Raw genomic sequence first — 57,671 nt, 5'->3', positions numbered from 1 at the left:
ACTGCCTTTCATATTCGAAAAGAAGTATTTGTAAAAGAACAAGGTGTCCCTCTTGCAGATGAATTCGATACATTCGATGAAATCGGAGAGCAATGTAAACATATTTTAGTTTATTATCATGAACTTCCTGTAGGCACAGGTCGTATACGATTTGTTGATGGTGTCGGAAAATTAGAACGTATTTGTATTTTAAAAGATTATCGTACATACGGATTAGGTAAAGTCATCATTCAAACGTTAGAAGAACTTGCTCGTAACGAACAAGTTACGAAAGTGAAACTACACGGTCAAACACAAGCTGAAGGATTTTATAAAAAATTAGACTATGAAACTTCTTCTGATATATTTATGGAAGATGGCATTCCGCACATACTTATGACGAAAATGTTATCATAATAAAAAGGGTAGTATATGAATCTTATGTATTCATACACTACCCTTTTTTATTAATAGAAAAGTGAATTCTTAAGATTACCTTTTGCATCAAAGCCCATCATCTCTTAGTTCATACCTAAGTAAAGCTTACACTGTTTTCCATAATGATAATGCATAAATCCAGTTTGGATCACCATTTCCTTGATAACTCTGGACTGCTTCATATACTTTTCCTTCGTGTAGAACTCTATCTCCCTTTTTATATGCTTTTTTTGCATCCCACGCTTCATATGAAGCGCTTTCGGTTTTTGTAGTAATTGTGAATATATCACTCTGTACGGATTCATTTCCAGCTACATCAACAGCTTTCACTACATATTTATAAGTAGTATTAGCGAGCAGATTTTTATCCAAATAAGAAGTTGTATTGGATGTTGCAATCTTTTTCATTGATCCTTCTGTTTCTCTATAAATATCATAATGGTCTACACCAATATTATCGTCAGATGGACTCCACATTAAATCCACACTTGACGCTGTCGTTCCCATACTATGTAATCCTTTTGGTTGTGTTGGTGCTTCTGTATCAGGAGTCTCAACTGTCGTTTTTACTGTAAGCGCTGTACTTTCTGTCGATACATTGCCAGCTGCGTCAATTGCTTTTACAGTATAAGAGTATTCTGTACTTGGTTGTAACTTCTTATCAATAAAATGAGTCCCTGGTACTGTATCAATCATCTCTCCGTTACGGAAGATTTGATATCCTTTTACCCCTACATTATCCGTAGAAGCGTTCCATGTTAGTTCTACACTATTCGCTGTTACTTTTTGCGTCTGAAGTCCATTTGGAATACTTGGCGCTTCTATGTCTGGTTTCACATCATTAATAAGATTAACATCAATTACATTATAGAATGCATTTGCTGTATCAGCTACATCCCATACTGCTAAAATCACATGATATCCACTACGATCAGTAGGTACATTGATTTTATGAGTTAAATTATTTGAAGCTGCAGAACCATCATGTTGTACAGTTCCAATTGGTTCGAAATCTGCTCTTGTTAGCGCTTTATTTGGATTCCATCCTTTTTTAGTAATATAGTAATGCCACTTACTCGTTAAGTGAGGCGCAGTATACTTCCAAGTAAATGTATTTTCCCCACCAGTGATTGTATTTTTAAACCAACGATTTTCTGTTTGTTGATCTAAAATACCACCAAATTTTCCGCCTGCTGAAGCAATTTGTCCATCTACTGGACCACCTTGTGGGAACCCTTTTGGAGCTTCTAAACTTTGTGGTTCATACATAACACTTCCACAGTTTACATTTAGCGCACCATAAGTTGGACTACATAAAGCGGATCGGCTACCGGGCTTTTCAACAAAACCGTGCGCATAAGCATTTTGAGGAATAAGTGTCGTACTAATAATTCCAGCTGTTAATGCTACAACTCCTAATCTTTTTTTGTTCATTTTCATATTTTGTAGTTGTTTTAAAAATCGATTATTCATGTTCATGTCCCCTTCTTGTTATACTTTGTAGTGGAATGTGGGCTTTGATGTAAAAGAATAACAAGAGACAAACTTGTACCGATGTATGTATTAATTATGCATACACCGCAGTGAAAATATATTTTTTCCTTGTGAAACATTTCACTTTATGAATATATCATGACATAGAACTCGCCTAAGCATGTGCAGAAGTTGTGCAGAAACAGTGAAATTATTACTAACATATAAAACCACATCCTGAAATCATAAAGTAAAACTTTAATTAGTTGGGGTTTTACAGTCGGTTAATACGGGATAAAATAAAAGTGTGCAGCAGAAATTGTAGACTTAGTTCTCAAAATTCACATTTAGTATTTTCATTTTTTCCATTTAAACAATTCTTCTCTTCTTACAACAGAAAAGTGTCTATATCATTTAATATAGACACTTTTTTCATGTATAACTTTATATTTATTACTGACCTACAAATGTAAAAATTTCATCAACAGCTTCCTTATATCCACCCGATGTTCGGAATGATTCCTTCAAATTCAAAGCAGCCTCTTTATATGAAGGGTTATTTAAAATTAACTCCACACTTTCACGCAATTTCTCCACGGTTAATTCATTCATATGTAATTGAACTCCTGCTCCAAGACTCTCCACTTGCTTTGCGATTGCTGGCTGATCTGCACTTTGCGGTATTACAACGAGCGGAACCCCGTTATATAATCCTTCATGCGTACTGTTCATCCCGCCGTGTGTAATAAATAGTTTCGTATAAGTAAGCAGTTCGGTTTGAGGCACATAGTTTTTCACAATGAAGTTTTTAGGGATTTCGCCTAGATCACTTATTTTTGTTTTATTACCAATAGACATAACAATTGTATGCTCACTATTCTCAAAGGCCTTCATACACAGTTTATAAAAGTCAATCGCTTCATTAAAAACAGTACCTAATGAAATATAAATCGGACTTTTTTCTTCAATTGAAGTAAAATCAACGTCTCTGTTTTTCATTTGTGCAGAGATAGATGGTCCTACAAATTTATATGTTTCATCAAACGTATCACCAAAAGGCTGGAACTCCTTAATTGTATACACAATAGTAAGGGGTGCAGGATTACAGAAAACTTCATACGATGATTTTATTTCAACATCATATTTTTCAGCAATTCCCTTCGTTAAGTTTTGAAAATCATTCTGTATTTTATCATGAATTTCTACTGGGATATTTTTTGACAGATGACCTAGCATTTGCTCAAAGGATTTTTCATCCTGCGCAAAAGATGTGCATGAATTTATGGCTGGAAGTTTAAGAATTTGAGCAATTAAATGGCCATAACCAAACATAGAATCATGAATCATATAATCAAAATGTTCACCTTCAATTTGTTCTAGAACGCTAGATATTACAATATCCGCTGTATGTAGAAGGCCGTTTATTCTTTCCTGTAAATAATTTCTGCCTCCAGATAGAAACGCTTTTATAAATTTTTGATCATCAATCGTTCGTACAGTAGCACCTGTCTTCTCAATCCGATCCCTGAAAGCTTCTATTGAAAAATAAACGACCTCTTCACCACGAGAAATCAATTCTTCCACAACTTGTAAAGTTGGATTTATATGTCCTTCTGATCCAGCGTTAATAAATAAAACACGCGCCATAATAAACACTCCTTACGTTAAATCGTTTCTATGTTGGCAAGAGTACGGATTTTCTCCATACTCTTTTCTTAGTTGTTCGTAGCATGTTCCTACTAAATTGACCTAGCGAGTCTAAAACCGAGATCATCTATATGAAATGTAGGATGGCTTCGACGACGACAAGTAGCGCCGCACCCTCTCGCTGTTTCAGCCCAACTACCACCACGAAAAATGCGGTATGATCCGTACACTGTTTCATCATACAAATCATAACACCATTCCCAAACGTTCCCTAGCATATCATAAAGTCCCCATGCATTCGGTTCTTTTTGGCCAACGTCATGAATCTCTCCATTTGAATTTTCATTATACCACGCTATATCATGAAGTTTCCCGTATGTATATCCGGTTGTACTTGCTTTACATGCATATTGCCACTCTGCCTCACATGGTAATCGGTAGCCATTTGAATCTAAATTACATTTCACAATTTGACCACCATCACTAATAGAATAATATTCTTTTAATCCCGCTTTTTTTGAAAGTACATTACAAAACGCAATGGCATCGTTCCATGAAATATTGACAACTGGTTTATGATTTTTATCAAAATTATTTAATGTACTATTTGTAATAGCATCATATAGTTCGATTGTTACAGCATACTTCGCAAGAAGAAATGGTTGAATTTGCACTAGCCATTCTTTTTTTATTCGATCATCTCTTAATACTACCTCTCCAGCTGGAATATTTACCATTAATGAATCGATTGTTTGAATTAAATCATTAGTCATTTTCTATTCCTCCAAACGTTCATTTTATATGAAATTATAGTCATATACTCATTACAAAATACAATTTTCAAAAAGCGTTAAATTTTTCATAATAAAAAACGATTAGTTTAATTAAACTGATCGGTAAGATCCAAAAAGAATTGTTGTGTCACATTCTATTATTATATGTGCTCTAAAAATTTCCGAACCTCATTTGGAGATTTTAAAACAATAACCTTTTTCTCTTCGGACAATTGCTCTAACCCTTTTAAAATTGTAGGTCGTTTAGCATTAGGATATTTCCATATCCATTTAAAAAATTGCAAATCAAATCTTTCTTCGCATCCCGCGCCCATATCTGGTCTTGTTTTATTCCGGTATTTTACAATTCTTTTAAACGCACGATAAATACAAATTGTTCTATGAATATCAAGGAAGATAATTGTATCAGCTGCATTCAGTCTGATATCCATCGTCCCGCCATAATTCCCATCAATAATCCACTTCTCATCTTTAATTAAGTTATTTTGAACTGCTATTTGTTCTTCTCTCGGAACACCTTCCCAATTCGGTTTCCAAAATAATGCATCAAGATGATGTACCTTAATATTTAATTTATTTCCTAACTGCCTTGCTAATGTAGATTTTCCTGAACCACCAGAACCAATTAATATTATTTTTTTCATACCTTTACGATACCTTCTATAACTTCTTCAATAGCTCCCTTATTAGCAAAAATCCAGAAGAACATTTCTTCATTTAACTTTAATAAATCTGGTAACTGGACAAAATAAGCAATAAAGATAATTTGAATTGAAAGCATAACATACCAAATAGCTTTTAGTTCTTCTTTCGTTAAATCATTTTGTTTATAATAACCTTCAAAGACTTTGCTAACGATATGTAACCATTTCCCTCTTAATCTTTCATCACTAAATAGCTCGCTTAATACACTTGTACAGCAATAACATAAATCAAATATTTTTACATTATTTTCTAAAAACTCAAAATCTATAAACCCTTCCAGTTTATCATCTTTAAAGATTAAATTTGATAGATGCATATCACGATGAATAATTTGTCTCGGTAATGGATGGACCGTTTCCTTGAAAGCTGCGTGCATTCGCTCCATCTTTTGAATTACCTCTCGATGAACATGCTCATTCTTTTCTAAAATCGGTATAGCCCATTCAAATACCATCTTATATAAATCTCTTTTTATTAACTCATGGTCACTATTCACCGAATGTAATGCTTTGTGCAGATTAGCTATTTCTTCTCCAATTGTACTTGCTAGCCTTTCCAGCTTATCCGTATCTTTTATTTCTAAAACACTTCCGACAACATACTCATATAAGCAATAATATTTTTCTTCATATAATACATATTGTTCATCATTTTCTGTCTTTACTACTCTCTGTACTTTAATTCCCTTTTCATACAGTTGCTTCAAAACATCAAATTCTACTAGAAATTGCTTTATCGATCCCGTTCTCTTTAAAATGTACTCTTTATTCTTGCATAAAACCTTCGCTACTTTTGGTTGCATTACAGTAGCTGTGACATGTTCATTTCGAAACCAAAGCTTTGCAATTTCCAGTGCTTGTTCCATTTACAAATACCCCTTTTACAATTCTTATTTCTTCCGAAAAATAACCTCACACAGTATTCCCACTCCAACACCAATTGTATAAGCCACTACATCACTCCACAAAAAACCGTATCCCAACACGAGTCCCCCCAAAGTCGTTGCACGAATGCTATCTATCCATTCCGCATGATACAATTGGCTCGCTTCAATCCCGTAGCAAAACATTAAACTAATAAAAGCCAACTTCTTCGTCTCTGTTTTAGGAAACAAAAATCCAAAGCCAGTGAAAATCATTAATGCCCATAATGCATCACCTAAATAATCATTTAATAGATGTGGTAGTGCAAAAGCAAACTTTCTTGAGCTAAGACCTAAAATAATAACAACTATAGTAAATAGTGCATATACTACTCTATTTCGTTTCGTATTCATTTTAAAGTCTCCTAATATGTAATGTAAAACTGTAAATAGCTAGTAAAACAAAGTTATTTTACTAGCTATTTATTGATTGCTTTTATGATAAGAAAATGTGGATTCATATTTAAATAATGATATGATTTTTCGCTTACTTCTTTCATTTTTTCAATTGCCTTCGGTTCCACTATCTCTTCTAATACAAAATAATTTGTAGTTTCATTTAGTATGTCTTGTAATGATCTTCTAAAAAACTTGACTTCAATAGTAATATTCGGTTTAACCCAAGTATCTATTAATAACTGTTTTTCAAAATAATTTTCACATGGAAACTTTGTGAAATCCATAAAAGGATGATGAATAGAATAAATAAGTTCTCCACCTGGCTTCAATACACGACGAAATTCTTGAAATACTTGATTCCAATTTTCTATATAATGAAGAGTTAATGAACTTACAATCACATCATACGTATTATCTTCAAATGGCAATGTTTCTTGCAGATCATGACAAAGGAACGTCGCTTCTTCTCCTATATTTTCTTTTGCTGCTTTTACCATTTCAGGACTTACATCAATTGCTGTAACATTTGCTCCTCTTCCTATGAATTGAGAAGTATACCATCCAGCTGCACATCCAGCATCTAATATCTTTTTTCCTTCTAGTTCCTTTGGAATAAGCTCCATCATCGCCGGTCTTTCATAATAACTGTTATATGGATTTGCGAAATCTAGATTTTCTTTATATGTACTCGCTAATTTATCATACGTATCTTTAATCGAATCTTTCATTACACACACTCCTAATACATATTAATCCATTAACTCCTGCTGCTTTTTCTTTGAAAATGATTGTAGTACTAAATCATACGACCAATCAATCATTTTATTAATTTGCTCCTGCTCTATATCCTTATGAATATAAACGGTATTCCAATGTTTTTTATTCATATGATACCCTGGAATAATTGTTTCTGGATAATCTTCTCTTATTCTTAATGCGACTTCTGGATCACACTTCAATGTAATCGCAGCTTTTTCGCCTTCTTCATGATTTACTATCGCAAATATTTTATTATTAAGCCTCATACATGTTGCACTCCAGCCACCTGGAGAATCTTCTGTCGCTTTTCTTTTCGATAAACAGTACGCTCTTGTTGCATTCATTTTAATTGGCACCTCTTATTCTTTCCCTGTTTGATTACGATGCATCACAATTTGCTTCGTTGCTTGAAATTGCTGCTCACCGTAAAACTTTATTAGCTTCTCTCCGCAAAATAGACTAACAATATCAATATGAGATATTTCTCGAAGTAATATTGTAAGCATTTTCTCTCCAATACCTTTATTCCTTACATTCTCATGTACGACAACATCTTCAATGTATGCTCGAAAAACACCATCAGAAACGACTCTAGCAAATCCAACTAATTCATTTTCTTCCCATACTCCAATGGCTATACTATTCTTTAACATTTTTTCAATATCGACTTCTTTTCTTTCTGGCCACCAACCGACAGAATCATAAAGCTTCTTAATTTTTTCTGCACAGATTGGTTGTTCTTGTTGCAATTTATACGTGTACATATGCTTTCTCCTATCAATCAGTATACATAATATTATTATAATCTCTTTTCAAAAAAGTGCTGACTATGACCTTTTGGATGATTTTCAACGATACCATACTCTCGGTAACCGTGCTTTTTATAAAATTCTGGTGCTTGAAAACTAAATGAATCTAGCAATATTAATCTGCACCCTTTTTCCTTCGCAATTTCTTCAATTTTATGTAAAAGTTGGCTCCCCCAACCGTCATGACGAACTGATTTATCAACCCATAAAAAGTCGATATGAAGATGATAAAAATACATCGTACCTGTTACACCACCAAATATTTTTCCTTCTTCATTTTTTACTACGAGACTTACTTCTTCCATCGGCTGTTTTACTTCATCTGTTAAGATGGACATATTATATTGAATGACTTTATTTTTAATGTATTCTCCTTCAATACGTGTACCGTTCTCTATATGTTTCATATACATTGCTTCCTTTCAACTTAGTAAGCTACATTTTATTTTTCCCCTTTAAAATACTAATCAAAACGAATCCACCATATGTAACAAAGCATGAAAAGCCAATTATCCCTGGTACAGAGACATAGCCTACCCTTATGTAACTTATAACTGCAAAACAAGCGATAGACAATAAAATAGATGACCAAAATATAACAGCTATTTTTCTTCGCCCTCGTTTCGATGTACTTTCTTTCTCTTCAGAAACACGTGTGCCAAAAAGCAATACAATACAAATAAGAATTGCTGCAAAGTAAATTGTATCTAATGACAAATTGTGATCATATAGTGCGATTCCAACTTCAAGAGCAATAATCGTTAAAATTAAAATAATGATTGTTGAAGTCTTTAAGTTTCTTTTCAATCGCTCACTCCTAGCATGCTTTCACTATATTCTTTGTATATGTACTTTAAAACTACTGCAAAAGCTTCATCTACCTCTTTATTTTCACGGCGATTCGGTAAATCTTTTCCCCCAATCACATAAAGAAGTGGAAATTCGTTAAACATTCCTATAATACCAATATTTATTGTAGCTGTGAGTAATCCACCTGTCATATGAGCTATATGATAATATGGAATTTCTTCATACTCTCCTTGCTGTCTTACCATGCCGCTAATAATTGGTTCCCATAATTCTGGTTCTGACTTATAACCTTGAAAGGTTTGTATGAAAAGGGCAAGAACTTCACTTAATTCTCCAACATTTTTCTCATCTCTAGCATTCTCTTGTATATGAATTTTTGAAAAGTACGTTTGTGCGTACATTTTCACAGCATCCCATCCACCACAGTGCATTACAACTGACTGTGCAACGTAACTATCATGACAAGCAATCATTACCTCTACCGCTTGACTAAGTGTTAAAGAAGTTCTTCCTTGTAAATGCGGATATAACTGCGCACTATCTTCATGTGGATTAAATTTAATGTAATGAAGTATATCATTCCAATTATGTTTATTTTCCTTCACCATTTGCGTTACTACAAATCCAATGACTAATTTTGCTGCTGATGCTAACCGAATATTTAATTCACTATTATACGAAGCAACTATACGATTATTTTTTGTAGAATAAATTGCCATTCCCACATAATTAGATTGTACCTCTTTTATTTTATTTATAACAGTTTCCATTTCTATCCCTCTTTTTATATCGTTATATTAACTTCTAATATTTCAACATTGAATGTAAAAACCTTTTCATTAGCTATTAAAATAAGAAAAAGGTAGCATGAATTTTTTCTTGCTACCGAAAAATATTTATTCTTCTATAGGATTTTCAGGACCGTTAAGTTCCAGCTGATAAAAAGCTAAATCTAGCCATTTATTAAACTTATAACCAGCTTTTTTTATTGTTCCTGCATGAACAAATCCATAGTTTTGATGCAAGGCAATACTTTTCTCATTCTCTGCATCAATTCCAGCAATTAAGGTCATATACTCTCTTTCCTTTGCAATTTTGATTAATTCCTTCATTAATGAAGACCCAATGCCATTTTTTCTATATGCCTTATCTACATACACAGAATGTTCAACTGAATATTTATAAGCAGGCCACGTTCTAAATGGGCCGAATGTCGCAAATCCTACTACTTTATTATCTAATTCATATACGAAAATTGGATACTCTTCAGCCTTTTTTTGTTCATACCAATCTATTCTATTTTCAAGGGTTACAGGTTTATACGCATATACAGCTGTTGTATAAAGTATCGCATCGTTATAAATATCTAAAATGTATGCTAAATCTTTTTTCGTTGCTTCCCTTATCATTGTTTTCTTCCTTTCATCATGTTCACCTTATATCACTATCTTTTCAATAGTTTTGTTTTATCGAAATTTCCGATTTTTATCTACATACGAATACTAGCTTTTCGGAAACCGTCAAATATATTTATTGCAGTAGATAATGTGTAAATTACAATTCCACCGCCAACTAACCACGTTTTAAATCCCTCTGGGGAAATAGTAAATGCATTTGCCAAATACGTAATAAACCCTGCGTTAAATACATGTGGATTTACTACAATTACAATGAATACTATCGTCCCAGCTACTTGAAGAATAGCATTCCCAATCGCCAATCTTTGCGTCCATTGTCCCTGCACTAATTTATAAAGGGATATACATATTTCAAAAACGATCATAATTACAACGATTGGCCAGTACTGCAATAAAACATCTTGATTAAAAGTTGACGAGACAAACTTCAGTCCATTTGCCGTACCGTTATATACGCCAACAAGATGATTCGCATAAAAGTAAAGTGTAGCCCAAACTGCTGTCCACATTAAACCTCCAAAAACTTCAAACTTCGAGATTGCTTTTTTCTTTGGGATATACGAGATGTTTTTCAAATCATCTGGTGTCCATTTTTTTAAACTTGTCGTCAACGGCTCGATACCTTTGTCTGTATCTGTTCTTTCTAAAATAACAAACACAAGTGTCAACCAGAAAAATACATGGAGGCCCACTTCAAAAATTTCCCCAATGCCTTTACCTATCAATTGAAAAATAACATTTAATACTGCTTGATCACCACTATAACCTATAAAATTTTCTGCAACCATTGATATGAGTGCAATGACAGCTGCGATTGGTATAATCATTTTTAACAACGTTGTATATACATCAAAATAACGTGGTCCAATTAAATGCATCGGTCTATCCAAATAACCATTAGCCAATGAAACCGGACTCCCCAATTTTTCGAGAACGCTCTTTACATCTTTCTCATTATAATCTTCAGGTAACATATCATCTATAGTTGACCTTAGTTCAAGTGTAATATCTTCACGATTTTTTTCAGGTAATCTCTTCGCAACCTCTTGGATATAGAGATCAATTAAATTCATTCTCTTCCTCCTCCTTTAATAAGTTATAAAGTTCTTTCGAATCCTTTATCCATTCTTTTTTCAACTGCAAAAATATTTCTAATCCATAATCACTTAAAACATAATACTTACGAGGTCTACTCTCCGTTTTATCCCAACTACTCGTCACTAATTCCTGCTTTTCTAATCGGCGAAGTAGTGGATATAAAGTACTTTGATCAATTGTAACCCCTGATTGCTCCAATAACTGGACAAGTGAATATCCGTACTGCGGCGTTCTTAATTGACTTAAAACAGCTAACGTTAATGTCCCTCTTCTTAACTCAGTAATTAACGAGTTTAATAAAGTATCCATTCACTCACCTCATTTCCATTACTATATGTCATACAGTATGTGTTTTATACTATGTATCGTACAGTATTAATGTGACAAAAACTATAATTTTTTACCAAAAAACAGATAATGAACAGCGCAAATTATATGATTTGTGCTTTTTTAGCTAAGTTATATATAACACTCTAAAAGGTAACAACCTTAACTACTAATTTTGAAGTTCCAGTAATGCTATATTAAGTTACAAATATCGTATACATATGATGTGAACATAACATCTCACTATAGGAAGCTATAAAAACGGTGAATTACCATGCTTGAATGATTCCCGTTTTCAGCACCTAATCAACGTTATTTCCTTCATAAACTTCATCTTGTTCAAAATCTCTATTTTTGTTTGGTTTATTAGAGAAAAATAAAAAAACAATTAAATTAGGTTAATTGTTTTTCAAATACAAAATCTTTATTTTTTTAAATAACCTATGATATTCGAAAAGACAAATTCTCCAAATGCAAGTGGTATATAAATAAACCATAACTTTAATATTGCCTTTGTTTCTTTGTGATCAGAATCCCCCATTAAAACCAACCCTATCCTTTATTTTCAAATATTTTGATTTTAATTCCAATAATAAGAAGATTATACCATTTGCAAGTTTAATAGTCTATGTTTTCTAAAAATTAAATAAACATATCCCCTCAATATTCAGATAAACATAATAACTTTTTTACGTTTCATCTTCAAATTCAATAATGAGTCCTGTTAGAACCGCTACATTACCAATCGATTGGATCCCGTGACCAATAAAATCCATCTTAAATTCTTCCCACTTTAATTTATGTAATGATATAATAACACTAAATTTTCAACACGTGCTTAATAGATTGGGGACTTATAATGGATAAACCTCTCACTGCATTACAAACTATTATTATACATATGAATACAACTGAGCATTGGCATAATTTTATTTGTTACTGTCAGCATCGCGAAGCGGGACTTCGAAAATTAGCTTTTAAACATTTAGAGACATTTATTACAAATGCAAAGAAATGGGAATCAAAAGATCAAGAAGAGTTTGCCATTTCGCTGTTTACTATTTTAGATGCATTAAACGAAAAAGATGAGGTCTTAACTTTCTCACTAAATAGTTTTCTAATTGACATTCTATATAGATGGACAGAAAACAACCCATTTGATTCAAGACCTTTTAGATGGATAGGAATTTATATGGACTCTAGCAATAAAGAAGACGATTTAGAAAAATTCCTTCGAAAAGCGATTGAATTAGGTGGTGATACCGAACAAGAAGCTATGATATACCTAGTTTCTAATTACATCAATACTTTAGAATTTGGCACACATGAATTCCCTTCAGGTTATTGCGGAGATTTAAGCGAATGCATAGAAAAACTTCCCTATATGCTTCAATTAATTGATAGAATTCAGAATAAGAACATAAAGGAGCAAAACATTGGGCAAATACAAGAACAACTACATCTTATTCTAGATTGGTTAAAACATACACAAACTCCAGTAGATGCTGTTCGTATATGGGAAAAAGAACAAACTAAGGAATTAGAAAAGGTCATTGTATATTATTTACACAACAGCTCAAGTCGTTAATTCATCTACCATTTCAATATAAAAAAGAGGATTTTCATACAGTACTAGAAAATCCTCTTTTTATATTTATCCCACATTAGCTTGCAGTAAAACTCCCCACTGATTATAGTTTCACTTTATTTTAATCCTTTAATTAAAGGTGACGCTTCCCCACTATGGAAAATCCATAAGTCATGAAGTGATCTCGTACATCCGACATATAGTAACTTTGCATCATGTTTTGTGTTTTTGTAATGTTCCTCATCCACATCAATTAAAAGCACCGCATCAAATTCTAAACCTTTCGCTAAATAGACAGGTACTACTGATATACCACCTTCATATTTACTTTGGTTTGCTTCAATTACGTTTACCGTTAATCCTGCATTTGTTAATTTCACATATATATCACGGCATTCATCTTCTGTTCTTCCGATTACCGCAATTGTTTTCACATCTGCATTTTGCAAATGTTTTACCGTCTTCACAATTTTAGTAAATTGATTTTCGGCATGAATTACTTTCACATCTTCTCCACTGCGGAAGACTGGTGTTGCGAGTCCTACTGGGATTTCTGCATTTTTAATTATTTCATTTGCAAATTCAATAATTTCTTTTGTAGAACGATAACTTCTTGTCAATTCATAATAACCGGTTTCTTGGAATACTTCCTTAAAAGCATTCCAATCTTCAATTCCTTGGTAATCATAAATCGCTTGCGATAAATCACCTAATATAGTGAAAGAATTACCTAATGTAATTTCTTTTAATACATAAACTTGGAAAGGCGAAAAATCTTGCGCTTCATCAATAACAACGTGATGAAACTTCTGCCCGATTTCAATCCCTGTTATACGATGATGTATGTATATTAAAGCTGGTAAATCTTCTACATACACTTCTTTTTTACGACAACTCTTTTCTGTTTCTTTAACAAGTTCTTCAGGTAATACCTCAAGTATTTCTTTACTTTTTACTATTGAACTATACAGTGAAAGAGCACTCATTTTCGGCCAAAACTTCATATATGCGTTCAGTCTCTTAGTCGCTTCTTTTTTAAGTAATTTTTTCTCGTTTGTTTCCCCGAATTTTTTAAGCTCAATTTCAATCCAGCGCTTCATTCGTCCTACTAATCGTTCTCTTCTTTTCTGTAAAGGATAATGTTTATATTCAACTTGCATCCATTTTTTAATATCTTCTACTGGAATAATCGCTCTATCCCACGCCTCAAAATCTTTTGTCGGAACTAACTCATTTTCAAATTGGATCATTCTCTCTTCAATAAACGTCTTAAATTCCAACGTACCCTTTAATTTACCTAGCATTACCTTCTTTTCATCACGATTAATTGAAAATGCTTCTTTCAATTTTTCTTCTGTCTGCTTTAGTTTCACTGAATCATCTAACGTACGTAATGCCCAATCCGGAAACGTTGTTTGATTAATATTCCCTACACCTAATTCAGGAAGTACACTCGAAATATAGTCTAAAAACAGACTATTCGGCGCAAATACGATCATTCTTTCTGCTTCTAGTTGTTCACGATATTCATAAATTAAAAAAGCAAGGCGATGTAAAGCAATTGTTGTCTTTCCGCTCCCTGCAACCCCTTGAATAAGTAATGGTAAATTTCTTTCCGCTCGAATAATATCATTTTGTTCCGATTGAATCGTTGAAACAATATCCTTTAGCTTATTATCTTTATTCTCACCTAATCGATATAGAAGAAAATCATCGGCATGCGATACATCTTCATTTCCTTTTACATATGTATCAACAACACGTTCAAGTTCTCTTTTTCGAATGGAAATGTTTCGTTTTAAATACACATCACCTTCTACTAACCCATCTGGTGATTGATAAAATGCTAATTCGTCTCCACCGGTAAATGAATAAAACATACTTGCGACAGGTGCCCGCCAATCGATAATGATTGGCTTCATCGTGTCCATATCCGAAACCCCTACTTTTCCGATATAAATCGGCATAACTTCTTCTTTTCCATCTTCCTGAAAATCTAACCTTCCAAAGTACGGCTCTTGCACACCAATACGTAAGTTTTGTCTATTAGACTCCCTCATACTTTCAAGAATTTGCTCTTTAAAATCTTCTCCATAATAAACTGGGATTTTTTCAAGCTTATCCAATTGCTCATCCATCGTATGTAAAGTATCCTTCATTTTTTGTAACTCATCTTCAAATATGTTGCTCATTTCGACGATTCCCTCCTGTCCGTTCTAATTTTTCAGTCGAAGTATCATTGTATTAAAAATCCAATCATAAAGTCAATAGTTTCCATTTAAATTTTCCGAAAAAACTTACTTTTCATCTTTCTAATTTAAAAAGAATATGCAACATCTAAATCACACAAATACACATATAGTATAATGATGCATGCAAAAGATACTACTTTCTATTTGTCTCCTATTTAATTTATCTATTAAAAAACATTGTAAAAATGAAAGAATTTAATCAATGGGCGTTTTACTGCCCATAAATAGTAGGATAAATAAAAGTAAAGGAGGCTCTTCAAATGAATATTTTGAATCTATCTCAAGATTAAATATGCTTTTATCTGGCTGTATCCTTATGGTTTGTTGGTCAATTATGTATGTTGAAATATATAGACTTACAAAATCCGTCTGGCCATGTGTTATCATGCATGCGATCGAAGATGCTGTTCCTACTGTTTTAGTTACAATAACAGGGATTATTACCCTTACAAACAGTAGTGATTTTTGGTTAAATCCTATTAGCGGGGTCGCTGCTACTGTTTTATTTCTCGGAATTGGAATCGTACTAAGAACTATAAGAATAAAAAGAGAACGACAATTATTCACACAATAAAAAGCAGATAATGAATTCGTCATTATCTGCTTTCCAATTTTTAAAACTACCTTATTATATTTTTTGATACATAAGCCAGTCACCAGAGTCTATAACTTTCTTTAACATCTTTTTATCTTGAGCAATATACACATATGCCTCAATTTCCCTATCAGCAACATATACTGTTTGCGTGATTCGATCATATAAATCAGTCTCCGCATTACCTGTATATTCTTCTAGTTCATCTAACTTACACAATATCTCATCATTTACTACATAAACTTCTCCATACACCTGTTCTTCAATCGAATAAGTCATGGCCGGATATCCTTCGTTCGTATCAAATAATTTTCCATATGTCCAAGCTCTGTCTGCGATGCATGTTGCACCTAGCATATAATGAGCATTCGTTTGTCCTCTTCTTAACGTGCCATAAACGAAAACATGATACATAAATTCTTATCCCCTTTATATGCCTCTACTTTCTTATTTGTAAATAAGCACGAATCATAAAGTAACTCACTTCATTCGGAAGCTGTTCTTTAATAGATTTCAGACCACCATCTGCATTTTGAACGGCAGTTTCAATAAGAGATTCATACTCTGCTGGAACAAAGCTTTGCCAATCTACTTCCATTCCATCCTCATAGCAGCGAATTAAATGGTTTTCGATTGTTTGTCTTGATAAGTTACGTTCTTTTGCAATCTCATTCAAATCAATACCTTGTTTATACATTTCATACGTTTCTAAATGAGAATTTGCGGACGCTTTTCCTGACTTTTTACGCTCTGAAACTACTTCTGTCTTAATCGTTTCAGCATAATTTGGATTTTCCTCAATAAAATGCTGAACTGCTTGTAAGAAGCGCGAGCCATATTTCACAAGTTTGTGTTCTCCGATACCTTTTACCGTCAACAATTCGGAATCACTTTGCGGCATTTTCACACACATATCTTTTAATGTTTGGTCAGAAAAAATAACGAACGGAGGTACACCTTCTCCTTGTGCAATTTCTTTACGTACTTCACGAAGCGCTTCAAATAAAGGATGGTCTTGAACAATTTGTCTTGTCTCTACTCGTTCTTTTCGTAAAACATTCTCTTTACCAAGTAATACTTCTTTCCCTTTTTCAGTTACTTTTAACGTCGGATAAGTGCCATGTTCAACTGCAATTAACTCGTCTGAAATTAAAAACTCAATAAACTCACTGACCTCTTTTACACTACGGTTCGATAAAAGCCCATACGTTGGTAAAGTATGAAAATTAAATTCAATAACTTTCTTATTTTTCGACCCAGTTAATACTTGCGCTATCATTTGCTTTCCAAAGCGTTGGTTGGTTCTAATCATGCATGATAAAACCATTTGTGATTCCCTTGTCACATCGATGCTCTCGCGATTGTCTGTACAATTACCACAGCGTCCACAATCTTCTTTCGGTTCTTCTCCAAAGTATTGCAAAATGAATGATTGTAAACATTGTTCTGTATGACAGTAATCGGTCATATTTTGCAATTTTTCAAGTTCATTTGAAAAACGTGATTCTCCAGTTGATTGATCAATTAAAAAACGCTGTACTTGTACATCTTGAGAAGAATATAACAATATACATGTACTATCTAATCCGTCACGACCAGCACGTCCTGCTTCTTGATAGTAACTTTCCATATTTTTTGGAAGCTGATAATGAATTACGTAACGAATATTCGATTTATCAATCCCCATCCCGAATGCAGATGTTGCTACCATTACACTTACTTCATCTCGTAAAAAGAGTTCTTGTTGCTCATTTCTATCACTATCACTCATACCAGCATGATATTTTGATACAGAAACACCTGCCTTCATCAAATCTTCATATAACTGATCGACTACTTTTCTAGTAGCTGCATATATAATCCCAGATTCCTTTTGATTTTGACGAATATAATCCGCCAAATATGCATTTCGATCTTGCCCTTTAATGACAGAAAACGATAAATTCTCACGCTCAAACGTTGTCATAATTGTATTTTCTTGATTAATTTCAAGTGTGTTACAAATATCATCACGTACTTGCGGTGTTGCTGTTGCTGTTAATGCTAATATGAGCGGTTTTTCTGGAAGATAATCTAATATGCGATGTATATGTAAATAACTTGGACGGAAATCATGTCCCCACTGTGAAATACAATGTGCTTCATCAATCGCAATCATAGGGATTTTCATATCGATAAGTTGGTCAACAAACTCCATCGAATCAAGACGCTCAGGCGCCACATAAAGTAACTTGTAATGTCCTTGTTTCGCTAATTGAATTCGCTGATTTGCTTCTGCAATAGATATAGAACTATTAATATATGTAGCTGAAATGCCATTCTGTACCAATGTATCTACTTGATCCTTCATAAGTGATATTAAAGGTGATATAACCAACGTCGTTCCTTCAAATACTAATGCCGGAATTTGATAACAAATCGACTTACCGCCACCCGTTGGCATAATACAAACCGTATCTTTCCCATCTAGTACATTTTTAATTGTTTCATCTTGTCCTCTTCGAAACGAAGAATAACCAAAGTAGGACGCTAAAAGTTCTTGTGCTTTAGTAAACAAAAAAGAGTCACCCGCTTTTCTTTATCTTTCATCTACTTCTATTATATCAATCACTTATGCGACTTGAAAGGGATGATTAGATGCTTATTGTTTTTTCATTATTCTATGTTTCTTCACTTATTTAATATGAATTAGCATCATTATTTTATATGTTTTACAACATTTATAACGTAAATCCAGTACACAAGAAGAAAGAGTTTCAATTTAAATGTTCATTTTATTTCCCTTTCTTGAATACTACTAATCGTATACATATAAATTCAGGAGGTTACTATATGAAACATCGTAATACGAGGTCCATCACGGCAAAAACGAAAACAAAACAACTCCAATTCTCTAATAATGATGCGTGGAAATATGAATCATACTATAAGTATCAGCCATTATTCTCTTATAAAAAGCTTTTTAATTTTCTTTCTCAACTTTTTAAACGTTAATATATGCGCAAAAAATATATTATTCACAGAAGTTTTCTCAATATTAAACATATAGACTTACTACAATTGAGTTGTTAACATATATAATAATCTGTTGGATAAACCCCTTAAGTTGACCTGCTTATATTAGCAGGTCTTTTTCATAATTACATACTTCTATGCACCTCAATCTCACTTCCAAATCTTTTCTCCATTTTATAACCATATTTAACTCCCAACAATTAATGATAATCATAAATTGTTGGGAGTTAAATTGTTCACATATAATTATGCAATTCTTCTTTCTCAATACACAAAACACATTTTACTTGTTACTATAAAAGTACTCCAGATGAGTTTTTTGCTCATCGACATTATCTAGTTATTGGGGCCTGCCGCGGGAAGCAGGTCCCTTTGACTGTATGAAGGTCCCAATTTCATTTGGACACATTTACCAGGTTTTTTCAAAAGAATTTTATGATAACATTACGTAGTCGAGTCCGACATCTCGGCAATACCCTTTTGAGGGTCTGTAACTTCCCTTGCAGACCCTCTTTTACTTTATATTCAAATTATTCATATATATCACAACATCATTCATTGAATTTCTCCATTTCAAATTCCCTAAAAATAATCTAGGACACGGAACTAAAAATAAATCTTCATCATACTTTGAGTTATACATGTTCAAAGGAGTGTTACTATTTATGTATTCTTATTGGCAATCGTATTACTCCCCCTACCATAACCCTTATGTAAACTATGATTTATCCGTACGGAACTACCGAATTAGTAAAAATGAGAATTTTTTAAAAGGATATATGCGTTCTTTATGGGAACAACACGTCGCTTGGACGAGATTGGCTATTATAAGTATAGTATTTAATTTACCAGATGTTAACGTTACTGTTGGACGACTTCTACAAAACGCAACACATATGGGACTATCACTTGAACCATTTTACGGTGAAGATGCAGTAAAAAAATATAGTGCATTAATTAAAGATCACTTAGTAATTGCAGCGGATCTTGTTAAAGCCGCAAAAGCTGGTAATCAAAATGCAGCGGCCGCTATAGAGAAAAAATGGTACGCTAATGGTGACGCAATTATTGAATTTCTTAACAGTATCAACCCATATATAGATAAAGAAGAATTTAGAAAAATGTTTTATGAACATTTAGCACTAACGAAAGCAGAAGCACTTGCCTTCCTAAATAAAGATTATGAAGCAGGAGTAAAACTTTACGATAAAATTGAAAAAGAAGCATTAGAAATGGCTGACATGATAACAAACGCAATCGTAAAACAATTCCCGCAAGTATTTCAATAAAGTGAAACTTTAATCAGTGAGGGGTTTGTTCATCCCCCACTGATTATCAGCTCTCACCAATCGGCTTATTTAGTTTTCTCTCCATGATATTTCACCTCTCCTCTTTACATTTAGCTTATATCGATATATTTTATTAATATCCGTTTTTTATAGGAGGAAATAGTTTGATTAACGCGATTGGTCTCGTTTTTATACTTACAAATAAACACGAGAAAAAAAAGAAAGTTTACTTAAATGAAAAATTTGCACTAATAGATATTATTGATTCTAAAGAAGTATTTGATGATGAAGGGAATCCTTTAGTAGAACTAACATGTAAATACAGTATATATTTAGATGAAAAATATTACTGTAAATCTCTCGATGATTATACCGGACAAGTCTTTCCTTTCTTAAGTGCAAAAATAGGAAAAGGTCTTCTAAGAAACTTAAACTACTACTTTTCTTACGTTGATGCCTATGATAAGAAACCACCAGTTAAAGAAATAAGACCACTTATGAAACAAGTAACTAACAGATAGCCAAAAATACCAAAAAAAGAAAGCATCTAACCCTGGATGTTTTCTTTTTTATTAAAAACTCATTAACTTTCATCCTCTTCTAAAAGTATGTATCCAAGCATATTTTAAATTAAAAACATTGGAGGATTAGAGTGAATGAAATACTCAGAAACAATTATAAGCAAACGACTTCGAATACTTAAAATGACGGGTATGTTTTTCATGCTAGTGTTAATAGCATGGATTGGCTATACAAAATTACTTTATGAAAACGGCTTTCTTCAAGAAAAAAAGAATTCAGTAGAAGTAATGAACACTAGCATTACAGGAGAAATAGAGCAGCTTTTTCATATAAACTTGCAAGGCTATCGAAAAACAAGCCTTGATGCTGTTATAGAAGCCAGTAAAACCGATCCAAGTGAACTATCCTTAATTGAATTGGTCAACAAATCCTGCTCGCGAGATTGCATAGGTGAACCAGTTACATATGTAAACTCAAACAATGGATATATCTTTTATAAGGAATCTAATGGAACTAATGTAGCTATAACGGTTAAAAAGAAAGACACATGGGTAATTGTAAAGAAATCTGTTCAAGATGGAATATAATCACCCCAAAAAAGAGTACGCATCGTACTCTTTTTTATTATTAATACCCTTCCTCTTCATGCCTACAATGGCATTTCGCTTTTGTTTTACAATGACATTTTTCACACTCACACTTCGGTTTCTCTTTGCAACAACACTCGTGAAAATCATTGCGCTTACATCTACATCTCCCAAACATTAAATCATCCCAAAATTTATTACAATCTTGAAAATGTCCACAATGACAAGTATTTCTCATAAATATGCTTCCTCCTTGATAGAATTCATCATATTCTATGTTTGAAAGTATACAAAGGCTTGTTTATTAGTCTATTTTCTCCATATTATAAGTAGAGTTAAAAGATTAAATAAAAATAAAAACCGTCACATGACGGCTCTTATTTTTATTTAGCAAACTACTTTTATCTCACGTACTCATAGTACCATTTACGTGCATCTAACCAAGCTGTAAATTTATCGATATTCCCGGACGGATAGCCATTCGTTATAGCATAACCAATGCCATCTTTTTGAACGACAATTTGTCCATCAATACCCGCATCAACCATAGCTTGAGCCAAAGCTTGTAAATTACTAAATGCTACACCACCAGTTTTTACTTTGAGCAAATCCGCTGCACCTCCTCCAGTTTGTCCTGTAAGAGCAAATACAATAGAATTAGCGATTTTATCAACATTCCATTTTGCCATGTCGGATTCATTATCAATAAACCCTAATTCAATAAGAATAGCCGGTGCCTTCGTTCCATTTAATACTGCTAAAACTGTACGTTGTTTCGCACCTCGATCACGCCATCCAATATCTTTTGCTAGTTGAGCTGAGATTTTAGCCGCCAAATCTTTCTGATCATAATATAAAACCTCAACACCCTGTCCATTTCCATCACTTGCATTAAGATGAAAAGAAATAACTAAATCCACAGCATGGGAATTGCTATTCCGAATGATATTATTTAAATTTTGTGATTGAGTTGCCCCTACCTCGTCCGTATCGTCATAAACCGTGTGTCCTAGGGCTCTTAACTTAGCCGCCACGGCATCTTTAACTTGCCTATCTAGAACGTGTTCTTTCCGATTTCCGAAATTAGCACCTTGAACAATACTATTGTGTCCTCCGTGCAAACTATATCTAGCCATTATTCATCAACATCTCCTTTCTTAATATCTTATTCAAAACTTGTCTTATTGCTATTCCCACTTACAATCTTAACTGTGCCCATACGTCCTACATTTTCTAAAAGTGACGCAATTTGTTTTTGATATAAAAAAGCTATCGCTTCATAAATCGAATGATTTATTCTCTAAATTACTTTTACATGAATGACGACACGAACAAAAAGCATCACCCTTTCGGCGATGCCTAAAAACTCTATTTTACTTTTCAGCTCCCTAAATAAATAGAGTTTAAAATCACTGAAACTACACCTATATTTCCTCCCCTTCCTTCACAGCTTCTTTCAACCTCTGCAACATATACCCAATTCCTTTACACCCCTCTAGCGGATATGTAATCATTTCTTCTGGATATAACTTTGTCACTACTTTTTTATGCTTCTTCCCTGCTAATAAGACGATTTCGTCAAACTGTAGTAAACTTTTATCTACCATCTGTTTTTGTAATTGCTCTATACTTATTACCTCATCGCTTTTTGAATCAAATGCAAGATCATAGTTTTCTAATACAATATCACTTGGTCTTAAAAATCCATGTTTCGCTGATAATATAACCCAGTTTTCGAAAAACATAGTTGCGTACGCCTGACATGCTTTTCCGAACGGACTAATATATACATCTTTTGCTTCCATCGGTCCGTAGTCTGAATGTTTATCCCAAATTTTCTTTTTTCCGCATGGAATGATACATAGCCTTTTCATATATATTTCTACTCCCTTTACTTTGGTAAATAAAATTCGTTATTTTGTACATTTTTTTCTCGAAATACTATATAATAATTCTGAAAGTTAAAATTACACATTTTACCATATGCGTACTATAGATTACTCTCATTGCAAATATTATAATACCATAAAAATTTTTTCATTTTTTCTTCAAAATAATGAAACTAAATTATAATACAAGTATGTATTAATAAAAAAATAAAGGAGGTTCATAAAAATGAAAAATATTATCCCTGCACTATTAGTCTATTTTATCGTTTGCGTTATTTCCGTTATCATCCCAGCATCTGAAGGCTATAATTATGTCGGCTGGAAGTTATTTGTTGGGCAAGTGTATGCGATACCTATTTTCTTCATTACTACGATAATCACATTTTATATAAACAAGAAAAAATCTTACGAATAAACGATTATAAGGATAGCTAACACTATCCTTATTTTAATTCGTTAATCAAAAATTTATATCCTTTCTTCTAAAAAGTTAAACGCAACATCTGTATTTCAGCGTTTAAACGCAGTTCCTCCGAAATCCAGCTCTCTAATTTTGAAACAGATGCAATATTTTTTCAAAAAGCCCCTGTAATTTACTTTTCAATACTTCCATATCATTAAGCATACACAATGCGACTGTTTAAAAGTTAAAAATTTCTGCTTATTATAAATAAAAAAGGACAAGTAGCCAATCTGACTACTTGTCCTTACTGTTCATCTGTACGCAATACGATTAAGCTTGGAATGCTTCTGTTAATACTGGTACGATTTGTTTTTTACGAGATACAACACCTTTTAAAGTAGCTGTATTGTTTTCTAGTGATACGTTGTATGCTTTCTCAACAACGTTTGCTGCTTTACCGATCGCAAGACCGACAGAATCGTTAGTTAAGATATCAGTTACAACGAATAAGAATAGGTCTAAACCTTTTTCTTCTACTACTGCAGAAATTACTTTTTCAAGTTCCGCTTGGTGTACAAGAACGTCGTTTGTATCAACAGCGTTTACTTGTGCGATTTCAACTTTCGCATTACCCATTTGGAATTCTTTAGCGTCAAGAGAGATTAATTGCTCCATTGTTTTTCCGCTTAAGTCAGCACCAGCTTTTAACATTTCTAAGCCGTATTTATCTGCATCTACACCAGCGATTTCCGCTAATTCACGAGCAGCTGCTACGTCTTGTTCTGTGCAAGTTGGAGATTTGAATAGTAAAGAATCTGAAATGATTGCAGATAACATTAAACCTGCAACTTCTTTACGAATTGTTACGCCATTTTCTTTGTACATTTTGTTTAAGATTGTAGCTGTACAGCCAACTGGCTCACAACGATAGTATATAGGATCGCTTGTTTCAAAGTTAGCAATACGGTGATGGTCAATAACTTCTAACACACGAACTGATTCGATATCGTTAGCACTTTGTTGACGCTCGTTATGGTCAACTAAAATAACGTTGTCCACTTCGCTTGCTACTGTCTCAACAAAACGCGGTCCTTCTACTTTAAAATAGTCTAACGCAAATTGAGTTTCACCGCTGATTTCGCCTAAACGTACAGGCTCAGCATTCATTCCTAATTCTTTTTTCAATTCTGCATAAGCAATTGCAGAACAAATTGCATCTGTATCTGGGTTTTTATGCCCGAAAACTAGTACTTTTTCCATGTTTTCCACCTCTTCATGAAAAGGATATCTTAAAGAAGCAAATATGACAATATTTAAAGCATATTTTTTTATAAATAATTGCACTTTCTTCTATATTTTTCATCATTTTCATAAAAAAAATCATCTAAAATGAATTAGATGATCGAAATGTATGTTTCAATTAAAATAGTGTAGGAGCTTGCACTACATTGTTAAAAGCGAATTTTGAGGATAAGCCATTATTCAAAAGGTTTACATCTATAACTTGATAAAACGCATTTCCAGTGTCTGCAATTTCCCAAACAGCTAAAATAAGATGGTATCCACTACGGTCAGTTGGTACATTCGCTTCGTGCGTTACTGTTGTCCCTGGTCTAGCTCCACCGTCATTTTTCACATAGAATGGCACTAAATCTAAATCTGATCGCGTCAAAGGTTTATTGGGATTCCAACCTTTTTTCGTAATATAGTATTTCCACTCTTTCGTACTATGAGGAGCCGTTAGTTTCCACTTGAATGTATTCGTCCCGCCATTTAACGTAACTTTCTTCCACCTATCTACAGTTTGAACATCTAAAGCGGGAAAATGACCAGCCCCTGCAATTTGTCCATCAGAAGGTCCTAGTTGCGGAAATCCACCTATTCCTTCTACGCTTTGAGGTTCATATTGAATTGGTCCACAATTTACATTTACCCCTTGCTTACATAAATAAGATCGGCTCGCTGGTGATTCTACATATCCATGAGCTGAAGCCTTTTCTGAAAATCCAAATGTTAATAATCCCGTAAGTAATACGCCACCACTTAAAATAACTTTCTTCATCTTTTGTAAACTATTCTTTTTCATACTTTCATCCCCTTCCCATAATAAAGCGAAAATAACTATAGTTGGCTAGTCATCTTCTCTACATTTATTATAAGACGAGAATCATTACTAAAAGAACCCTCTAAAAACTTTCTCAAATTCATTTAGTGCGTTAATTAGATTATAATTAACTATTTTAACACCGCCAGAAAAATATAGACGGTGTTAAAAATAGTCGTTTATTATTCACTTACTAATAATCAAGCACTCTCCCCGTTTGATTATAACTTAAATGTTTTTATAATAAAGAACCGTAGCATCTAACTTTCCATTCGGAGAAATTGCATACCCTGGTATTGTTCCAACTTCTTGGTAGTCTAGTGATTTGTACAATTTATTGGAAGGATCTCCTTCTCTAGTATCTAATACTAAAAGAGACCTGTTTTCTTGCTTTGCTCGTTCCTCTGCTTTTTGCATAAGCAATCGTCCAATACCGTTTCGTCTAAAGTTTGGATGAGTCATTAATTTGCAAATCTCAGCTCTATGAATTCCGTTAGGCTTAGTAACTAATTGTAATTGAATACTCCCTGCTACTTCGTTGTTTATTTTAGCCACATACAATATCACTTCTGGCGCTAATACTGTTTGCCAATACTTTGTTGCATCTTTTTGTTCCAGTGGAGGCAAAAAACCAATTGATGCCCCATCATTTACAACCATTTTCAAAAGTTTCGAAAGTTCTTCTATATCATTTTCTAGTTTCTTAATTTCTTCAATTACTAAATTTCGCATTACTTTTCCCCCTTTTGTTTCATTGTAACAATTTTTAAAGAAGGAATAATGAAATAATAAGAGGAATTTATAGTTAAGATATGATTTTTTGTGAAAGGATAACGATATGAAATATATATTAGATAGAACGTACGCAAAAGAATTACTCGAATGGGCATATGAACAAAACCCGGGCCCTTGGTTTGAACATTCACTACATGTTGCTCATGCAACTGAAAACATAATTATAGAACTTATAAAAAAAGGGTACAAGCTAGATGCTGACATAGCATATAACGCTGCCCTTTTGCATGATATCGGAAGATACAAAGGTTTTACCAAATCGGTCATTCATTCCTATGATGGTTATATGTATATGAATGATTTAGGGTATACAGGAAACGCTGTTATTTGTGTGACACACTCATTCCCATGCAAAAATGAACATATAGATATCGCAGCAGAATGGAGTCTCGTTCCTGACCATATGAGAAGCCGATTAGTTGAAATATTAAATGAACATTGTAACTACGACTTATACAATAAAGTAATTACTCTTTGTGACGCTCTTGCTGATGCGGATGGCTTTACTACGCTGGAAAGAAGATTAATTTCTGTTGGTTTGCGTCATGGTACAACATCTCATACATCTTTACATTGGAAAGGGTTTTATGCGATTAAGAAAGAATTAGAAGCTTTAATCGGTAAGAGTATATACACAGTTCTTCCTGATGTAGAAAAATCTATTTATGAAGATATAGAATATTAAAGTAAATACAAATTGAAAACGATAAAATTTGTATTTATGTTTCTAAAAGACTCTTTCAAAAATGGAGGGATTTCTTATTAGTAAAATAGGATTTGACTTGATAAACCTTGAGGGGAATTTTGAATTTGGATATGAAGATATAAAAAAGATTTCTATGAGATGTAAATTTTCTAACTGTTCACATACAAACGAACCAAACTGCGCGGTTAAAAGAGCTATCTCTGACGGTGCTCTTTCTGAAGAAGTAGTTAACAGTTACTATAGAGATTTTAATGAGGCACATTATGTTTCTAAACAGAAAAATAAAACAAAAGCCATTGATTATATGAAGCAATTGAAGCTTTTTACAAAACCTTAAAATTAAATAAATAGTTGTTATTTCTCATTCCTACTAAATTTAAAATTCTCCCATTATTGTATAACCATAAATTGAACCCATCCTAGATAATTTTTATACTCAAATTTAATTTCACATAAAAAACGTTTTAAACATAAAGTTTAAAACGTTTTTTTATTCAATGCTTTTGATTTTTCAATTCTGTTAAACACTCTTGCACTAAAGTTACCGCTTGACTCATCGCAGCTCCGCCAGCAAATGCTGCTGAAACACCACATGCTTCTAGAATCTCTTTATCCGAACATCCTTGATCAAGACAACCTTTTGTATGATAAATTGTACAATACTCATCTTGCGTTGCTAAACTAATTCCTAATGCAATAAGTTGTTTTTCTCTTTTTGTTAAAGAACCCTCTTGAAAACAAGCTTGCGTGAACGCATTATATGTCTCAGCGATTTCAGGAATTTGATTTGTAAAACTACCTATACCTTCTTTATAATGATGTAGAATATCATTTATCGAACTATGTTGCTCATGTTCCATCTTATTCCCTCCAGTCATATTATCCATACTTATTGTAGTATGTGATGAAATGGAGGCAATATACCTTCTTTTAAATTAAGAATTTTTAGTTAATTTAAGTTATAATTTTAAATTATCATCTACAATAACTTTTTCTTTCAACCTCTTTACTTCTTTCTTCCCAAAATGTTAATCCTTCAATCCCCACATTTTTAGGATTAAATACTGGATCTTTCCCTTCTTTTTTCTGCGTTTCATAATCTTTTAACACTTTTAATGCGGTTTTACTTAAAAGTAAGATTGCGATTAAGTTTAACCATGCCATACTACCGATTCCTAAATCTCCAAGATTCCATAAAAGCGACGCTGATTCAACGCTACCGATGTAAACCATAATTAAAAATCCAAATTTTAAAACTGGTTTTAACCAGCCATATTTCAGTTGACGATCTAAATAAGTAAGTGTCGTTTCAGCGATATAGTAATAAGCGAGTAACGTTGTAAATGCAAAAAAGAAAATCGCAATTGAAATAAATATTGGACCAAACCCTGTTATCACAGTTTCAACTGCTTGTTGTGTATAAATTGGACCAGCTTCCACATTTCCTATGTTTTGTACAATGGCGGTTTTCCCTTCAGGTATAACATTATACATACCTGTTATTAAAATCATAAGAGCTGTCGCTGTACATACGACAATTGTATCGATATATACGGAAAACGCTTGAACTAATCCTTGTTTTGCGGGATGCGATACTTCAGCAGCCGCCGAACTATACGTCGCTTCTCCGACACCAGCAACGTTTGAAAATACAGCGCGTTTTACGCCCCATGCAATAGCTGCACCAACAATTCCACCAAACATTTCATTTACACCAAATGCGCTAGAGAAAATTAAAGCAAACATCCTTGGAATCTCCGTTACATTCGCAATTAATATGATACATGTAACAATTACATAACCAATTGCCATAAATGGAACAAGCATTTGAGAAACGCCAGCAATTCTCTTTACACCACCAAAAATAATTGCTGCTAGTAACATGACTAAAAATATACCAGTTATATATTTGCTAATACCATTAGAGTTTTCAAATCCAACTGCGATACTACTAGATTGAATACCTGGTAATAACACGCCATATGAAAGTGTTACAACTACTGCTACAATGACTGCAAACCATTTCATTTTCAAACCTTTCTCAATGAAATATGGAGTACCGCCGCGATATTCATTCCCTACTTTACTTTTGTATACTTGAGATAATGTTGATTCTACAAACGCGCTCGCTGCCCCTAACAAAGCCATTACCCACATCCAAAATACAGCTCCAGGACCGCCGAAAGCAATTGCTGTCGCTACCCCTGCAATATTACCAATTCCAACTCTTCCTGATAAGGCTAAACAAAATGCCTGAAAAGATGATATTCCCGTCTCTGAACTCTTTCCTTCAAATAATAGTTTAATCATCTCTTTAAAATAACGGATTTGCAAAAAGCGTGTTGCAATCGTGAAATATACGCCTGCCCCTAATGCAAAAACAACTAAACCGATACTCCACACTTGCCCTACTAACCATTCTACTAAATTCTCCATCCAAATCCCCCTTATCATTCTTTGGAAAAGCAATTTTGTATATAAAAAAAACGGACAACTATTATCAAACTTTCTAGTTGTCCGCATCTTTCATTATTTCATCCCTCAATTTTTATCAGTAAAACGCCCTATTACTTTATATTTACCCAAACACTTTTCACTTCTGTATAATTATCAAGCGCATATGAACCTAATTCGCGGCCAATACCAGATTGTTTATATCCACCAAATGGTGTAGCTGCATTTTCCAAGTTATAATCATTAATCCACACTGTTCCTGCTTTTAATTTATTTGCTACTTGATGACCCGTTTTGATATTTTGCGTCCATACACCCGCAGCAAGGCCATAGGATGAGTTGTTCGCTCGTTCAATTACTTCTTCTGTCGAATCAAATGGAAGTACGACAACAACTGGTCCAAATATTTCTTCCTTAACGATTGTCATATTGTCTGTAACATCTGTGAATATAGTTGGCTTAACGAAATAACCTTTTTCAAGCGCACGTTCGCCACCAGCCGCAACTGTAGCACCTTCTTTCTTCCCTTGCTCAATGTAATTTAACACACGCTCTTGTTGTTTCTTAGATACGAGTGGACCCATTTCCGTTCCTTTCTCCATACCTGCTCCAAGTTTTACGTTGTTCGCCATTTTCACAAGTGCATCTACTACAGTTTCATAATGTTTACGATGAACAAATACACGTGATCCTGCGCTACAATTTTGACCGTGATTATACATAATACCTTGGAATGCACCATTTATCGCTTCTTCCAAGTCCGCATCTTCTAAAATGATATTTGGTGATTTTCCGCCAAGCTCTAACGTTACATGCTTAATCATTTCTGCAGATTGACGCATAATATATTTTCCTGTAACAGTAGATCCTGTAAAAGCAACTTTATCAATGTCATGATGATTTACAATTGCAGCCCCTGCTTCAGGACCAAAGCCTGATACAAAGTTTACAACGCCGTTTGGAAATCCAGCCTCTTTAAAGAGTTTCGCTGTATATAGTAAAGATAAAGGCGTTTGCTCTGCTGGCTTTAATACAATCGTACAACCTGTCGCCAGTGCAGCTCCCATTTTCCAAGAAGACATAACAAGCGGAAAATTCCACGGAATAATTTGTCCTACAACACCAACAGGTTCATGTCTCGTATAATTCAAGTAATCTTTTGAAATCGGGATTGTTTGCCCAATAATTTTTGTAGCCCATCCTGCGTAATAACGATAATTTTCTACAGTCGCTGAAATATCATCATCAAGTGCTACTTGATATGGCTTTCCATTATCTAAAGCTTCTAGTTGCGCTAATTCTTCTCTATGTTCTTCAATTAAATCTGCTAATTTATAAATAAGATGCGCTCTTTCAGCAGTAGCCATTTCTGCCCACGGGCCAGATTCAAATGCAGATCTTGCCGCTTTTACTGCAGCATCAATATCCTCTTCTTGCGCTTCACATACGACTGCTAGAACCTCTTCTGTTGCTGGATTGTACGTTTCAAACGTCTTTCCGCCAATAGCAGAAACAAATTCGCCATTAATAAACATTTTAATTTCTTCATTTAAAAACGCTTCCACTTTTGGTTTCAGCTCAATATTTGTCTTTAACATTATGTTCTCCTCCTTATTTAAACAGCTGCATGAGCTGCAATATTTGATAAAATCGTTTGAAGCTTTTGATCTTCTTCTACAGTTAACCCTAGTCTTGGATAGCGAGAAGGTCCTCCCGCTTGCCCATGTAATTCCATAGAACGTTTAACGATTTGAACATATTTCCCTGATCCTTCAAGAAACTCGCAAAGTGGTAAAATAGCATCGTTTATTTCCCACGCCTTTTCTAATTCACCATTTTGAAAATGCTCATACATTTTTGTAACGAGACCGGGAACAATATTTCCTGCTACTGAAACCCATCCCGAGGCACCAACTAAATATGATTCCATAACTAAATCTTCAGAACCACAGAAGACTTGGAAAGCCCCTTCACTTTGTCTTACTAAATCTCTCGCTTTTCGAATATCTCCGCTAGATTCTTTAATATGTGTAACATTTCCACACTCTTTTCCAATACGGAGCATTAGCTCTGTACTCATATCAACACCAGAAGTAAATGGATTATTGTATAACATAATTGGTATATTTACAGAGTTTGAGATTTCTTTAAAATGAAAATAAATCTCCTCTTCCTTCGGTTTACAATAGTAAGAGTTTATAATTAATGCACAATCTGCTCCGTGCGCTTCTGCATGTTTCGTATATTCAATTGTTTCTTTCGTCGTCTCTGCTGCAGTTCCAACAATAACTGGAATACGGCCATCAATTTCTTTCAACACAGTTGCTACCATTTTAAATCGTTCTTCTTTTGATAAACTTACAAATTCTCCTGTACTTCCATTAATGATGATACCTGCAACGTTTTGTTCGATAAAGTAATTTACATTTTGCTTTACCCCATCCCAATTAATTTCCTGAAATTCATCCATCGGTGTTATTAATACTGGAAATGCCCCTTTAATTTTTTGCATATTTATCTCTCCCTATCACATTTTATTTTAATAAGAAACCTGCCGGAAACAGATCCGTAGGGTCTAATAGAAACGTCTGCATCCCTGTAATAAACCCTCTACTTTCAAAACGGAAAATGTATCCTAGTTCCTCCTTCTTCACTTTCTCCACAGTTATAAAACTATTAAATATACTTTCATTTTTAAAAGGTTTATCCGCCATATAATCATTTTTAAATAACGCATGAACATAGGAAACAATAGTAGAAACAAAACCTGGCGAACGTACGATAAAGTTATCTTCATGAAATGTAATCGATTTTATATGGTTCTTTTCTTTTTGCGAAGGATCTACTAAAATAAGCCTTTTTATTAGCGACTGTTTTTGTATAGCCTGCAGTGTAGCTTCTCCCCATCTTTTCAATTCAGAAATGTTTTCCATGCGAATTTCTGGCGAATACGCACCTTTTTCTACAACTGCATATACTTTATCTGCTTGTATAAGAGAATAACTTACATTACCAACCTGTAAATTTTTCTCAATCATATAGCATAGTTTGCTTTCAAACGAAACCGATATAACTTCATCATTCTCTACATACGCATGAACTAAAAATATTCCACATAACGTTTCAATTTTGTATTGATTGGACTCTCTCTTTTTTAAATACCCACTTTCGAGTAACATCGTTATTACTGCAACAATGCCTCCATAATGAAGCGGAACCGAACCTTCATGATTAAAAAATAATACAGCTGCATCCACTTCATTATAGATAGATGAAACGACAATACAACCATTCAAACCGATAAAACCACGTGGTTCATTTAATAAAAGCTTCATCTCTTCTGCTAATTCACCTGAAAATTGTTCATTTAATTGCTCCAAACTGTAGTAGTATTTGCATGGTACATCTTTCATTACACGAAATGCCTCGCCATTTACATGTACGTCTACTGCTGTATACATTTTTTGAATGTTCATTTTATATCCTCCGTTTCATGTTCCATCGGCGGAATTAGCAAAAATCCTTCTTTAAGTGGATCCATTTCATTGTAAAAAAATCTATGCATACCCATAAGCCAAGCTGATCCCGTAATTTTCGTTATGACAGCTTCAATATTTTTAACATGTGTCGTATTCATGACATATCCTTTAAATAAAGAACCAACGATACTCTCATGAATGAACTCTTCACCAATCTCGATTTCTTTCTGAGCGTATAATACAGCTAGCTTCGCAGATGTTCCTGTACCGCATGGAGATCGATCTATTCCGCCTGGTGGTACAACAACTGTATTTTTCACATGCGCACATTCATGAGTAGGATCTGTATAAAATTCAACATGTGTTAATCCTCTTATAAACGAATACTCTGGATGAGTGATTTCAAACTTCTCATTAATTGTGTTCCTTATATGAATCGCCTTATCGATGATTGTAGATGCATTTTCTGGTACTAATTCTAGACCTACTGATTTCGCATCAATAATGGCATAAAAATTCCCTCCATACGCAATATTAGCCTCTATAGTTCCAATGTCTTTCACTTGTACAGTAATATTTTTCAATAAAAAAGCTGGTATGTTACAGAAAGATACTTCTTTTGCTTTTCCATCTTGAACAGCAATATCTACTTCAACTAAGCCAGCCGGTGTATCTAGTTTTAAAGAAGTAATCGGTTCAACTACCGGAATTAAACCCGATTCAACTAACGCTGTACATACACCGATTGTATCGTGACCACACATCGGTAAATATCCACCTGTCTCTATGTATATAACACCTATATCAGCCTCAGGATGACACGGGTCTGTTAATAATGCTCCTGACATTACATCATGACCACGCGGTTCATTCATTAACAATTTTCGAATCGAATCATACTCCTTTTTCATATGTAACATCTTCTCTGCCATCGTCTCTCCAATCAACTTTGGAAGTCCACTAATTAATGTCCTCGTTGGATTCCCACCTGTGTGTGTATCAATCGTCGTAAAGACTCTTTGTGACCTCATTCGTTTAACACCCTTTCTGTAAAACGACTCAAACGAAGTGGTTCAATAGGAATAATTGTCTCTTTTTCATTTAATAACTCTTCAATTACTTTTCCAGTAACTGCTGCAAGACTAATCCCATCACCTTCATGTCCAGCGGCAATGAAATAATTCGGAATATGTTCCACTCGTGAAATAATCGGTAAATGATCTTCTGTCCACGGACGTAAACCAGCGTAAGAACGAATTACCATCATATCTGCCATTTTCGGATAAAAACGAATTGCTCTATTTGCGATACATTTAATGACTTCATTATTTATCCTCGTATGAAATCCTACAAATTCACGACTACTACCAATTAAGAAATTTTGACTTTCAGTAGGCTCAAATACGAGCGCAACCCCGTATTTTTCAGTTAAAGCATCCACTTTTCGTTTTCCGCCAAATTTAGAAATTAAATAACCGAATTCCATTACTTTACGGCATCCTACGTGTTGTTGCCTTGAAGCTACAATAATATGCCCTTTTCTCGGTTCAATTGGTATATTTATATTTAACATCTGACCAATCTTAGGAGCCCACACACCGGCTGCATTTACAACTTGTTGTGCTGTAAAAGTTCCATTCGTAGTTTCTACAACAAATGAACCATCCGTCTCTATTTCCATACTCTTTACTTCCGTCTGCTTAAAAGCTTTTGCGCCAAACTTTTGTGCCTCTGACAGAAGCGAGAAAGCAAGGAGATATGGATTCACAGTTGAATCCGTCGCACATTCTAAACCGCCTAATAAATCATCAGCAAAAAAAGGCGACTCTTCCCTTATATCTTGCCTATCAAGCATTCGAAACGGTAATCCAGCTTCTTGTTGCCGATTTACCCATTGCTGCGCAGCTTCCATCTCTTCGTCTGACTCACATACGAGAATACTTCCTGGTGCCCTATATTCAAATGAATGCTCTAATTCTTCACTTAAATCAGTTACTAATTTTTGACTTACTAAAGACATTTGACTATCAAATCCCGGGTCTTTATCAATGGCCAAAATATTCCCATCACACCGTGAAGACGTCCCGCTGACAAATTCCCCTTTTTCAATGATTGTTACGTCTCTTCCGTATTTTGAAGTGTAATAAGCGATAGAACACCCTATTATTCCACCACCTATAATTAAAACGTCGCAATGCCTCACAATATACTCCTCCTTTCCTAGCCCTCTCACTTTCTTTTTATGCAATTGACGTGCCAATTCTGTACATATACAATTTTTATAAATAATATTTTTATTTGTAAAAATATTTTAAATTCATAGTAAATAGGTGTATTATTTTTTTATCACTGTCAAAATTTTTATACATAACAGGAGGACATTATGGAATTCTCATTTCCGACTATACAAGAATTTTTGGAAAGCGTTTTAATCAATCATACATGTAGCCTTGATCGCATTAAGAAAATAAACGAAAGGTTTTATTACCTCCCTTCTACTACAGAAGAATATAATTGCGCAATTATTTATGTAGATGACTCATTCACTGCATTAATTGACGCTTTTTCTTATGAATTAGCTGTTATCATCCTTAACGAAAACGATGAGCCGATATGCTGTATAACTTCTCAGCAAATGATTCCATTTCTTTATAAGTCCTACAATGAACTACAGTCATTTTATGACACTGTAATACAAACAACTGACTCTTCTGTTACAGTAATTGATAGTAAAGAATGCGTTCGAACTTGGACAGATGGTGCTGAAAAAATATTTTCAGTCAACCATAATGAGATTATTGGGCAACCGATTACTCGTTTTTTTGATTATAAAGACTTGGAAATTTTACAATCTTTACATGATGGAAAAAGCATAGTCGCTCAGTTCCATCAGCCTCGTCCCGATTTATTCGTATTAATTAATTCAAATCCAGTTTATTGTAATGATGAAATTATAGGAGCAGTCGTTTCAGAAACAGATGTTACAAATCAAGTGGCTTTAAATGAAAAACTATTTAATATGTCACATGAAATGCACCGTTTAGAACAAGAAGTGGCAAAGTATAAAGATGAATCCGATCCATTCCTTGCGATGAATGGAAAAAGTCCTGTTATACAAAGAACGATACAATTAGCTAGAAAAGTTTGTTCGGTGAAATCAACTGTTTTAATACTTGGGGAAAGCGGAGTTGGAAAAGAAGTATTTGCGAAAGCAATTCATGAAGCAAGTGAAGCAGCGAAGGCGCCTTTCATTTCGATTAACTGCGGGGCAATTCCAGAAGCATTATTTGAAAGTGAATTATTCGGTTACGAGCGTGGGGCGTTTTCTGGAGCAAATAGTAAAGGAAAAAAAGGTAAAATTGAACTCGCGCAAGGCGGTACTTTATTTCTTGATGAAATAGGTGAAATGCCACTTGATATGCAAGTAAAACTGTTACGTGTACTGCAAGAGCGAAAGTATTACCGAGTTGGTGGTGAAAAAGAAATTAATATTGATTTCCGTATTATCGCTGCTACAAATCGTGATTTACAAGAAGAAATGAGAAAAGGAACTTTCCGAGAAGATTTATATTACCGCTTAAATGTAGTTAGCTTGCAGATTCCACCGCTGCGCGAAAGACGCGAGGATATTATTGAATTAACCTATTCTTTCTTAAACGATTTTTCAATCAACTATAACAGACCAATTCGTGACTTACCTTCAAGCATTATGCATGAACTGCTTCATTACAATTGGCCAGGTAATATTCGCGAACTTCGAAACGTTGTTGAACGGCTTGTGGTATTCGCAACAGACGGAATTATAAAACAAGAATATTTACCATTTCATACGACTGAAACTTTAGACAACCATACAGCCCATTCCCTATTACTCAGCAACAATAATACAATCCTTTCTTTACAAGAAGAGATGGATGAGCATGAAAAAAAAGTTATTGAAAGGGCTTTACGAATTTTAAATGGGAATAAATTAGAATGCGCAAAACAACTTGGCGTAACAAGGGCTACTTTATATAACCGTTTAAAGAAACTTGGACTTCAATAAAGAAGCAGTATGCACCGATCAGGCGTTTACAGGTAGCCCTCTCTCCCTCCTCTATATTGGCATGATTTTTGCATATATAATTTGTGAAAACCGAACTAGAGGAGGAATACACATGACAAATAAAAACAACTTAATCGTTTGTCGTTGTGAAGAGGTTACATATGGGCAACTTCAATCGACAATTGCTGAATATAACTGCTCGGCAAGAGAATTAAAACTAAGAACACGTGCTGGCATGGGATTTTGCGGTGGTCGCACATGCAGAATAATGATAGATCGAATGATTGAAAATGCGAATCCTGACGTAACTCTTAATGAACTACCGTTAAAATATCAACCACCAATACGTGCAGTTACTTTTGGATCGGTAGGTGAAAGTAAATGAGTAGAATTACACATCACCCTATTTTAGGTACTTTACAAAGTAGTGAGCGTATTACCTTTCAATTTAACGGTCATCAATACGGAGCATATGAACATGAAACGATAGCTGCTGCCCTGTTAGCAAATGGAATTAGGACAGTAAGAGTTCATGAAGATAGCGGAACACCGCGAGGTATTTATTGTAATATCGGACACTGTTCCGAATGCCGCATGACAGTAAATAATCAAACAAATGTACGCGCATGCTTAACTGTTGTAGAAGAAAACATGGTTGTTGAAAGCGGGAAACAGCATCCGAATATCGTGAGAGAGATGGTGAAAAAACAATGAGTGATGTAATTATTATTGGTGCAGGGCCAGCGGGATTATCTGCTTCTATTTCTTGTGCTCGTTTCGGACTAAAAGTGCTCGTTATTGATGAATTTATGAAGCCGGGCGGGAGATTGTTAGGACAGTTGCATCAAGAGCCTACTGGAGAATGGTGGAACGGAATAAAAGAATCGAAGCGACTTCATGAAGAAGCAGAATCACTTTCAGTACATATCAGGTGCGGTGTTTCGGTCTATAATTTAGATAGAGATGAAAACAATTGGTTTGTACATACTAATATCGGTACGTTAGAAGCACCTTTCGTACTACTTGCTACTGGAGCTGCGGAATATTCTATTCCCCTTCCTGGCTGGACACTTCCAGGAGTGATGTCAATTGGAGCAGCTCAAGTTATGACAAATGTTCATCGCGTGCAAGTTGGAAAAAAAGGAATTATTATTGGTGCTAACATTTTGTCTTTCGCCATTTTAAGTGAATTGCAATTAGCGGGAATTACAGTGGATCATATTGTACTCCCTGAAAAAAGCGAGTTAAGTCAAAAAGCTGGTGAACCTGAAGAAGTTTTAAACTCTCTTTTAAATGCAGCACATCTCGCTCCTTCTGCTATTTTACGAATAGGTAGCCACTTTATGAAATATGATTGGATTCGAAAAGCTGGATTAACATTCTATCCAAACAGCGGAATGAAAATAAACGGAACGCCACTTCACCTTCGGAAAGCAGCTCTTGAAATTATCGGAACAGATCAAGTTGAAGGTGTACGTGTTGCTAATATTGACTCTAAAGGAAATGTTATTAATGGATCAGAGAAAATATATGAAGCAGATTTTGTTTGTATTGCCGGGGGATTATACCCACTTGCCGAACTTGCAGCTGTAGCTGGTTGTCCCTTCCATTACATTTCAGAATTAGGTGGACACGTTCCTCTCCATTCCGAAACAATGGAAACTCCTCTTCCTGGTTTATTTGTAGCTGGCAATATTACAGGCATTGAAAGCGGAAAAATTGCGATGGCGCAAGGAACAGTTGCAGGTCTATCTATTGCTAAATATGCAAGCAAAAAACGTGATATAGTCGACCAACAATTATATCACGCCATTCAAAACGTTCACTCTGTTCGTCAGAAAGCTGCAATTCAGTTTAATCCGATGGTAGATATCGGTAGACGAAAGATGAATGATTTATGGCATAAATTCCAAACAAATGATAAAGATTTCTATAAACAACAAGAAATTATTTAATAAGACTTATTTGTCAAAAAGCTCCCCTTATCAAAAACATAAGGAGAGCTTTTCAAATTATTTCACTTCGATTGTCCAATCACCATCAGCTTGAATAGTGAATATATGTATACCATTTTCTTTTACAGGTACTTTTTTCGTAGTATCGGCAGCACCAATTTCATTAAATATCATGCTATCGTTTAAATCCACTACAAAATTACTTTCACCATTCTTATGTACACCATGCAATTCTTTCAAACCTTTTTCAAGTTTCACAAAAACAACATCAGATCCGTGACCACTAATTGTTCCTGGAGCTGTTACTACTTTATCTATTGGAATAGACTGAGACATATTCACTTTCCAGTGACCATCTGCCATTGGATTAATAAAATATTTTCCACTCTTGTTTAATAAAACTACACGTTTTTCTTTTCCATTACCAATAAAATTCGAAAGTGAACCAGAGTCATTACCTTGTTCATCTTTTAACTCTAGAATTGCATTACTTTCTCCTGTATGTTCTACTTCCGCAATAACAAATCCGGATTTTAACTCAAAAAAATCAGAAGAATTCGCACCATCACCTTCTAACGAAACACTATGATCTTGTGATAATCTCTCCACTGCACTTTTTTCTTTTATCTCTTTAGCTTTCGGGCTAGTTGTTGCTGTTTGCTGTTCAGTATTCTTATCTTTTTTTTCATTCGCTTGTACATCTTTTGTTTGCTCCGTTGAATTACAAGCAGTTAAAGATAAACATACCGCAGCAATTGTTGCTAATAATTTCTTTTTCATAATATCCTCCTATTAACATAAAACATTCTTAATAAGAATAACATATTTTTACCAATTCATCGGTTTATTAAAAATTGAATTTTATCCTAAAATAGGAAACATACTAAAAATAGAAATTAAAATAAAAAACTGCTAGAGCATAAAGCCCTAACAGTCTTATTGTTCATCACTATTAAATTTCGCTAATGCGTAAATACCTTCTTCATCATCTAATTCAAGTTGTAATCTCGCTGCGAATGAATTGACATTATATTCTCTGTCAAGCAATAAGCGTAATGCTTCGATTAAGTTTGCTTGAATTAAAATTTGCTGGCGACCATTTACCTCTACTTCCGCAGAGAAACCGTAGTTATCGTCATACATGAGTTCAACTAACACTTCTTCTGGACCCACTTGTCTTTTTTCAGCTATATATACGCAAAGCGCATTTATTAATTCTTGTTCAGAAATTTTTATTGTTTCCATGCTACTTCATCTGCCTTCTTTTTACGTTGGTCTTTGAAGTATTTAAATGCACGAACTGCTAACATTACGATACCAGCCATTACTAACATATTTACCATAAATGCTAATACAGAACCAAGAGCTCCCATATTTGCAAATAAGCTACCCATTAGTAAACCACCAAGACCACCTAGTAATAAACCTTTCATAAAGCTTCCTTTATTACTTTTTGGTGCTGTGTTTGTTGCTTTCGTTTTTGAATCTGGAGTCGTTTTTTGAGAATTTACATTTGAGTCTTTTTTGTTTAAATCAACTTTTGACTTTTGACCTGAACTTGGTGTAAATGATTTTTTACCAGATTTGTAACTTTTCGCTGCTGCATGATCTACGAACATAAAGCTGCTAGCCCCAAAGATAACCATGAATGCTGTCATTACTGCTACAAGTTTTTTCAACATATTATATCCATTCTCCTTTTATATAGATATATGTGAAATCTATCTTTCTAGTAAATTCAGAATGATAGATTTATTTTTAAGAACATTTTAAAGGTTCTTATGAACTTATTATATGAACTTTTGTCGAAATATGCAAGTATTATTTACTTTCAACAGTTTGGTGACAAAGGAAAAATTAAGCAAAACAGAATTGACTTTAAATGAAACAAAACATATTATAAGTTCATAAGAACTTTTTATTATTTTGGAGGTGAAAAGATGGAAACATTTCATCTCACACGAAACGAAATGGCTACCCTTCTTCTATCACTAAGAGGATGGAATACGAAAAAGCCTCTCGGTATTTTACAAGAAGCTTGGGCAAAGTCACATAAAAAAGATATTGAAAGCGGACAAAGCGTTACAGCTTTTATTACTACCGCACTTTCACCTATTTTTGAAAAACTGATTAAAATTGACGATACTGATGTCGGTTTTTCTTTAAATGAAATAGTTGCGCTTGGCAATCAGATTGAAAACACAAGTTTCTCTGTAACTGCTATGCAAAACTGGGTGAAACGAGATATAAAAGAAATGATTGGCTCTCCTCAAAAAGGGAAAAAATATTCGATTGAACAAGCAGCCTTACTGTTCATTGTCGAAGATTTAAAAACAGCACTTGATTTTGAATCCATTCGTAAGCTATTACGCCTTATCGTTAATGACCCAGCCGATCGAAGTGATGATTTAATCAATCCTGTTCATTTATATGTAGCATACTCTTCTCTATTTGAAGAACTCAATCAAGGGAATTGCTTACAACTAAATGCAACAGATACAGTTCATACAATTGAAAACATCGTAAAAGAAAAAGCTGATAAAATCGCAAGCAAGTTCGATCAAATTAATAACGAACAACGCGAAGCAATTCGTAACGCTATTATCATTGCGACCCTTTCTGTACATACCGCTTATGTACAAATGTTAGCAAAGCGTTACGTAACAGCAACTTTATTTTTACAGAACTTAGATGTGAAGCCTTAAAAAATAGAAGCAGAAATGCTTCTATTTTTTTATGAGAAATTTTTAATAATCTTTTCATTAACCCTTCATAAAAACGCGGCTTATATCCTTTACTATAATACTTATGAGAGACATAAAAGAATTGAAATAGCAATCCCCTATGTAAATAAGGTATAATCTACATATAGTGAACCTTTTACGTAATTAAATAAAAGGTTCTTATACTCAAAAATTCATAAACTAGAAGGTGCAACAATGTTAAGTAGTTTTATTCATTCAGTATTAACGTTTTTTGAAGGATTAGGTTATTGGGGCATTATGCTTGGACTTATGATTGAGATTATCCCAAGTGAAATTGTCCTTGCTTATGCAGGATACTTAGTATTCAATGGAAGTATCTCATTTGTAGGCGCAGTTGTATTCGGTACAATTGGCGGTGTTATTGCCCAAATCTTTATTTATTGGCTTGGACGATACGGCGGACGCCCTATATTAGAACGTTATGGAAAATATATTTTCATACATAAAAAACAAATAGATGCTGCAGAAGATTGGTTTAATCGTTACGGAACTGGCGTCATTTTTACAGCACGCTTCATTCCAGTAGTGCGTCATGCGATTTCAATTCCTGCTGGTATTACAAAAATGCCTTTACTACGTTTCACTACATTAACAGCACTTGCGATTATCCCTTGGTCTATTATTTTCATTTATTCAGGTGAAAAACTAGGTGAAAATTGGGAAAATATTAACGATATTGCTAGTCCTTATGTGAAATCATTCGCAATTGGTGGCGTCGTACTTATACTTTTATACTTCGTTATAAAAAAATGGACAAAAAAGCGTAAAAATCTTGCTTAAGTATATAACAAAAACCGCTATAAATTCATTCGGAGTTATAGCGGTTTTTTATTTATATATGAATTAATCTTCAAGAATTATATAACACCTTTCCATCTACATTTACATGGATAAGCAACCGTTTGATCATTTCTTTCGTATATTATCTCAAAAAGGAGTGATTCCCCTATGCATTGGCAGCAAAAAATACCATACTTAATCGGACGCCCTATCGGTATTTCCTTCATAAATGGGCAAGGAACTTCTGGTGTATTATGTTCAGCTCATGATGGTCAATTATATGTGTATGAATACCTTTATCAATCCCAGTTCGCAATGAAACATTATGATTATAGACAGATTCAAGATATACATGCATTCCCAAATTGTCCTCACCAAAATCCTCTATACTAAAAAAATTGGAACGGCTCATAGCCATTCCGATTTCTATACTTTATTTCTCAGAATTAAATTTATGCACTGCTTCATCAAAATAAATCCAACCTTTCCAGCCCAAATGAATCGTATCTTTTAAGAAATACTTATCATATTCATGACCAGAGAAATCAACTACTGGATATCCTGCTTTCTCAACCTGTTCTCGAACTTTTTTATAATACACTTCACGGCGTTCTTTCGGGAATCCAGTATAATCATACCAAGGCCCATTTACAGGTACAGAAATAAAGAGTGGTTTGACATTTTTCTCTTTAAATAAATCTAAAATAATTTGTAAATCATCATATTCTGGTGATTCATCATATGTTTCATTTGCTCTAAAGTTTTTTAAACCTTTTAGTTTTTTCTTCAGATTATTCTTATGATAATACGGATTTTCAATTCCGAATGTATTTGTAGTAGACTCAGCTTTCCCTTCTTGTTCCGCGTGTTTACGTGCATCTTCCCAAGAAATTGAACGAAGTCCGATATTTGTTTTCTCTTTCATCGGTTCGATTTTAAATAAAGAGTTAAATAAATCTCTATGATCTAAAATATTTCGATGCATATAAGCAAGTGGTTTAGCTAAACCTGCTTTTATGTTATGTTTTGTATCATTATATACAATACCTTCTAATGAATTTTTTAATATATCATCTTCTTGAACAACTTTATAATCTAATAGCCGTTTCGCGATTTGCTTCTTCATTTCTGGATTTATCTCATCATTAAAAATAAAATGATATGCTTGTTGTTTGGAGAAATTATTAGTGAAATCCCCTTGTGAGACACCAGTCTTTGTAAACCATTGTGGTGAAAGAACAAAGACTACTTTTTTACCTTCTAATTCATCCATAGTAGATGTCATATTTAAAATATGAGCTAAGCTTTGTGTACCGCCAGTTCCAATTAAAAACGGTGTAAAACCAGCTGGATTTACTTTGAAATAATTAGACGGATGATATGCATCCATTCGTAAAAATTCTGATGAACCGTACATCGGTAAATACTGTGAATTCTCTAACATTTTTTGCTGTAAGAAAACACTTTGTAATTTCTCTTTTTGTAAAGAAGTTGCCGCATCTTCTACCTTCTTATCACTAATAAGCGATACTAAACTTTTCGATGGGATTAGAATGATAATGAAAAAAAGCACACACGCTAAAATTATAGGACCAAAAGCATGCTTCATTTTCATCTTCTGTCCCTCTTTCTATCGTTATTAAATTGTAACCCTTGTTTTTGACACGTCATCTTTTCTCTCCTTTGTCTCTATACATGTTCCATTCTATTTATCTATTATATACATGTATGTATTTCCTTCCTTGTTCTATTAAGCCCTATATAAATAGCGCAAGAAAATGTTTCCATAGAAACATGTTAATTATACAAGATTCTACATAAATTTCACACTGGAATTTTAGTAATAATTTTATTTTTTAACAATGAAAAAATATATGAAATGTCTAGAATTCTTTGGATGATGTATGGAGTTCAAAATATGATAATAAGCGCCCGCTATGATCAACTTCATGAGTATATATAAACCCGAGCTTTCGTAAAAGTTTTTTCGAGCTCTCATTTGCTACTTTAACTCTAGCAATTATTCTTGTTACATTCAAAGTCTCTATTGCATATTTAATGGAAGCCTCTGCTGCTTCTAATGCATACCCATTCCTCCAATGTTCTGGGTCAAGAAGATACATAATTTCTATTTCACCTGTTTCATCTACCTTTCTTAAACCACAATGTCCTAAAAGCTTTCCTGTTTCACTATTAAATAACAACCATACCCCGAAGTCATACTGTTCCCAATGTAAGATAAGTTGCCCAATATAATCATTTGTTTCTTCCTTCGACATTCCTCTTGATTTAGCCAGCCATTTGCCAACAGTATCTTTTTTTAATATGTTATAAAACTGATCAATATCTTCTACAATTGGTTTCCTCATAAATAATCTTTTTGTATAAATTACTTTCTCTTCTTCAAACATAGACATCATTTTCCCTCCAAATACTGTTTACAGACTAATAAATTATACCATGAACTATTTTTCTAACTTTAAATAAGAAAAAACAGACTATCACATACGTGAAGTCTGTTTCCCCATTCTTTTATTTTTGTAAATCTGCCCATTTTAAACTTGTAGCTGGACCAAATTGATGTACATATAAATCTTTCACATATGGTTTTTGTAAGTAAGATAATCCACGCTGGAATACCGGTGCAATTACTGCATCATCAAGTAGCATTTTTTCAGCATCTTGCATTGCTTTCCAGCGAGCCTTTTCATCATTACCTAATTCTGTTTTAATCTTCTTAATTAATGCATCATATTCTGGATTTGCATATTCTGTATTATTAACACTGCTTCCAGAAAGGAATACTTCTAAGTAAGTCATTGGATCTGGATAATCTGGTAACCAGCGTGATAACGACATTTCATATTCTTTCTTCTTCTCAAGTGCTAATTTTTGCGTATGCGGCTGTAATTTCACATTCACTTTTAATCCTGGTAAGTTTTTCTCAAGCTGCTCTTTAATGTACTCTCCAACTTTTTTAAAGTTTTCTAAGTCATAATTTAATAATTCTAAAGTCACTTCATTTGTACCTGTCTCTTGTTTTGCTTTCTCCCAATATTCCTTCGCCTGTTTTACATTTGTCTTATTAAACTCACCAGACGTACTTCTAAAATCTTTCTTATCTGGGCCCTTTAAAAATCCTTTTGGTACGTAATAGTTCGCTGCAACCGATCCATCATTTAAAAATGAATCTGCGAGTCCCTTCTTATCAAAAACTGTACTTAGCGCAAGACGTGCATTTTTATTTTTAAGAATCGGTACATTTTCATTAAATCGGAAGAAGTACATAACTGGATCTGTATATTGTTTTAGCTCTTTATTATTTTTATATTTATCTACGAATTCTGTAGAAATAACAGCTCTATCAACTTTATCTGTTTCATATAAATTTACCGCAGTTGAAATTTCTTTTACAATTTGATAGTTTACTTCATCTAACTTCACTTCTTTTTTATCCCAATACTTATCGTTTTTCTTCATTGTAAAGCTAGCTTCATGCTTCCACTCTGATAATGTAAACGGTCCATTATATACCGCTTTATTTGCTTCTAATCCATATTTATCACCTTGCTCTTTCGCATATTTTTCGTTAATTGGATAGAAGGATGGTAAAATTAATAATTTCGTAAAATACGGTACAGGATGTTCTAGCTCTACGACGAATGTTTTATCATCCTTCGCTTTTACTCCTAATTCATCTAGACCTAGTTGTTTTTTATTTATCTTCTCAGCATTTTTTACATCGTACGCAATGTATGCATATTGAGAAGCTGTATCTGGATTAATCAATTGCTTCCAAGCGTATACGTAATCATGGGCGGTTACTGGATCTCCGTTAGACCATTTCGCATCACGCAATTGGAATGTATATGTCTTTCCATCTTTACTCACTTCATATTTTTGTGCGCCGGCTTCAATTTCTTCATCATTTTTCGATAGACGAAATAGTCCTTCCATTACGTTATTCAAAACGTTAAACGAGACTGCATCTGTTACTTTCCCTGAATTTAACGACGGAATTTCACCCGTTTCTAGTAACTGTAATACTTTCTTCTCATCTTTCGGCTTTGTTGCAGTTTTTTCTTTTGCGCAGCCAACTAAAAATGAAGAAACTAATAGAGTACTAACTAATGAGTAACGAACAACTTTTTTCATTTAAAAACCCCCTCTATTTTTAAGGTAAGTAACGACGAGCACCAGCGTATTCTTCTATATATCCTGGTGTATTTAGCGGTATAATCTCTACCGATCTTTCAGCTCTTGGTGAGTGAATCATATTGCCATCACCAATATACATTGCGACGTGATGGACACTACCTTTCCCTTGATCATGTGCAAAGAAAATTAAATCTCCCTTTTGTAGATTTTCTTTATCAACTGCAACTCCTGCTCTTGATTGCGGTCCAGAATCTCGCGGAATTGTAATGCCGTGCGATTTATAGATCGTATGCGTGAAGCCAGAGCAATCAAATCCAAAACCACTTGTACCAGCCCATATATACGGTAAACCTAAAAACATTTTCCCTGTGTTAATTAAATCATCAGCTGTCGGTTTTGGAATATCAGTTTGAGAACGGTAAACTGTTCCATCATTTTTTCGTAGCCATGCTTTCTGACCATTTGGCAACAATACACGGTATGAAATTGTGTCTTCACTTAATAGCGGCAGTCTTGTATTATAACTGACTTCAAGTGATTTATGTTTTTCAGAAGGATTTATATATAAAATCGCAGTTGGCTTTGTTATTAACACAAAAGGTTCATTTGTTTTATCTGCAAATTCTTGATTATATGTTAATTGTTTTTCAGGCATCCAGCCCGGATAACCTTCTTCATTTCGGGGTGTTGGCTGTCCATGCACTAATACCTTCACCCATTCGCCTTTCTTATCAATAACAGTTACTTCTTGACCGAGTAACGCTTGTGTTTCTAATTTATTTGCATTTGTTAACCATAGTTTCTCGTCAAGTGTCATTGATTTCGTCCATTTCCATAGATCCACTGGATTTGTTGTACTCGGTGTATCGATTGGCCTTAATGAATCAGGTACTGTCCATAACGTTGCAGCAGATACATCTATAAATGCTTTATTATCCTTCTTTTCTTCAGCATTTGCCGATGTAAACGATGAAAATATAAATAAAGTTGTTAAAAATGCAGTTCCTACTTTTTTCATATATATCCCCCTTAAAAAAATAATTTACTAGTCTCTTTTCCTAAGACTTACTATTCACTGTCGATTGAAGGTTTACCTTTGATCCAGAATAAGTCATTCCTTCTGGCTCTTCCATTAACCAAAGCGGTGCATCAAGATCAAAATAATGTATATTAGGATGTGCTGCCGCTAAATGTGCAACAGCGCTAACGGAAAGTGAAGATTCCATCATGCTTCCCACCATACACTTCACACCAGCCGTTTCTGCGATATCTGCAATACGCCATGCTTCACGTATGCTACCACATTTCATTAATTTAATATTAATTAAGTCTGCGTATCTTCCTTGAACGAGCTTTAATGCATCACTTGCTGAAAATATACTTTCATCGGCCATAATTGGCGTTTGCACACGATCTTTGACGTACTTTAACCCATCCCAATCTTTCGCGTGTACTGGTTGTTCAATAAATTCTATATTTAAATTACGATTTTCCATCTCTTGAATGATAGAGATCGCTTCTTTTGGACTCCAACCTTGATTCGCATCTAAACGTAATGTCGTATTTCTTGGTACCACATTTCGAATTGCCTCAATACGTTCCAAATCTAAATGCGCCTCTTTACCCACTTTAATCTTTAATGTTTGAAATCCTTTTTCTACATGTTTCTTCGCTTCTTTTGCCATTAATACAGGCTCATCCACACTCACTGTAATATCGGTATGAATTTCTTTCTTCCCGCCTAACAAGGCATATAACGGCACATTTTGATATTGGCAATATACATCATATAAAGCGATATCTACCGCTGCTTTCGCACTTGAATTTCCAATACAACTCATTTGAATACCCTGTAGTAACTGCTGAAACTGAATGATATTTTGACCAATTAAACATGAACGCATCGGTCCTAAAATCGCTTCTTCCATTCCGCTGGTGAAATCCCCCGTAATAACTGGCGTTGCGGCTGCAGCCCCCTTACCAATTACTCCTTCGTCTGTATGAATATAAACATCTATACTTTCAATTTCTGTTACAGTACGAAGCGCGGTTTTAAACGGTGTATGCAGTTTTACACGTCTACGATTTACTTTTACATCTGTAATTTTCATTTTGTTCATCCTTTCATTCTCCAATGAAGTGAAATTTTAATCCACCGGAGATTTATACCCACGGATTATTAGGTAAACCCATTGGACATTTACTCTTCTATCACTCTACTTTGTTTTCGTTCACTTTTGATGTAGGACGATAATGTGAAATAAAAAAATCCAGCCATAAGAATGATTCTTACGGCTGGATTTTGTCTATGATTGAGTAGACAAAGCAGCAATCTGATTATATTTTTTCTGTGCATCTTTTAGCGCTACAAGTAACGCTTTTTGAGAAGAACCGAAATATCGGTTCTTTACTTCCATTACTAACGCCGGGTCATTTATATTTTTATGTAGAAATAAATATTTAACAAATTGAGATGTTAATGCAATTGTCGCTGAGCAGTCTACATCTACAATTTCCCCTGTATCCTTAACAAGTATAAATGCTACGAAATAGCTTTTAAACTTTTCAGTAATGGGATTATTTTGAGGTGCTTTCGCATCCCCTACGATATAAATTGTATTTGAAGCGTACACAGCTATCTTCCTTTCTTATACGAGGATAACGGGTTTCTTAATAGTCGTATGAGCGAGGAACTCAACGTTGATTAAAAAATGTATCCGCTTACCTTGTATTATAATATAATTGACAGAATTTTAACAACATTTATTTTAGTGCATATTCCATATTTATGAAAATAGCTTAAACTCTTCATTTCTACAATATGTGATTGTTCCTTGTACCATGACATTCATACATAAAAAACTGCACCCCCAATTGTTAGACGGTGTCTAACAATTGGGGGTGCAGTTCAATGGCTAACTGTTTTTATTACTTTGGCATCACAAATATAGTTTCATTTGACTTAGAAAATTGATACTCTTTTCTCGCTAACTTCAAAATTTCTTCCTCATCGTCTGTTAAATTTTCTATGTTAGTCTTTAAAGAATCTTTATCTTTCTTTAAAGATACTAATCGCTTCTTTTGATCCGTAATCGTATCTTTCTTTTTATCAATTACTTCTTGTTGTTTCGTTAAAATATATTGAACATATAGAGTAGTTGCCGCAATAAAAAGGACCATTAAAATAAGTCGCCTTAACTTCTTTTTATTTATCCTACGCTTGTCACTAGGTTGTGATAATTGCTCTGGTATATTAGGAACATTTACTCGCTCGAGTTTCCTCATTCAAATCCCCCTAACCCATATTTTTCACTACCATCGGCACGTTTTCTTACTAAACTAAATTCTATTCTTATAAAATAAACTCCTTCACAAAAATATCCCATAAATTAACCAATTAAAGATAGCATTCGACGACATTTCCATATTTACACCGATTTTTTTTATACATGCTGCTATAAAATAGTAGTTTCTGTAATTCTTTTTCTACTATTGTAGAAGAGTTTTTTCACACACAAAATTCCTTCCCCACATATCCATGTTATAACATGCTTACAAGGAGGGGGAATATGCATTACCGCACATTAGGTAAAACTGGAATAACTGTTTCTGAAATAGGTTTTGGCGCATGGGCAATCGGTGGTGATGAATGGGGACCTGTTAACGATAAACAATCTATAACCGCTATAAAAAAAGCAATTGAGTGTGGTGTGAATTTTATTGATACTGCGGATGTGTATGGTTTAGGACATAGTGAAAAGTTGGTAGCTACCGCGATTAAAGGACATCGTAATGATATTATCCTATCAACGAAAGGTGGTTTAATCGGACATCACTACGACCCTAATGGAGTTCCTGTATATGATACTCCCGAAAAAATCATCGCCGTATTCGAAACAAGTTTACAACGTCTTCAAACAGATTATATTGATCTTTATTTTTGTCATATTTGGTGGCATAATCGTAGAGAAACAGAAGCATTTCTACGTGCATTTGACATATTAAAACGTGATGGCAAAGTAAGAGCAGTCGGTGTTTCGACTCATGATTTACAATACATTCATCATTTCAATAACAACAACGAAATTGATATCGTACAACTTGATTACAATATATTAAATCGAAAACCAGAAAAAGATATATTACCATTCTTACAAGAGAAAAATCTAGGAGCTGTTATTCGTGGTCCATTAAAAATGGGCATTTTAACTGGAAAATTCACAAATAAAACAATTTTTCCAGATGGAGATTTACGCAAAGATTGGCCAAATGAAACTTGGTTTCAAGAAGACTTACAAACCGTAGAGAAACTTCGGCTGCTCTCAAATAAAAATCAGACCTTAGGGCAACTTGCACTTCGCTATGTACTCTCTCATCCGGCAGTAAGTGTTGTAATTCCTGGTGCAAAAACAGGAACACAAGCACAAGAAAATGCAAATGCATCTGTTCGCCCTATTTTGAGTGATGAAGAGCTTAACTATATTCATTCAATATAAAAAGCCCAATCCGGGCTTTTTAATTTGGCAAACTAATATCATACTCCATTCGCTTCGCTGTGTCCTCCGCAACATGCATACCTAACAAGTTTTTCACAATATGAAATGCCATATTAATTCCAGCTGAAATTCCGGCAGATGTTATAATATGTCCTTCATCTACAAACTTTACATTTTCTATAACTTCAACATTTTGAAACTCATTTTTAAACTTTTCAATACTAGCCCAATGTGTTGTTGCTTTTAAACCTTCCAGTAAACCTGCTTTCGCCAGTAATAGCGCTCCTGTACAAACTGAAGTCATCAGCTTTACTTCTTTCATTTGTTGGCGAATCCATTTTATTACTATTTCATTTTTTATTTCATATTTTCTAGCACCTAGCCCACCCGGAATTATTAAAATATCCACTGGTGGTAAATTTTCAATACTATAATCTGGCTGTACCTTCAATCCATTCCTTGCTGTAATCATTTCCCCATTCTCGCTAACTGTATAAACAGTAAATGTTTTTTCTTCATTCACCTCAGTTACAGAAAAAACTTCAAATGGCCCTGCAAAGTCTAACACTTCTACTTCATTAAATAAAAATATACCAACACTCCATTTATTCATCATAAGTTCACTTCCTGTTTCAAATGATGTAAAAGGTGATTATATCCTTTTTCTAATGCAATATCATACGCTGTTTTTCCATCATTTTTCTTAATCATCTTATTAGCTCCATTTTTAAGGAGCAACATAATTATTTCTTCATTTCCTAATAATGCTGCTTCGTGGAGTCCTGTCCAGCCACCACTTTGCATAATATTTACATCTGATCCTTTTTCAATTAAGAAAGCGACAAGTTCACTTTGCTTGTTCGCAATTGCCGCTTGCAAAGGTGTATTTTCATTTTCGTTTTTTGCTCTACTATGTATATCTGCACCGCTTTCTAAAAGAAAACTCGCTATTTCTTTCTGTCCAAAATAAGCTGCTAAATGAAGTGGTGTCCAGCCATCTTTACTACATTTGTTAACAATACTTGGACTCGCCTTTATAAACTCCACTACTTTTTCCTTATCACCACTTATAACAGCTTGTGCTATTGATTGTAAATGCTCCATAATAATCTCCCATCCTTCAAAATATTTAAGCATCTCCTTCTACATGTTCTATTAATTATTATATTTTCCTTTTAAAACCTTAAGTTTACATAATAATATTATATATCACTTTTTGTGCTTAATGCTGAATAGCAATAATGTTAAAAATACTGCCTTTAAACAATGAAGACCATGATTTCATTAGAGTTACTGAAAAAGCAAGCAAAAAACTATACACATAGTTTTCATCATATTTGTTCAGTTGCATGAACTAAAACAGGTAATGTTTATTCTGCTATTTATGCTTTCAACATATCAAATAATATTATTCCAATAAAAAAACAATCCATTTTAAAAATGGATTGTTTTTTTATTTCTGTTTTATGCGGTTTATTTTATTTTTGTATTTTCAATGATGAAATAATTACATTTACAAAAATGAAACACTACTATCTTAGCCCCTCTTATAGTAAGCTTTTCGTTTAAAAACAAAAATACACTTTCGCCTTACGATTGAAAAAACATATGTAAAAGTTTCTAAAACAGCTGCCTTATCATACTAATCTATAGCAATTCTGTCTTCTTCCCTTACCTGTTTCCTTTAACACATACGATTTTAAAACTAGCGCCGTTAATGAATCTGTTAATGTTTTATATGATAAATTTGATAATGCCAATAGATCGTTCGTATATAACATTCTATGCTTCTCTAATAATAATAGTACTAATCGTTCAGACGGTTTTAATGCCTCATCACTTTCTAGTATAAAGTCTATATTTTTCATTTCTCTAATTATTACTCCTTATATAAAAAATACTTTAGACGGTTATTTAATATAAAAATAATACATAACAAAATTATAAATATATTAAAATAGCACCATCTAAAAACACTATTATACTATAACATAGAAGTAGTGTTTCCCCAAATAGGAAATGCTTTTTTATATCGCTTATAAGATTCTTGCAAACCTACATAATATTTTGTACCATTACCCGCCAAGTTTTCTTCTAATTTCGCTGCTCATCCTGATGTATTTGTAATCAATGAAGTTCTTCTAAATTTATAAACAAATAAAAAACGGTTCGTCTATCATGCCCTAAACATGAATGACAACCGTTTTCCAGCTTCTTCTTAATTAACATGTTCTATCTTAAATATTTCTTGCAATATGCGGCTTACTGTAATGACTTGTTCCACCGCCACCAACTACTACTTTACCGCCTTTTTCGAAAATTAATAATTTACTTGAACCATCTGCAAGAAGCACTATTACTTCAGCATTATTACTTGTTGCTACATAAATTACATAACCACTCTTTGATATACAAGTTTCCCAATTTGAATCAAATTCTGATCTTACTACACGATTTGAATACACTTGATTTTCAATTCTATCTTGTTCTACGTTTTCCAAATTGATTCCTCCCACTTCACTAAAATAGCATTTATAGGAAAATAACAGCCCTATATAAAATAGTAGCCGACTTTAACATAAATAGTATATGTAATTAGTAGGAGAATGCTTGGACAACGAAAACGAAATAGACTTCAAAAATTTCACAATTGAAACTTCTCTTTAATCATTTCCGCTACTTCTTTTGCACTCAAATACGTGTTATTAATTTTTATATACTCTTCTTTTTCAATTTCACCATGAAGAGAGTTTAATCTATGCTTTTTCATCGTTTCTTTCAAATTATTTTCAGACCACTCAATATCTCTTTTTTTTCGGTTTATGTTCTAATCTATTCGGGCTTTTATTTCGTTCTAATCTTTCATCTAATTCCGCTTCCAGCTCTACAAAATACACTGTCCCACCTTTTGATTCAAAAATACTTTCTACATGATGTATATAATCCCAATCCGCTTGGAGGTCAAATGCCCATATATACGTAAAAATCATTCCAGATAAATCACTTTTAGATACTTCTTCAAATATTTCATTACGAAATAAACTTACTAGTCTTTTTGCTTCTTTCGTACTGTAATCAAAAATTGGACTTACTAAATCAATTGTCATGTGGTTATGAAAAAGTTTTAAACCGGTTAATGTTGCTAATTCTTGCCCCACTGTCATTTTTCCAACTGCTTGTGGGCCAAATATTAATATAAGTTTCACTTATTTCCCTCCAATCTTTCTCTATAAACCATTACATAAAATTAAAAATAAGGCAGCCGATTTTAAATCGATTGCCTTTTTTTTATTCATAGTTTTAGTTCTATTCTTTTCGCATAGCTTCAAAAGTAATCATTTGATTTGCATTTGACGGTTCTTTTTCATAATCATATTCAGCAGAGCAAGTAATGTTAGAGAAACCTATACTTTCTAAAAGAAGTTTAAACTCTTCTATTCCATACCAGCGCAGCGCAAAGCGTTGTAGTTCTGTTTGTACTAACTGTCCTTTACTCCACTTTTCATATTTCAAATATGACACAGTAACTTGGTTCAGCCAATCTATTTCAATTGATTTATTTTCTAATGTGATTCCGTCTCCACTCGGCAAAGAGAAAGTCGATGTATGAATTTCCCCAGTCTTCCAGTCATGCGGAAGCATAATATCTACGATTAATCGTCCATCTGGATTAAGATGTTCATAAAAACATTTCAATGCATTTATAGAATCCACACGATTTTCAATTAAACAAAAAGATCCAGTAGGAATGATAATTGCGTCATATTTATGCGGAAGTGAAAATTGTTGCAAGCTTCCTTCATATAAATTAGGATGTAAGCCTCTCTCTTTACAGCGCTTACGGCAAGAATCTAGCATTTCAGGTGAATAATCTATCCCATCCACTTTAAAACCAGCCTCTAGAAGCGGAATGATGACACGTCCTGAACCTACTGCGGCTTCGAGGATTCTTCCTCTACAATCTTTTAAACGTTTTTTGTAATACTCAATATCACCATTTAAAGAATAACCGACTGGTTTTGTGTAATCATACAGTTCTGTACAAAGTGTACTATAAAAGCTAAACATTTATTTTCTCCTCCGTTTTTACGTACGGAAGATTTCAATTCAACTAATCTTCCTGCACCTCTGATTTTAATGATATTTCGAAAGAGCTGACTGTCATAATATATCACTCACTTTCCATAGAATATAATGATATTGTATTACATAACCTTCCAATTTGAAATATAAAAATTAAAAATTCAGACTACAAATTAAAGAGCTTACTTTAGTAAGCTCTTTAGAAAAAATATTTATTTCACAATCGGCAATGTCACTTCACTTAATTTCACTGTAAGTTTCGTGCCAGCTTTCGGTCTAATTGTATAATCATAATCACTTGCAATTAAAACAACTCCGATTTGATGCCCCGCTTTAAATACATAATCATCTGGCTGCATGTCCCATGTAAATGTATAATCTTTGCCCGGTTGAATCGCTGTTGAATTTTCTATACTCTTTAAGTTTTGTGGATCCATCCAGCCTCTCGTTACGATTTCCGGCTTCGCTCCTCCATAGTCAACAAGTAATGCTGTTAAATTTGATACAGATTGATCAATATTTCCTGTAATTGAAATCTTTGGTGTACCACTTATACGCGTATCTTTTTGCAGTACAGGCATTGTATATACTAATCGATTTGCTACTTCTAATTCTGGGTTTGCTACTAATTGGTTTGATTTCATTTGTGCATCATCTAAGAATGAGAAAACTTTATTAGCCGATCCCATACTTAATGGCAAATTGACTAATTTATTACTTAAATACATACGGATTTTTGAAGGTACAGCTGATGGATCTGGCCAATTTTTTATCTTTTGCCACGTTTTATTTTCTCTTTGCACATCAACCATTGGTTCATCCATAATTCCATTTTCAATTCCGTACAACCAATAATCTAACCATTTATTTTGTGTTTGCTGCCAGTTATTACTTGATGTCCCACCATGACCACCTTGATGTAGCCACATTTTACGAGGAACATTATTTTCTCCAAGTGCTTCCCACCATTGCGCGAACTGTTTTGTTTTAACATTCCAATCGTTTAAACCATGAACAACAAATACACTCGCTTTTACATTTTTAGCATCTTTTACATAGTTACGTTTATCCCAAAAATCATTATAATTACCTGTTTTTCTGTCTTGTCCAGCCGTTAACTCTTTTATAACTTGTCCGCAAACTTCAGGGTTTTCCCTTGTCAGTACTGCTTCTGCCATATTATCTGTATCTTCCCCTTGATATCCGCCTGGAGCAATGACTGCACCATTTGCACGATAATAATCATACCAACTACTAATTGCTGCGATTGGAATAATTGTTTTTAAACCTTCGACTCCAGTAGTCGCAACAGCATTTGGTAAAGTACCATTATAGGAAACTCCAGTCATACCTACATTTCCTGTAGACCAATTTGCTTGAACTTCCTCACCCTGTTCTGTAAATGCTTTCGCGCGACCGTTTACCCAATCAATAACAGATTTTGTCCCGAGTATCTCTTGTTCATCTCCAGTTGTAGGGCATCCATCTGATTTTCCAGTACCGATACTTTCGCCTAGAATAACTGCATAACCTCTTGGCACGTAATAGTTCCCATACGAACCAAGATTAACCGCTCCATACGGTTTTCCTTCATACGCATACAATTCTTCATCTACATTATATACAGGAACATCTTTTAATCCAGATCGATATGGACTCATTTCATAAATAACAGGAACTTTCACATTCGGATCTGTCTTTGGACGCATAACTTTTATCGATACTCTGTCTTTCTTACCGTCTCGATCACTATCAACTTCTGTCTCTACATATAAATTTTCGATAATAGCTTCATCGAGAGAATAAATCGGTTTTGTCATCCCATTTTCTAATTCAATTTTCGTACTTTTAGTCTCTTCCTTCTTCTCTGCATGCACATCCATAGTAAAGCTAGGTATAATTGTTGCAGATAGCATTGCTGACAGTGTAATTGCCATTTTCTTTTTACTCAAAATGTTCCCTCCCCTTATTCGTTCTCTTTTACTATATAACAAAATAACTGAAAATTCAGTTTTATTTTATATAAAAGTTGAGAAACTCAAAGATTTCTTATTAAGTAAAATTTAATGCAGGTATGAAAGTATTTTCCCACTTCCTCCTTCTTTATAAAGTGAAACTTTAATCAGCCCTCAC

Annotated in this window: 64 protein-coding genes and 3 pseudogenes (1 of these 67 only partly in view); 18 read left to right on the top strand and 49 right to left on the bottom strand. The window is 33.9% G+C overall.

The genetic code is table 11. The annotated features are described in order from the left end of the window. Positions 1-396, top strand: the 3' portion of a protein-coding gene (locus tag HMPREF2590_RS14860; protein ID WP_001190864.1) for a GNAT family N-acetyltransferase. Its footprint begins 39 nt before the window's first position; only the last 396 of its 435 coding nucleotides appear in the window; its start codon lies off the left edge, out of view; its stop codon occupies positions 394-396. Positions 397-522: 126 nt separating this feature from the next. Here the strand turns inward: HMPREF2590_RS14860 and HMPREF2590_RS14855 are convergent, their stop codons facing one another. The 16 genes and pseudogenes from HMPREF2590_RS14855 to HMPREF2590_RS31215 all read right to left on the bottom strand — a co-directional run. Further along, positions 523-1,890, bottom strand: coding sequence for a lytic polysaccharide monooxygenase (locus tag HMPREF2590_RS14855; RefSeq protein ID WP_001065135.1), 1,368 nt, complete (start codon positions 1,888-1,890; stop codon positions 523-525). 453 nt (positions 1,891-2,343) lie between these two features. Next, on the bottom strand, positions 2,344-3,537 hold the full coding sequence (locus HMPREF2590_RS14850; RefSeq protein WP_000124887.1) for a macrolide family glycosyltransferase: 1,194 nt from the start codon (positions 3,535-3,537) through the stop codon (positions 2,344-2,346). Between the two features lie 92 nt (positions 3,538-3,629). Further along, the gene (locus HMPREF2590_RS14845) at positions 3,630-4,310 is read right to left on the bottom strand and encodes a formylglycine-generating enzyme family protein (protein WP_000180357.1); all 681 of its coding nucleotides are present in this window, start codon (positions 4,308-4,310) and stop codon (positions 3,630-3,632) included. Between the two features lie 161 nt (positions 4,311-4,471). Then, positions 4,472-4,975, bottom strand: a complete 504-nt coding sequence (locus HMPREF2590_RS14840) for a DNA topology modulation protein (RefSeq protein WP_000720552.1) — start codon at positions 4,973-4,975, stop codon at positions 4,472-4,474. Beyond that, complete coding sequence (locus tag HMPREF2590_RS14835; protein ID WP_000434093.1) at positions 4,972-5,901, bottom strand: phosphotransferase enzyme family protein; 930 nt, start codon at positions 5,899-5,901, stop codon at positions 4,972-4,974. Before HMPREF2590_RS14835 ends, HMPREF2590_RS14840 begins: the two co-directional genes overlap by 4 nt. A gap of 24 nt (positions 5,902-5,925) precedes the next feature. Then, positions 5,926-6,312, bottom strand: a complete 387-nt coding sequence (locus tag HMPREF2590_RS14830) for a ribosomal maturation YjgA family protein (RefSeq protein WP_001093461.1) — start codon at positions 6,310-6,312, stop codon at positions 5,926-5,928. 65 nt (positions 6,313-6,377) lie between these two features. Further along, on the bottom strand, positions 6,378-7,085 hold the full coding sequence (locus HMPREF2590_RS14825) for a class I SAM-dependent methyltransferase (RefSeq protein WP_000655256.1): 708 nt from the start codon (positions 7,083-7,085) through the stop codon (positions 6,378-6,380). Between the two features lie 21 nt (positions 7,086-7,106). After that, entirely contained in the window at positions 7,107-7,460 is a 354-nt protein-coding gene (locus HMPREF2590_RS14820; protein WP_000994630.1) for an MmcQ/YjbR family DNA-binding protein, read from the bottom strand. 15 nt (positions 7,461-7,475) lie between these two features. After that, entirely contained in the window at positions 7,476-7,880 is a 405-nt protein-coding gene (locus HMPREF2590_RS14815; RefSeq protein WP_000288969.1) for a GNAT family N-acetyltransferase, read from the bottom strand. A gap of 35 nt (positions 7,881-7,915) precedes the next feature. Further along, positions 7,916-8,332: a GNAT family N-acetyltransferase gene (locus tag HMPREF2590_RS14810; protein WP_000680414.1), complete on the bottom strand. Its 417-nt coding sequence runs from the start codon at positions 8,330-8,332 to the stop codon at positions 7,916-7,918. A gap of 28 nt (positions 8,333-8,360) precedes the next feature. Then, on the bottom strand, positions 8,361-8,732 hold the full coding sequence (locus HMPREF2590_RS14805) for a hypothetical protein (RefSeq protein WP_000827994.1): 372 nt from the start codon (positions 8,730-8,732) through the stop codon (positions 8,361-8,363). Further along, the gene (locus HMPREF2590_RS14800) at positions 8,729-9,505 is read right to left on the bottom strand and encodes a serine hydrolase (protein WP_000450754.1); all 777 of its coding nucleotides are present in this window, start codon (positions 9,503-9,505) and stop codon (positions 8,729-8,731) included. Before HMPREF2590_RS14800 ends, HMPREF2590_RS14805 begins: the two co-directional genes overlap by 4 nt. A gap of 126 nt (positions 9,506-9,631) precedes the next feature. Continuing rightward, positions 9,632-10,144, bottom strand: a complete 513-nt coding sequence (locus HMPREF2590_RS14795) for a GNAT family N-acetyltransferase (RefSeq protein WP_000617510.1) — start codon at positions 10,142-10,144, stop codon at positions 9,632-9,634. 80 nt (positions 10,145-10,224) lie between these two features. After that, positions 10,225-11,226, bottom strand: a complete 1,002-nt coding sequence (locus HMPREF2590_RS14790) for an HAAS signaling domain-containing protein (RefSeq protein ID WP_001048875.1) — start codon at positions 11,224-11,226, stop codon at positions 10,225-10,227. Further along, a complete protein-coding gene (locus HMPREF2590_RS14785; protein ID WP_000380301.1) occupies positions 11,213-11,560 on the bottom strand; it encodes a PadR family transcriptional regulator in 348 nt (115 codons plus the stop codon). Before HMPREF2590_RS14785 ends, HMPREF2590_RS14790 begins: the two co-directional genes overlap by 14 nt. 710 nt (positions 11,561-12,270) lie before the next feature. Next, positions 12,271-12,345: pseudogene (locus HMPREF2590_RS31215) on the bottom strand (DUF6944 family repetitive protein); the annotation flags it as partial. A gap of 92 nt (positions 12,346-12,437) precedes the next feature. Here HMPREF2590_RS31215 and HMPREF2590_RS14780 point away from each other — a divergent pair. Beyond that, the gene (locus HMPREF2590_RS14780) at positions 12,438-13,166 is read left to right on the top strand and encodes a hypothetical protein (RefSeq protein WP_000360501.1); all 729 of its coding nucleotides are present in this window, start codon (positions 12,438-12,440) and stop codon (positions 13,164-13,166) included. A 116-nt stretch (positions 13,167-13,282) separates the two neighbouring features. Here HMPREF2590_RS14780 and HMPREF2590_RS14775 read toward each other — a convergent pair whose 3' ends face one another. Beyond that, positions 13,283-15,358: a HelD family protein gene (locus tag HMPREF2590_RS14775; RefSeq protein ID WP_050821891.1), complete on the bottom strand. Its 2,076-nt coding sequence runs from the start codon at positions 15,356-15,358 to the stop codon at positions 13,283-13,285. A 319-nt stretch (positions 15,359-15,677) separates the two neighbouring features. Here HMPREF2590_RS14775 and HMPREF2590_RS14770 point away from each other — a divergent pair. Further along, positions 15,678-15,992: pseudogene (locus HMPREF2590_RS14770) on the top strand (CPBP family intramembrane glutamate endopeptidase); the annotation flags it as partial. 54 nt (positions 15,993-16,046) lie between these two features. Here HMPREF2590_RS14770 and HMPREF2590_RS14765 read toward each other — a convergent pair. After that, entirely contained in the window at positions 16,047-16,427 is a 381-nt protein-coding gene (locus HMPREF2590_RS14765) for a gamma-glutamylcyclotransferase family protein (protein ID WP_000274908.1), read from the bottom strand. A gap of 25 nt (positions 16,428-16,452) precedes the next feature. Then, positions 16,453-18,570: a DNA helicase RecQ gene (gene recQ, locus HMPREF2590_RS14760; RefSeq protein ID WP_000494257.1), complete on the bottom strand. Its 2,118-nt coding sequence runs from the start codon at positions 18,568-18,570 to the stop codon at positions 16,453-16,455. A gap of 275 nt (positions 18,571-18,845) precedes the next feature. On the opposite strand from recQ, the gene HMPREF2590_RS30375 reads away from it, so the two are divergent. The 4 genes from HMPREF2590_RS30375 to HMPREF2590_RS14740 all read left to right on the top strand — a co-directional run bounded on the left by HMPREF2590_RS30375 (position 18,846) and on the right by HMPREF2590_RS14740 (position 21,426). Further along, positions 18,846-19,007 carry a hypothetical protein gene (locus HMPREF2590_RS30375; RefSeq protein WP_000682746.1) on the top strand — a complete coding sequence of 54 codons (162 nt, stop codon included), beginning with the start codon at positions 18,846-18,848 and terminating at the stop codon, positions 19,005-19,007. Between the two features lie 686 nt (positions 19,008-19,693). After that, positions 19,694-20,317 (top strand): hypothetical protein, encoded by a 624-nt coding sequence (locus HMPREF2590_RS14750; protein WP_000287727.1) that lies wholly within the window; start codon positions 19,694-19,696, stop codon positions 20,315-20,317. A gap of 164 nt (positions 20,318-20,481) precedes the next feature. Continuing rightward, positions 20,482-20,838 carry a hypothetical protein gene (locus tag HMPREF2590_RS14745; RefSeq protein WP_000606231.1) on the top strand — a complete coding sequence of 119 codons (357 nt, stop codon included), beginning with the start codon at positions 20,482-20,484 and terminating at the stop codon, positions 20,836-20,838. A 135-nt stretch (positions 20,839-20,973) separates the two neighbouring features. Continuing rightward, a complete protein-coding gene (locus tag HMPREF2590_RS14740) occupies positions 20,974-21,426 on the top strand; it encodes a hypothetical protein (protein WP_000877572.1) in 453 nt (150 codons plus the stop codon). On the opposite strand, the gene HMPREF2590_RS30370 is transcribed toward HMPREF2590_RS14740, so the two are convergent. The 3 genes from HMPREF2590_RS30370 to HMPREF2590_RS14730 form a co-directional block, all read right to left on the bottom strand. Then, a complete protein-coding gene (locus tag HMPREF2590_RS30370) occupies positions 21,427-21,600 on the bottom strand; it encodes a hypothetical protein (protein WP_000503012.1) in 174 nt (57 codons plus the stop codon). It lies immediately after the preceding gene. A gap of 227 nt (positions 21,601-21,827) precedes the next feature. After that, a complete protein-coding gene (locus tag HMPREF2590_RS14735; protein ID WP_000135283.1) occupies positions 21,828-22,562 on the bottom strand; it encodes an N-acetylmuramoyl-L-alanine amidase in 735 nt (244 codons plus the stop codon). Positions 22,563-22,850: 288 nt separating this feature from the next. Next, positions 22,851-23,300 carry a DUF6884 domain-containing protein gene (locus tag HMPREF2590_RS14730; protein WP_000824872.1) on the bottom strand — a complete coding sequence of 150 codons (450 nt, stop codon included), beginning with the start codon at positions 23,298-23,300 and terminating at the stop codon, positions 22,851-22,853. 241 nt (positions 23,301-23,541) lie between these two features. Here HMPREF2590_RS14730 and HMPREF2590_RS14725 point away from each other — a divergent pair, with 241 nt between their 5' ends. Next, positions 23,542-23,730: a DUF4017 family protein gene (locus tag HMPREF2590_RS14725; RefSeq protein WP_000789486.1), complete on the top strand. Its 189-nt coding sequence runs from the start codon at positions 23,542-23,544 to the stop codon at positions 23,728-23,730. 318 nt (positions 23,731-24,048) lie between these two features. Here the strand turns inward: HMPREF2590_RS14725 and ppaC are convergent, their stop codons facing one another. From ppaC to HMPREF2590_RS14710, 3 genes are all read right to left on the bottom strand, one after another. Then, positions 24,049-24,978: a manganese-dependent inorganic pyrophosphatase gene (gene ppaC / locus HMPREF2590_RS14720; RefSeq protein WP_000416862.1), complete on the bottom strand. Its 930-nt coding sequence runs from the start codon at positions 24,976-24,978 to the stop codon at positions 24,049-24,051. Between the two features lie 160 nt (positions 24,979-25,138). Continuing rightward, entirely contained in the window at positions 25,139-25,804 is a 666-nt protein-coding gene (locus HMPREF2590_RS14715; protein ID WP_000742278.1) for a lytic polysaccharide monooxygenase, read from the bottom strand. Between the two features lie 246 nt (positions 25,805-26,050). After that, positions 26,051-26,554, bottom strand: coding sequence for a GNAT family N-acetyltransferase (locus HMPREF2590_RS14710; RefSeq protein WP_050821892.1), 504 nt, complete (start codon positions 26,552-26,554; stop codon positions 26,051-26,053). Between the two features lie 106 nt (positions 26,555-26,660). On the opposite strand from HMPREF2590_RS14710, the gene HMPREF2590_RS14705 reads away from it, so the two are divergent. Next, complete coding sequence (locus HMPREF2590_RS14705; protein WP_000874109.1) at positions 26,661-27,302, top strand: HD domain-containing protein; 642 nt, start codon at positions 26,661-26,663, stop codon at positions 27,300-27,302. Between the two features lie 61 nt (positions 27,303-27,363). Further along, positions 27,364-27,660, top strand: a complete 297-nt coding sequence (locus HMPREF2590_RS14700) for a P-loop NTPase family protein (RefSeq protein WP_000398281.1) — start codon at positions 27,364-27,366, stop codon at positions 27,658-27,660. 157 nt (positions 27,661-27,817) lie between these two features. Here the strand turns inward: HMPREF2590_RS14700 and HMPREF2590_RS14695 are convergent, their stop codons facing one another. The 7 genes from HMPREF2590_RS14695 to HMPREF2590_RS14665 form a co-directional block, all read right to left on the bottom strand. Continuing rightward, positions 27,818-28,210, bottom strand: a complete 393-nt coding sequence (locus HMPREF2590_RS14695) for a carboxymuconolactone decarboxylase family protein (RefSeq protein ID WP_002005224.1) — start codon at positions 28,208-28,210, stop codon at positions 27,818-27,820. An 88-nt stretch (positions 28,211-28,298) separates the two neighbouring features. Beyond that, positions 28,299-29,759: an alanine/glycine:cation symporter family protein gene (locus tag HMPREF2590_RS14690; RefSeq protein WP_002005223.1), complete on the bottom strand. Its 1,461-nt coding sequence runs from the start codon at positions 29,757-29,759 to the stop codon at positions 28,299-28,301. Positions 29,760-29,890: 131 nt separating this feature from the next. Next, complete coding sequence (locus HMPREF2590_RS14685) at positions 29,891-31,375, bottom strand: aldehyde dehydrogenase family protein (protein WP_000920983.1); 1,485 nt, start codon at positions 31,373-31,375, stop codon at positions 29,891-29,893. A 17-nt stretch (positions 31,376-31,392) separates the two neighbouring features. Further along, positions 31,393-32,289 carry a 4-hydroxy-tetrahydrodipicolinate synthase gene (dapA, locus tag HMPREF2590_RS14680; RefSeq protein WP_001169460.1) on the bottom strand — a complete coding sequence of 299 codons (897 nt, stop codon included), beginning with the start codon at positions 32,287-32,289 and terminating at the stop codon, positions 31,393-31,395. A gap of 22 nt (positions 32,290-32,311) precedes the next feature. Continuing rightward, positions 32,312-33,253 (bottom strand): proline racemase family protein, encoded by a 942-nt coding sequence (locus HMPREF2590_RS14675; RefSeq protein ID WP_001025574.1) that lies wholly within the window; start codon positions 33,251-33,253, stop codon positions 32,312-32,314. Further along, positions 33,250-34,287 (bottom strand): proline racemase family protein, encoded by a 1,038-nt coding sequence (locus HMPREF2590_RS14670; protein WP_001257522.1) that lies wholly within the window; start codon positions 34,285-34,287, stop codon positions 33,250-33,252. The genes HMPREF2590_RS14675 and HMPREF2590_RS14670 overlap by 4 nt, the downstream gene beginning before the upstream one ends. Continuing rightward, on the bottom strand, positions 34,284-35,459 hold the full coding sequence (locus HMPREF2590_RS14665; protein ID WP_001215268.1) for an NAD(P)/FAD-dependent oxidoreductase: 1,176 nt from the start codon (positions 35,457-35,459) through the stop codon (positions 34,284-34,286). Before HMPREF2590_RS14665 ends, HMPREF2590_RS14670 begins: the two co-directional genes overlap by 4 nt. 180 nt (positions 35,460-35,639) lie before the next feature. Here HMPREF2590_RS14665 and HMPREF2590_RS14660 point away from each other — a divergent pair, with 180 nt between their 5' ends. The 4 genes from HMPREF2590_RS14660 to HMPREF2590_RS14645 all read left to right on the top strand — a co-directional run bounded on the left by HMPREF2590_RS14660 (position 35,640) and on the right by HMPREF2590_RS14645 (position 39,256). Continuing rightward, complete coding sequence (locus HMPREF2590_RS14660; protein ID WP_000395824.1) at positions 35,640-37,301, top strand: sigma-54 interaction domain-containing protein; 1,662 nt, start codon at positions 35,640-35,642, stop codon at positions 37,299-37,301. Positions 37,302-37,413: 112 nt separating this feature from the next. Continuing rightward, positions 37,414-37,686, top strand: a complete 273-nt coding sequence (locus HMPREF2590_RS14655; RefSeq protein WP_000182619.1) for a (2Fe-2S)-binding protein — start codon at positions 37,414-37,416, stop codon at positions 37,684-37,686. Further along, positions 37,683-38,015 (top strand): (2Fe-2S)-binding protein, encoded by a 333-nt coding sequence (locus tag HMPREF2590_RS14650; protein WP_000087069.1) that lies wholly within the window; start codon positions 37,683-37,685, stop codon positions 38,013-38,015. The genes HMPREF2590_RS14655 and HMPREF2590_RS14650 overlap by 4 nt, the downstream gene beginning before the upstream one ends. Continuing rightward, positions 38,012-39,256, top strand: a complete 1,245-nt coding sequence (locus HMPREF2590_RS14645; RefSeq protein ID WP_001286104.1) for an NAD(P)/FAD-dependent oxidoreductase — start codon at positions 38,012-38,014, stop codon at positions 39,254-39,256. Before HMPREF2590_RS14650 ends, HMPREF2590_RS14645 begins: the two co-directional genes overlap by 4 nt. A 57-nt stretch (positions 39,257-39,313) precedes the next feature. Here HMPREF2590_RS14645 and HMPREF2590_RS14640 read toward each other — a convergent pair whose 3' ends face one another. The 3 genes from HMPREF2590_RS14640 to HMPREF2590_RS14630 form a co-directional block, all read right to left on the bottom strand. Continuing rightward, positions 39,314-40,036 (bottom strand): hypothetical protein, encoded by a 723-nt coding sequence (locus tag HMPREF2590_RS14640; RefSeq protein ID WP_000727976.1) that lies wholly within the window; start codon positions 40,034-40,036, stop codon positions 39,314-39,316. Between the two features lie 156 nt (positions 40,037-40,192). Further along, positions 40,193-40,501 (bottom strand): YxcD family protein, encoded by a 309-nt coding sequence (locus HMPREF2590_RS14635; RefSeq protein ID WP_000447766.1) that lies wholly within the window; start codon positions 40,499-40,501, stop codon positions 40,193-40,195. Continuing rightward, on the bottom strand, positions 40,489-40,938 hold the full coding sequence (locus HMPREF2590_RS14630) for a hypothetical protein (protein ID WP_000914478.1): 450 nt from the start codon (positions 40,936-40,938) through the stop codon (positions 40,489-40,491). Before HMPREF2590_RS14630 ends, HMPREF2590_RS14635 begins: the two co-directional genes overlap by 13 nt. Before the next feature lie 258 nt (positions 40,939-41,196). Between HMPREF2590_RS14630 and HMPREF2590_RS14625 the strand changes: the two genes are divergently transcribed. The 3 genes from HMPREF2590_RS14625 to HMPREF2590_RS14615 all read left to right on the top strand — a co-directional run bounded on the left by HMPREF2590_RS14625 (position 41,197) and on the right by HMPREF2590_RS14615 (position 43,194). Beyond that, complete coding sequence (locus HMPREF2590_RS14625) at positions 41,197-41,961, top strand: DUF1836 domain-containing protein (protein WP_000447231.1); 765 nt, start codon at positions 41,197-41,199, stop codon at positions 41,959-41,961. 234 nt (positions 41,962-42,195) lie between these two features. Continuing rightward, complete coding sequence (gene uptA / locus HMPREF2590_RS14620; RefSeq protein ID WP_050821893.1) at positions 42,196-42,801, top strand: undecaprenyl phosphate transporter UptA; 606 nt, start codon at positions 42,196-42,198, stop codon at positions 42,799-42,801. 168 nt (positions 42,802-42,969) lie between these two features. Then, positions 42,970-43,194, top strand: a complete 225-nt coding sequence (locus HMPREF2590_RS14615) for a hypothetical protein (protein WP_000558693.1) — start codon at positions 42,970-42,972, stop codon at positions 43,192-43,194. A gap of 40 nt (positions 43,195-43,234) precedes the next feature. On the opposite strand, the gene dltD is transcribed toward HMPREF2590_RS14615, so the two are convergent. The 7 genes from dltD to HMPREF2590_RS14580 all read right to left on the bottom strand — a co-directional run bounded on the left by dltD (position 43,235) and on the right by HMPREF2590_RS14580 (position 50,244). Further along, positions 43,235-44,416 (bottom strand): D-alanyl-lipoteichoic acid biosynthesis protein DltD, encoded by a 1,182-nt coding sequence (gene dltD, locus HMPREF2590_RS14610; RefSeq protein ID WP_000782299.1) that lies wholly within the window; start codon positions 44,414-44,416, stop codon positions 43,235-43,237. Positions 44,417-44,684: 268 nt separating this feature from the next. Beyond that, complete coding sequence (locus HMPREF2590_RS14605; protein WP_000061613.1) at positions 44,685-45,218, bottom strand: GNAT family N-acetyltransferase; 534 nt, start codon at positions 45,216-45,218, stop codon at positions 44,685-44,687. Positions 45,219-45,333: 115 nt separating this feature from the next. Then, positions 45,334-46,956: a peptide ABC transporter substrate-binding protein gene (locus tag HMPREF2590_RS14600; protein WP_000758254.1), complete on the bottom strand. Its 1,623-nt coding sequence runs from the start codon at positions 46,954-46,956 to the stop codon at positions 45,334-45,336. Positions 46,957-46,975: 19 nt separating this feature from the next. Further along, a complete protein-coding gene (locus HMPREF2590_RS14595) occupies positions 46,976-47,977 on the bottom strand; it encodes a C40 family peptidase (protein WP_050821894.1) in 1,002 nt (333 codons plus the stop codon). 40 nt (positions 47,978-48,017) lie between these two features. Then, positions 48,018-49,079, bottom strand: a complete 1,062-nt coding sequence (locus HMPREF2590_RS14590; RefSeq protein WP_070861460.1) for a dipeptide epimerase — start codon at positions 49,077-49,079, stop codon at positions 48,018-48,020. Between the two features lie 186 nt (positions 49,080-49,265). Next, a complete protein-coding gene (locus HMPREF2590_RS14585) occupies positions 49,266-49,592 on the bottom strand; it encodes a DUF3870 domain-containing protein (RefSeq protein WP_050821895.1) in 327 nt (108 codons plus the stop codon). A gap of 295 nt (positions 49,593-49,887) precedes the next feature. Then, positions 49,888-50,244, bottom strand: coding sequence for an FtsB family cell division protein (locus HMPREF2590_RS14580; RefSeq protein ID WP_001228372.1), 357 nt, complete (start codon positions 50,242-50,244; stop codon positions 49,888-49,890). A 284-nt stretch (positions 50,245-50,528) separates the two neighbouring features. Between HMPREF2590_RS14580 and HMPREF2590_RS14575 the strand changes: the two genes are divergently transcribed. Further along, on the top strand, positions 50,529-51,455 hold the full coding sequence (locus tag HMPREF2590_RS14575) for an aldo/keto reductase (RefSeq protein ID WP_000559359.1): 927 nt from the start codon (positions 50,529-50,531) through the stop codon (positions 51,453-51,455). Positions 51,456-51,474: 19 nt separating this feature from the next. Here HMPREF2590_RS14575 and HMPREF2590_RS14570 read toward each other — a convergent pair whose 3' ends face one another. The 7 genes and pseudogenes from HMPREF2590_RS14570 to HMPREF2590_RS14540 form a co-directional block, all read right to left on the bottom strand. Further along, positions 51,475-52,071 (bottom strand): DJ-1/PfpI family protein, encoded by a 597-nt coding sequence (locus tag HMPREF2590_RS14570; RefSeq protein WP_000981430.1) that lies wholly within the window; start codon positions 52,069-52,071, stop codon positions 51,475-51,477. After that, the gene (locus HMPREF2590_RS14565; RefSeq protein ID WP_050821896.1) at positions 52,068-52,559 is read right to left on the bottom strand and encodes an ankyrin repeat domain-containing protein; all 492 of its coding nucleotides are present in this window, start codon (positions 52,557-52,559) and stop codon (positions 52,068-52,070) included. The genes HMPREF2590_RS14570 and HMPREF2590_RS14565 overlap by 4 nt, the downstream gene beginning before the upstream one ends. 533 nt (positions 52,560-53,092) lie before the next feature. Further along, positions 53,093-53,323: a hypothetical protein gene (locus HMPREF2590_RS14560; protein WP_000789031.1), complete on the bottom strand. Its 231-nt coding sequence runs from the start codon at positions 53,321-53,323 to the stop codon at positions 53,093-53,095. A 369-nt stretch (positions 53,324-53,692) separates the two neighbouring features. Then, positions 53,693-53,956, bottom strand: coding sequence for a hypothetical protein (locus tag HMPREF2590_RS14555; protein ID WP_000432429.1), 264 nt, complete (start codon positions 53,954-53,956; stop codon positions 53,693-53,695). A gap of 143 nt (positions 53,957-54,099) precedes the next feature. Continuing rightward, positions 54,100-54,661, bottom strand: a pseudogene (locus HMPREF2590_RS14550) (AAA family ATPase). Between the two features lie 100 nt (positions 54,662-54,761). After that, complete coding sequence (locus HMPREF2590_RS14545; RefSeq protein ID WP_050821897.1) at positions 54,762-55,523, bottom strand: class I SAM-dependent methyltransferase; 762 nt, start codon at positions 55,521-55,523, stop codon at positions 54,762-54,764. A 227-nt stretch (positions 55,524-55,750) separates the two neighbouring features. Then, positions 55,751-57,490: a Xaa-Pro dipeptidyl-peptidase gene (locus HMPREF2590_RS14540; protein ID WP_050821898.1), complete on the bottom strand. Its 1,740-nt coding sequence runs from the start codon at positions 57,488-57,490 to the stop codon at positions 55,751-55,753. Between the last annotated feature and the right edge of the window lie 181 nt (positions 57,491-57,671).

Source organism: Bacillus sp. HMSC036E02 (assembly GCF_001836235.1).
Classification (GTDB): Bacteria; Bacillota; Bacilli; order Bacillales; family Bacillaceae_G; genus Bacillus_A; species Bacillus_A cereus.
This window is presented reverse-complemented; position numbering and strand designations above follow the sequence as displayed.

Coding starts and splice junctions, on each gene's coding strand:
- HMPREF2590_RS14675 (WP_001025574.1), bottom strand. CDS start 33,253: ATGAACATTCAAAAAATGTATACAGCAGTAGACGTACATGTAAATGGC.
- HMPREF2590_RS14830 (WP_001093461.1), bottom strand. CDS start 6,312: ATGAATACGAAACGAAATAGAGTAGTATATGCACTATTTACTATAGTT.
- HMPREF2590_RS14660 (WP_000395824.1), top strand. CDS start 35,640: ATGGAATTCTCATTTCCGACTATACAAGAATTTTTGGAAAGCGTTTTA.
- HMPREF2590_RS14670 (WP_001257522.1), bottom strand. CDS start 34,287: ATGAGGTCACAAAGAGTCTTTACGACGATTGATACACACACAGGTGGG.
- HMPREF2590_RS14625 (WP_000447231.1), top strand. CDS start 41,197: ATGGAAACATTTCATCTCACACGAAACGAAATGGCTACCCTTCTTCTA.
- HMPREF2590_RS14715 (WP_000742278.1), bottom strand. CDS start 25,804: ATGAAAAAGAATAGTTTACAAAAGATGAAGAAAGTTATTTTAAGTGGT.
- HMPREF2590_RS14790 (WP_001048875.1), bottom strand. CDS start 11,226: ATGAATTTAATTGATCTCTATATCCAAGAGGTTGCGAAGAGATTACCT.
- HMPREF2590_RS14560 (WP_000789031.1), bottom strand. CDS start 53,323: ATGAAAAATATAGACTTTATACTAGAAAGTGATGAGGCATTAAAACCG.
- HMPREF2590_RS14705 (WP_000874109.1), top strand. CDS start 26,661: ATGAAATATATATTAGATAGAACGTACGCAAAAGAATTACTCGAATGG.
- HMPREF2590_RS14700 (WP_000398281.1), top strand. CDS start 27,364: ATGGAGGGATTTCTTATTAGTAAAATAGGATTTGACTTGATAAACCTT.
- HMPREF2590_RS14845 (WP_000180357.1), bottom strand. CDS start 4,310: ATGACTAATGATTTAATTCAAACAATCGATTCATTAATGGTAAATATT.
- HMPREF2590_RS14850 (WP_000124887.1), bottom strand. CDS start 3,537: ATGGCGCGTGTTTTATTTATTAACGCTGGATCAGAAGGACATATAAAT.
- HMPREF2590_RS14600 (WP_000758254.1), bottom strand. CDS start 46,956: ATGAAAAAAGTTGTTCGTTACTCATTAGTTAGTACTCTATTAGTTTCT.
- HMPREF2590_RS14840 (WP_000720552.1), bottom strand. CDS start 4,975: ATGAAAAAAATAATATTAATTGGTTCTGGTGGTTCAGGAAAATCTACA.
- HMPREF2590_RS14795 (WP_000617510.1), bottom strand. CDS start 10,144: ATGATAAGGGAAGCAACGAAAAAAGATTTAGCATACATTTTAGATATT.
- dltD (WP_000782299.1), bottom strand. CDS start 44,416: ATGAAAATGAAGCATGCTTTTGGTCCTATAATTTTAGCGTGTGTGCTT.
- uptA (WP_050821893.1), top strand. CDS start 42,196: ATGTTAAGTAGTTTTATTCATTCAGTATTAACGTTTTTTGAAGGATTA.
- HMPREF2590_RS14735 (WP_000135283.1), bottom strand. CDS start 22,562: ATGGCTAGATATAGTTTGCACGGAGGACACAATAGTATTGTTCAAGGT.
- HMPREF2590_RS14605 (WP_000061613.1), bottom strand. CDS start 45,218: ATGTCTATGTTTGAAGAAGAGAAAGTAATTTATACAAAAAGATTATTT.
- HMPREF2590_RS30375 (WP_000682746.1), top strand. CDS start 18,846: ATGAAACATCGTAATACGAGGTCCATCACGGCAAAAACGAAAACAAAA.
- HMPREF2590_RS14710 (WP_050821892.1), bottom strand. CDS start 26,554: ATGCGAAATTTAGTAATTGAAGAAATTAAGAAACTAGAAAATGATATA.
- HMPREF2590_RS14825 (WP_000655256.1), bottom strand. CDS start 7,085: ATGAAAGATTCGATTAAAGATACGTATGATAAATTAGCGAGTACATAT.
- HMPREF2590_RS14695 (WP_002005224.1), bottom strand. CDS start 28,210: ATGGATAATATGACTGGAGGGAATAAGATGGAACATGAGCAACATAGT.
- HMPREF2590_RS14810 (WP_000680414.1), bottom strand. CDS start 8,332: ATGAAACATATAGAGAACGGTACACGTATTGAAGGAGAATACATTAAA.
- HMPREF2590_RS14820 (WP_000994630.1), bottom strand. CDS start 7,460: ATGAATGCAACAAGAGCGTACTGTTTATCGAAAAGAAAAGCGACAGAA.
- HMPREF2590_RS14650 (WP_000087069.1), top strand. CDS start 37,683: ATGAGTAGAATTACACATCACCCTATTTTAGGTACTTTACAAAGTAGT.
- HMPREF2590_RS14580 (WP_001228372.1), bottom strand. CDS start 50,244: ATGAGGAAACTCGAGCGAGTAAATGTTCCTAATATACCAGAGCAATTA.
- HMPREF2590_RS14640 (WP_000727976.1), bottom strand. CDS start 40,036: ATGAAAAAGAAATTATTAGCAACAATTGCTGCGGTATGTTTATCTTTA.
- ppaC (WP_000416862.1), bottom strand. CDS start 24,978: ATGGAAAAAGTACTAGTTTTCGGGCATAAAAACCCAGATACAGATGCA.
- HMPREF2590_RS14835 (WP_000434093.1), bottom strand. CDS start 5,901: ATGGAACAAGCACTGGAAATTGCAAAGCTTTGGTTTCGAAATGAACAT.
- HMPREF2590_RS14690 (WP_002005223.1), bottom strand. CDS start 29,759: ATGGAGAATTTAGTAGAATGGTTAGTAGGGCAAGTGTGGAGTATCGGT.
- HMPREF2590_RS14765 (WP_000274908.1), bottom strand. CDS start 16,427: ATGTATCATGTTTTCGTTTATGGCACGTTAAGAAGAGGACAAACGAAT.
- HMPREF2590_RS14785 (WP_000380301.1), bottom strand. CDS start 11,560: ATGGATACTTTATTAAACTCGTTAATTACTGAGTTAAGAAGAGGGACA.
- HMPREF2590_RS14775 (WP_050821891.1), bottom strand. CDS start 15,358: ATGAGCAACATATTTGAAGATGAGTTACAAAAAATGAAGGATACTTTA.
- HMPREF2590_RS14855 (WP_001065135.1), bottom strand. CDS start 1,890: ATGAATAATCGATTTTTAAAACAACTACAAAATATGAAAATGAACAAA.
- HMPREF2590_RS14730 (WP_000824872.1), bottom strand. CDS start 23,300: ATGAAAAGGCTATGTATCATTCCATGCGGAAAAAAGAAAATTTGGGAT.
- HMPREF2590_RS14655 (WP_000182619.1), top strand. CDS start 37,414: ATGACAAATAAAAACAACTTAATCGTTTGTCGTTGTGAAGAGGTTACA.
- HMPREF2590_RS14645 (WP_001286104.1), top strand. CDS start 38,012: ATGAGTGATGTAATTATTATTGGTGCAGGGCCAGCGGGATTATCTGCT.
- HMPREF2590_RS14780 (WP_000360501.1), top strand. CDS start 12,438: ATGGATAAACCTCTCACTGCATTACAAACTATTATTATACATATGAAT.
- HMPREF2590_RS14570 (WP_000981430.1), bottom strand. CDS start 52,071: ATGATGAATAAATGGAGTGTTGGTATATTTTTATTTAATGAAGTAGAA.
- HMPREF2590_RS14565 (WP_050821896.1), bottom strand. CDS start 52,559: ATGGAGCATTTACAATCAATAGCACAAGCTGTTATAAGTGGTGATAAG.
- HMPREF2590_RS14740 (WP_000877572.1), top strand. CDS start 20,974: ATGAAATACTCAGAAACAATTATAAGCAAACGACTTCGAATACTTAAA.
- HMPREF2590_RS14575 (WP_000559359.1), top strand. CDS start 50,529: ATGCATTACCGCACATTAGGTAAAACTGGAATAACTGTTTCTGAAATA.
- HMPREF2590_RS14590 (WP_070861460.1), bottom strand. CDS start 49,079: ATGAACAAAATGAAAATTACAGATGTAAAAGTAAATCGTAGACGTGTA.
- HMPREF2590_RS14630 (WP_000914478.1), bottom strand. CDS start 40,938: ATGTTGAAAAAACTTGTAGCAGTAATGACAGCATTCATGGTTATCTTT.
- HMPREF2590_RS14595 (WP_050821894.1), bottom strand. CDS start 47,977: ATGAAAAAAGTAGGAACTGCATTTTTAACAACTTTATTTATATTTTCA.
- dapA (WP_001169460.1), bottom strand. CDS start 32,289: ATGCAAAAAATTAAAGGGGCATTTCCAGTATTAATAACACCGATGGAT.
- HMPREF2590_RS14815 (WP_000288969.1), bottom strand. CDS start 7,880: ATGTACACGTATAAATTGCAACAAGAACAACCAATCTGTGCAGAAAAA.
- HMPREF2590_RS14615 (WP_000558693.1), top strand. CDS start 42,970: ATGCATTGGCAGCAAAAAATACCATACTTAATCGGACGCCCTATCGGT.
- HMPREF2590_RS14800 (WP_000450754.1), bottom strand. CDS start 9,505: ATGGAAACTGTTATAAATAAAATAAAAGAGGTACAATCTAATTATGTG.
- HMPREF2590_RS14750 (WP_000287727.1), top strand. CDS start 19,694: ATGTATTCTTATTGGCAATCGTATTACTCCCCCTACCATAACCCTTAT.
- HMPREF2590_RS14725 (WP_000789486.1), top strand. CDS start 23,542: ATGAAAAATATTATCCCTGCACTATTAGTCTATTTTATCGTTTGCGTT.
- HMPREF2590_RS14545 (WP_050821897.1), bottom strand. CDS start 55,523: ATGTTTAGCTTTTATAGTACACTTTGTACAGAACTGTATGATTACACA.
- HMPREF2590_RS14635 (WP_000447766.1), bottom strand. CDS start 40,501: ATGGAAACAATAAAAATTTCTGAACAAGAATTAATAAATGCGCTTTGC.
- HMPREF2590_RS14685 (WP_000920983.1), bottom strand. CDS start 31,375: ATGTTAAAGACAAATATTGAGCTGAAACCAAAAGTGGAAGCGTTTTTA.